This is a genomic window from Peribacillus sp. SRI_006 (assembly GCF_057586375.1).
In genome coordinates, this window is the sequence record NZ_JBYCZT010000023.1 from 1 (window position 1) to 57,671 (window position 57,671).

The window sequence follows — 57,671 nt, forward strand, 5'->3', positions numbered from 1 at the left end:
CTAAACCTTAGGATTATCCTAAGGTTTTTTTGTATAAATTCCACAATTCGTTGGAAAGGCTTATTAATAGCATGATTTTGGTAGGGGGCTTCTCGAATGACCAGTAAAGAAGAAATCCTGGACAATAAACAAATTCTTCATTCTTTTGCGAAATGGTTAATGGGTCAAAATAAATCCGATGGTACGATTAAAACCTATGTGGGAGTCATCTCCCAGTTTCTTCAATGGTTTAAAGATGAGGCGGAAGAGATTGAAAAATTCCACGTCCAAACCTATTTAGACGATATGGAACAGTCAAACAAGAGTGGAGGAACGATTGAAAAACATTTTTCAGCCATTACCATGTTTTCAAGGTTCCTTGATAAACCCGAAATCGTCCTCAACATCGATCGTAAAGCAAAGGAAAAGAAAGAAGATCCGCCAAAAGCCCTGAACATGCTTGAGCAAGCTGCTCTCCTAAAAGAAATCGAGGCCTCTGGGCATTTCAGGAATATTGCTATTGTCTACACAATGATTCATACGGGTATCCGGGTGTCCGAACTTTGTGATTTGAACCATAGTGACATTCAAAAAGAGGGAGAAAGGCAATATATCCTCATTCGGGATTCAAAAGGTGATATAGACAGGAAGATTCCACTCTCCATGACTGCTAGTGAAAAGATCAAGGCATACAAGGAATTTTTAAATATGGAAACGGAAGCCATCTTCATATCCAGTGTGAATCAACGCATAACGCCAAGGTCCGTGCAATATATGTTGACTAAATATAATACGACTCCCCATAGGCTGCGGAATACGTTTTGCCAAACATTAATCGATAAGGGGATAGACCTTCAAACCGTTTCAAAATTGATGGGGCACAAAGATTTGAACATGACCAAACGTTATATAGGAGAAGGAAAAGAAGAATTGGAATCAGCCATTGAAAATACTTTTGATAATTTGTAGGATTGGGAATACTTAACGATATACTAGAAGTTTTCCTTCATTATATAAGTTCCAATAGCACGGGGAATTTAATGCTGATGATTTAAAAATAGCATTTCTTTTATAGTTGTAGGCCTTTTAAAGGACAGATTAAAATGACTAGGAATTTTTAAGGAGAAGATCTCTTTTGGTGAATGCCACCCAAAACAACCCTTTGGTAGCCAAGAGGGTTAATTAGAAGGAATTTATTCTTTACCTAGGGTAGACTAGAAAACATCATTGGACTTCTTATTCTACAATTTAGGGTTGCAGGGTAGTTTCTCTTAGTAGTTTCTCGGCTTCAATTATACAAGCACCCCTGTCATGTAGGTATTCAAGTGAGATACTCCTTTTTAATGCTGTTTGTTCAATTAATCTAATTTCATGCTGCATAGCACCAGACAAGATTCCATTTTCAATGTTCTTATTTATTTCATAATAAAATCCTGCCAATAATTCTAACGGTAATTCATCGTAAAGGGAACTTTTTTTGATCTTCATAAAGTACCTCCTCATTTTACAATAAAACTAGCATACATATTTGTAATAAAAACATAAGGGATTTAAAGGGGAGCTTTTAAGCTAGGGAAACCCTGAATTTGACCGAATACAGAGTTTTTTTTGTATTTGAATAATATGATTGATGAATCACTGTTTCCTATTTGGAAGAAGCTATTCTTTCTATGTACTGTTCCGGGTATTGGCCCCACCTACGCCAGATACTATGACGGCCACGCATGCCATCCAACCTATTATTATCATATAAGAAAGCGCTTACATTGTCAAGAATTTCATTTGGAAATTCGAGCAAAAACCTCTTGGTATGATAAAAGGATGACAGGCTGATAGGATGAAGGGGCTAAAATTAACAAAATCAGCAGATTTATTATTTTAATAATATCAAAAAAAGAAAATATTGTATTTCACAAAAATGGTTGAGCGCCGTTTAAAGCTAAAAAATTTCCGAAATGGTCTGTATAGCATTGTTACACCCGTTCGTAAAAGTTAGAAAAACATTTACGAACGCTTTTGATAGAATAAGAGAGAGAAAAATAGATGAAGGAGTAAAAAAATGGATGTCCGTAAATTTGGATACATAAGAGTGAGTAGCAAAGATCAAAATGAAGGACGACAACTTCAGGCCATGTTGGATAATGTTCTTAAAGAACGTATATCTAGATCTTTACAGGATGGTCCGATCGATTGAACCAGTTGTGTGGCTTTGATGATTCTTGGATTCAGCGGTGGCAAAATCAGTCTACGAACGCGCAAAATCTAAAAATCCAGGAATGGAAAGGGAGCTATAGATTTTTTATTTAACCGTAGGTCAATAAATTCGAAAAGCCCTTCCTCAGCTGGATGGGCTTTTCAATTTTATAATCCCCAAAGTCTATAACACGATTTGTGAGTAGGTATAATCTATAATATGGTAAAAGTCACCTTTTCAATATCGTTAGTAAAGAGCTGAGTTTGATTAAATTCAAAAATGAATTATGGGCATTTTGATGAATCCCCTATAGAAAGGCGTTATTTGCGAATAAAATTCATTAATGAATTGACTGATGTTAATAATAAGCGATTTTACATTAAAATGGGTCTTGGCATGCTAGTTGCATAATAATAGTTATAAATCAAACATGCACGATATGAAATTCGTTTATGTGCGGAGGGATAAATGGTGCGAAAAACAATAAATAAACCATGGGAGCAATGGTATGTTGAAAGAATGAAATCTATGAAGCTACCGGATATATCCGTCTATTCACTGCTTGATATAACAGTGAGTAAGTTTCCACACCATACAGCCATCATTTATGAAGACCAGTCCATGGATTATAAGAATCTAAAAATGCAGGTAGACAAACTTGCAGGTAAATGGAGAGAAATGGGCTTTGTTAAAGGTGAACGGATTGGACTGATGATGGCCAACCACCCTTATTTCATAATCAGTTATTATGCTGCCCAGGCACTGGGTCTGTTGGTTGTACAAATTAATCCCATGTATAAACCGCGGGAACTATTGCAAATATTAATAGACTCGGATACCAAGATTATTGTATTTGACCAAACGGCCGCAAATACAATCGAAGAAACGAAGGCGATATATGAATTTGATGTATGCATTGATACGGAAAATGATCAAAATGGCTCCTATTCCCTTAAAACGATGATTGAAACAGGGGATGCGATTAAGAAGCCCGTAGTGATAATCCCGCATGAAGATACGGCAGTCATCCAATATACTGGCGGCACCACTGGGAAGATGAAGGGTGTCATGCTTACTCACCATAATTTAACTTCAAATGTTGTGCAGAGCTTTGAAATGTATGGTGATTCCCTGAAACCTGGCGAAGAAATCGTTTTGGCAGCTACGCCTCTTTACCATGTTTATGCCATGACGAGTGCAATGAATCTAGGTATCTATATTGGAGCTGCCATCCTCTTATTTCCTAAATTCGAACTTGAAGATGTACTTGCAAAAATAAAAAAGTACCGTCCGACTTTCTTTCCGGGAGTTCCAAAGATGTATAACGCTTTCGTCAATCATCCAGGAATTGAAAACTATGGACTGGATTGTTTAAAAAGTTGTTCTTGTGGATCGGCGCCCCTGCCGGTTGAAGTAATAAAGCGATTTGAGGGGCTGACCGGTGCCAAAATCGGAGAGGGTTTCGGTTTGTCTGAGGCTTCACCTTCCACTCATCGTAATCCGCCTTTCGGAAAAAGGAAAATAGGAAGCATTGGCATCCCTTTTCCAGGCACGGACTGTATGATCATTGACGATGAAAATAATGAAGTGCCTAACACATGCGTCGGGGAGTTGCTCATAAAAGGCCCGCAAATCATGAAGGGTTATTGGAATAACGAAGCCGAAACCAAAAAGGCCTTACAGAATGATTGGCTATATACTGGCGATCTTGCTGTGATGGATGACGAAGGATATTTCTATATCGTCGGCAGGAAAAAAGAAATGATCATCGTCGGCGGATTCAATATTTACCCGCAGGAGGTAGAAGGGGTTCTGTACGAACATCCGGCCATTAAAGAGGCAGCTGTGGTCGGCATCCCACATAAAGAAAAAGGAGAAATAGTGAAAGCATTCATCGTACCTAAAGAAAGCGCTTCCGTGGATCTTGAAGAAATAGAAGGATATTGCTATTCCCAATTGACGCCGTATAAAGTACCAAAAGTATTTGAATTAAGAAAAGAACTTCCGCGTAATACAGTGGGTAAACTATTAAAAAGATTGTTAGTTAAGGAGGAATTAGAAAAGGGTTGAAAGTGGGGGAGTGTGATTTCAACCATCTAAGTTGAACCTTACGTTGGTTGGTAAGCCATTGTAAACAAAAGAGGAGGGATTCATATGCGTTGGGTTGTTCTCATTCTATTATTCTTTGGAGCCGTCATCAATTTTGCAGATAAATCGATCGTGGGCCTCGCAGCTGTTCCCATCATGAAGGAATTCAATCTTACCTATGCAGAGTGGGGCCTTGTTGGAAGCAGTTATTATTGGCTTTACCCAGTAACAGGGATTTTTGGGGCAGCATGGGCTGATCGGCTGGGGGCTAAAAAAGTGCTGGGGTTCATCATGCTGACATGGACCGTTTTGCAATTCGGCGTTTTAGCCATCACCGCTCTTCCATTATTAATTCTATACAGGATTTTACTTGGCGCATTCGAAGGGCCTTATAGCCCAATTGCTTACAGTCATGCCGATAAGTGGTTTCCGCCGAAGCTGAAAGGTTTTGCCAATTCGGTTGTTGTTGGCGGAGGGACCGTTGGCGCGATGATCGTGGCACCGATCCTCGTATCCTTAATTACGATATTCGGCTGGAAGGTTGCCTTTGCCGCCCTTGGTGCAGCAAGCCTTGTTTGGTTCTTCCTCTTTCAATTTTTAACAAAGGAAAATCCAGTTGAAGTATACGAAAACGTCCAAAAGAAAAAGAAACAAAAACTGGAAAAAATAAAAGTGAAAGACTTTTTGCTGCTACTGGCCTCACCAACTGCTTTGTTTACTACGCTCGCTTATTTTTCAACGTATATTTTAGTAGTTTGGTTTTCCGTTTGGCTCCCGATTTATTTAGTGGAAGCCGTAAAAATGACTCCAGGTCAAATGGGAACCAGCGTTGCGATAATCGGAGTCGTTTCCGTATGTATTTATATGGGTGTTTCGATGGCGTCCGATCATTTATTCAAGAAGAATCAGAATTGGCGATCATCAAGGGTATTTGTCGTTGCGGGCGCCATGATTCTTGGTGCATTGTTCTTTTCCTCAATCATGATATTTCAAAATCCAATCTGGGTGATAGTCGCCATGTGTTTAGCAAAGGGTCTTACATACGCCATTTTACCAATTGGACCAACAATCATGATCAATGAAATGCAGGAGCGGGGAGGATTGATGACAAGCATCTTAACATCATCAGGAAATCTAGCGGGCATTATTGCACCTCTATTAACTGGCTATATCATAAGTCTAGCTGGAGGAAATCAACTATTGGGTTATAACCTATCGATATTGTTCATGGCGATCCTTGTCCTGGCTTTTGGCATCCTGTTTGCGATATTCGTTAAACCGGCCGGGAAACTTAAAAATAAAAGTTCGGATAACTTTGACCTTAAGTCCTCATAAGCAGGGTCGAACCTGCTTACATTCAATGAAACTAGTGAAGAGAAGGAATGCCTTCAAATAATGGCGTGAATAAAAGGAAAAGGAGCGGATTGGACATGAATAGAGAAGCCGTCATAGTTTCTGCAGTTCGAACAGCAATTGGAAAACAGGGAGGTGCACTTGCATCTGTTCCTGCCCACGTATTTGGAGCAGAAGTGATGAAAGAAGCCTTGAAACGAGCGAATCTAGAACCTCGTATGGTAGATGATGTAATCATGGGGAATGTGTTAAGCGGGGGTGGAAACATTGCCAGGTTAACTGCACTGGAAACAGGCCTCTCTATTCATCTTCCGGGTCTGACTGTCGACCGACAATGCGGCTCGGGAATAAATGCTGTCAACTTGGCTGCACAAGCGATCAGGGCTGGCGAAGGCGATGTCTATATCGCCGGTGGGGTCGAGAGCATGAGCAGGGCGCCATACTTGATGGACCGACCGGAAAAACCATACAGTGCAAAGCCGCCGCAGTTCAGAAAGTCCAGGTTGTCCCCTAAAGAGATTGGCGATCCCCCGATGGGAATCACGGCTGAAAACTTAGCGGGAAAATATGAGGTCAGCAGGGAAGAACAAGATGCCTTTGCTCTACAAAGCCAAAAAAATATGGCCAGAGCCGTGGAAGAGGGCCGGTTCAATGAACAAATTGTGCCTATCCACATTCCCGTCAGAAAAGGTGATGATATCGAATTTAAATTGGATGAACATCCTCGACCGCAAATAACGAAAGAAGGGCTAGCCAAATTATCGCCTGCATTTCTGGAAGGCGGGTCCGTGACTGCAGGCAATAGTTCGGGATTGAATGATGCCGCATCAGCATTGGTCATCATGTCGAGGGAAAAAGCGGTGGAATTGGGGATTAAGCCTTTAGCGACGATCAGGGCACAGGCAGTTGCAGGGGTAGATCCAAATTATATGGGAATAGGACCTGTTCCCGCTATAAGAAAGGTAATGGAGAAATCAGGACTTTCCTTAAATGAAATGGACATCATTGAGTTTAATGAAGCATTCGCCGCTCAAGTCATTGCTTGTAATCGGGAGCTTGATATGAATCTAGCAAAAGTGAATGTGAACGGGGGAGCCATTGCACATGGACACCCACTTGGTGCGACGGGTGCCATCCTCATTACGAAAGCGGTTCATGAATTGAAGCGTTCTGCCGGAAGGTTCGCCCTTATTACAGCTTGCATTGGAGGCGGACAGGGAATTGCTACGATAATTGAACGTGAAGGCTGATTTTATATGTGTGTTTACAAAAAAACAATCAATTTAGCACAGCATTCAGACCTAAATGCCCTACTTGTCGATGGCTACTATACATGAACAGAACTAAGGAGGAATAAACTCATGACAATCACTTTAACCAAGGAAATGCAGCAAATGAAGGAAATGATCCGTAATTTTGTTGAAAGGGAAGTGGAGCCCTTCGCCATACAAATTGAAGAAGAAGATGCCATCCCAGAGCATTTGGTGGAAAAAGCGAAAGACCTTGGCTTATTCGGGATAAGCATTCCCGAACAATACGGTGGAATTGGCTTAAATGCGGTGGGAAAGGCCACCGTTTTAGAGCAGTTAGGAAGGACCCATAATGGTTTCGTTTCATTAATAAGCGCTCACACCGGGATTGGCAGTACAGGTCTGGTTAAGCTGGCATCCGAGCATTTGAAAAATAAATACTTGCCTGAAATGGCAGCAGGCACGAAAATTGGCGCCTTTGCTTTATCTGAACCCGGAGCGGGATCGGATGCAACCAATTTGGCAACGAGTGCAGAAAAGAAGGGTGATTACTGGGTGATGAACGGGACGAAACATTTCATCACGAATGGGCCGATAGCTGATGTTTATACCGTATTCGCTTTAACGGATAAGGATAAAGGGGCAAAGGGAGGGATAACCGCTTTTTTAGTGGAAAGAGACTTTCCTGGTTTGACTGTCGGCAAAAAGGACAAAAAAATGGGATTAAGAGGATCATATACCTCACAGGTCATTTTTGAAGATTGTATCATACCTGAAGAAAATGTAATCGGCGAAGTTGGAATGGGATATATTTCTGCACTTAAAATTTTAGGTGAAGGGCGAGTAGGATTGGCTGCAAGAGCAGTGGGGTCAAGTGGGAAATTAATTGAATTATCAGCCAAATATGCCAAAGAGCGAATCCAATTCGGTAAACCGATCGCTGACAACCAAGCGATTCAATGGATGCTTGCTGATATGGCAACCGAAACGGAAGCCGCAAGAGCATTGACGATGATGGCGGCACAAAAGATTGATGAAGGAAAAAAAGTGATCAAGGAAGCTTCAATGGCCAAACTGTTCGCTTCAGACGTTTTTAATCGGGTGGCGGATAAAGCGGTACAAATTCATGGCGGGATGGGATATATGGCTGAATATCCAGTAGAACGTTTTTATCGGGATGCCCGCATAACGAAGATCTATGAAGGAACGAATGAAATCCAACGTTTAATCATTGCAAGAAATGTCTTGGAAGAGTGCTGAATGTTTACTGTTTTATTCGGGCAGGTAGTCTTTTGCCCAAGTATCCGGAATTTCAAGGGGGAGGAACGAAATGGGAGAAGATATCGTAATCGTGAGTGCTGTACGAACACCAATTGGTAGGTACGGTGGAGCATTTAAAGAGATTAGTTCCGGTCATTTGGCTAGCATTGCCATTAAAGAAGCGATCAAGCGGGCAAATATTGCAGCGGAACAAGTGGATGAAGTCATTTTCGGGGAGGTAAGGCAAACGACCGAATCCTCGAATGTCGCGAGGGTGGCAGCATTGCGATCAGGGATTCCCGATTCTGCACCGGCTTTTACGGTAAACCGGTTATGTGCATCTGGAATGCAAGCCATCACCTCAGCAGCACAGCAGATAAGCTCAGGTCAAGCAAATATAGTCGTTGCCGGGGGTACGGAAAGCATGAGCCGGGCACCGCTTTATTTAAGAAGTGCCCGTTTTGGGGGAGACAGGACCCAACTAGTTGATTCTAATACTGAAGCTGGGCAGCAGCCTCAAGAAATTTATGGGAAAAGTTTGGGGATGGGAATCACCGCTGAAAATGTCGCACAGCGATACAACATTTCCAGGGAAGAACAAGATGCCTTTTCAGTGGAAAGTCAACGAAAAGCGGCGCAAGCTATGGAAGAAGGAAGGTTCAAAGATGAAATCGTTCCTGTCCAGGTCTCTGACAGGAAGAGTACGGTTATCATTGAAACGGATGAATATCCACGCCCTGACACCACAATGGAAAAGCTTGCAAGCTTAAAACCGGCATTCAGGGAAAACGGAACCGTCACTGCCGGTAATGCTTGTGGTCGTAATGACGGGGCGACTGCATTGGTGTTAATGAAGGCCAGTGAAGCGGAACGGTTGCAAGTACAGCCGATCGCAAAGATCGTCGATTGGGCGACTGCCGGAGTTTCTCCTGAAGTGATGGGAATTGGTCCAGTACCAGCCGTTGGAAAACTTATGGAGCGCACTGGGAAAAAAGTTGAAGAAATTGGACTTTTCGAATTAAATGAAGCGTTCGCTTCACAGGCATTGGCAGTAATCAGGGATTTATCGCTAGATGAAAACAAGGTGAATGTAAACGGAGGCGCCATTGCACTTGGGCACCCAGTCGGATCGACGGGCGCAAGGATCGTGACAACGCTAATACATGAACTGATTCGCAGGAAAGAAAAATATGGAGTTGCTACACTTTGTGTAGGCGGCGGCCAGGGAATGGCGATCATGATTGAAACGATATAGTCTAACGATAAAGGAGCGGAAACCCCATACGTTTCTGCTCCTTTCCGTATATAATTTGAATCGCATATAAGTGAGGGGGAGGAAGATTGCCTGTTGAAGTGGGGGATATTCGGAATCAATTCGAAAGTAGTGCTTTCTTTTCGCATATTGGGTTTGAAATCATTCGGTTTGAAGAAGGAAATGTAACGATAAAGCTAAACATTGAAGAACATTTACTTAATGTCAATGGAACACTGCACGGGGGCATTCATGCCACCATGCTGGATACCATCCTAGGAATGGTGACTCGTTCCGTTACCAAATCTAAAGTCGTGACGACAAGTTTAACAGTACATTATTTAGCCAGCATATCAAGCGGGGAACTCTTTGCGGAAGCAAAAGTCCTGCAAAAAGGATACAAAATTGCCTTTACTGAGGGAGAAATAAAAGATGCTGAAGGCAACATCATTGCTAAGGGCACAGGGATTTTTAAAATCATTCGCGATAAATGAGGCAAGGATGATCAAATTGGCTGACAAGTGACTATGCTCCATTTTAATAGTAAAAAATGAGGTGTGAAAAAATTGACTAGAACTTGGCATCGATTTTATCCGAAAGATACCCCAGCAGAAATTGACATTCCAGTATTGTCCTTATATGGACTCCTTGAACGTTCAGCCCGACTTTACCCAACCTGCAAGGCCGTAATAGATGGGGATCGGGAAATGACATATATGGAATTAAAGGATGCCGCAGATCGTTTTGCTGTGAATTTAGACAACCGTGGATTTCAAAAAGACGATCGTATAGCAATCATGCTGCCAAATTGTCTAGAATATATCATTGCCTATTATGCCACCCATCGTTTGGGAGGTATGGTCGTTCAAGTGAACCCACTGTATAAGTCGAGTGAATTGGACTATATAATACGGGATTCCGGAGCCAATTGGTTCATTGGGCGGGAGGTACAACGGGAAATATTAGCCCTAACAAGTTTTTCTGAAAGGTTAACGTTCATATCTGCCGAGCAATTAATGGAAACTGGAACGGATTTATCAAGGAAAGATAAGGAACTTCCTGTTCTTGACATCGACCCAAAGGAAGCTGTGGCTGTTCTTCAATATACAGGGGGAACTACAGGGAAATCAAAAGGGGTCATGCTCACGCATTTTAATTTGATCTCGAATGTATTTCAAGATTTTGCTTTCACGGCTAATGCCCTTCAACTCCAAAGTCCTGGCGAACGGATGCTTGGATTGACCCCATTATTCCATGTCTTTGGTAATGGACGATTGAATAGTGCCATATATGCCGGATCAACATATATCACATTAGAGAAATTTGAAATAAATAAGGTGGTAGATTTGATTCGAACACATCGGCCAACCATTTTTCCTGGTGTCCCGACCATGTATATTGCTTTATTGAATCACCCGGATTTGACGGCGGACGATTTATGCTGCTTTAAGTACTGCAGCTGTGGTTCTGCGCCGCTCCCGATAGAAATCATTCAACAGTTCGAAAAAAAATTACGGATTACAATATTGGAAGGATTCGGGATGTCGGAAACTTCCCCCACTACACACCGTAATCCAGTCATAGGACAGCAAAAACAAGGAAGTATCGGAATTCCATATCCAAATACCGATGCTAAAATCGTCGATTTGAAAACAGGCGTTGATGAATTGCAAGCAGGAGAAAGAGGCGAACTGATCATTAAAGGTCCGCAAGTAATGAAGGGATATTGGGAAAATCCAGAGGAAACCGCAACAGCTTTGCGGGATGGATGGCTTTACACTGGGGATATCGCGACGATGGATGAAGAGGGATATTTCTATATCGTAGGCAGGAAGAAAGATATGATCATTGCAAGCGGTTATAATGTATATCCAATCGAAGTCGAAGATATTATTTATCAGCATCCAGCCGTGAAAGAGACATGTGTATATGGAGTACCGGATTCATACCGTGGGGAAACGGTAAAAGCGGCCATAGTTTTAAAGAAAGGCAAGTCAGTCACGGAGCAGGAAATCAGGGAGTTTTGCGTGCAGCGACTTGCCAGATATAAAGTGCCGCGAAGTTTTGAGTTCAGGGAGCAATTGCCAAAATCAGCTGTCGGGAAAATATTGCGCAGAATTTTAATGGAGGAAGCACAGAGCCCTACTGCCGGAGGGAGATAAGCATAGCGGTTATCGTAAGGGAGCTCAGATGAAACCCTAAATAAGGGAAACCTTTATTCGAGGTTCCCCTTATTTAGGGTTTATAGACGATAAATCTACTTTCCTTTTAGGGGAATTTCAAATGAAGTCCCATCCACCAATAATTCATGAGACTCACCATCCGCTATATCATCGGTAGTGAATGAAAAGGAATCGAGCCGATCTAATTTTGCCTCTGGATCAACCAATAAACCAATTGTGCCTTTTCTCAATTCTCCTGGTTGGTAATCTGATCGACTTACTTTTTTTGTCCCCATAAAAGTATCCCCGGAATGGATGAAATTTTTAGAAGGCACATCATATGTAAGATTATCATTGAAAGTAACATTTTCCATGCTGAAGAACTGAAGTTCCTTCGAATCTTTATTTTCAACAGAATAAGTTATCTCTAGATAAGAAACCTCTTCATCGATATCCGTTTTAGACAACGCCGCCCGTTGATCGATTTCCTCCATGGATAAATTCTCTTTATAATATATCGAATAGGCCTCTTCAAAACTCAATCCCGTATAGGACTTGAGTTCCTCTTTTGCTTCATCTGTGAGTGAAGATACTTGAATCCTGCGGATATCCTTGACTGTGATGACCATCGGTGCCAATTCAAAAGCCTCATTAATAGACTTCGTTTCTAGTAATCTGAAGGTTCCCCAATTTTTTTGGCGAACCTTATCCCCGACTTTTTCAAGATGGATCCCGCCATATTCATCAACCTCAGGAATTTTGGATTCCTTGGCTTCCGCATTTTCCCCTTTTTCAGTTTTATCGCTCTTGAAATAATTTAAGGCAATCACACTTAAACAAATAAGCAATAATCCAACCATTGCTGAAATGATCCAACTTTTACGAATACTTCATCACTCCTTGTCTTAAACCATTGATGTCAAAGAATAATATACCATTTTTTTTGCAAAAGAAGGAAAGGGGAGTGCCTGAAGGTCCATCTTGTGCGAATTAACTTAACCCATTATAACAATAAAAAAAAGAATGAAAGTTAAGGGGCTAAGCGGAAAAAGGAAGTAACCTAGAAAAGGTAAAAAAGACGTGAAAGTAAATCATCCAAGTGACTAAAATTCCATGTAACCGCATACAAAAAAACTTGCTATTACACAAACAACCTGGTAATCTAATTTCAAGAATAATCTAAACGTTTACATTTTAAATGTAATTAATTCTTTGATTTTTACTTGTTTTATACACATTTTTTTAAAAAAATCTAAACGTTTACATTTTGAGGTGTTAAAAGATGGAGTCAAAGCCAAATATTCAGGATGTTGCAAACCTTGCAAACGTTTCTATTGCAACTGTATCCCGGGTCATTAATAACCAAGGAGGCGTTCGGAAAGTAACGGAAGAGCGTATTCTAAAGGCCATTGAGGAACTGGGCTATATTCGCAGTGCTGCAGCAAGGACAATGAAGCGAAAAGAAACGAATACAATCGGGGTCATTGTACCTGATATTATGAACCCGTTCTTTCCGCTTGTTATGGCAGGGATTGAACAAAAAGCTCGTGAAAAAGAATACTTTACTATTTTAAGCAGTACAAATGAATCCCCAAAAATCGAGGAAGAGATTGTGAGAAATTTTATTGAGCGAGGTGTGGATGGTGTGATTATCACTACGGCCAATGAAGATGGTGAGCACCTAAAACTGCTTGAAGAACAGGAAATTCCTGTAGTAGCAGTTGATCGAAGCATCAAAAAATTTGAAGTGGATACTGTTCTTGTTGATAACAAGAAGGGGGCCTATCAGGCTGTCCAGCAATTGATTCTTCAGGGGCATGAAAAGATAGCGATTATATGCGGTCCACAGAACACGACCCCTGGGCTAGAACGGTTCTTGGGTTATAAACATGCCCTAGATGACTATAACATTGAATTGGATGAACGATATGTCATTAATGGAGATTTCGGAGAGCAAAGTGGCTATCGGTGTACTGAAAAGCTGTTTGAGCTTGATGATAGGCCAACTGCTATTTTTTCTTCCAACAATATGATGACTATCGGCTGTATGAAAGCGCTGGCCGATTTAAACTGGAGGCTTGGCCGCGAGGTGTCATTTATAGGTTTTGATGATGTGGATATAGCGACATTTTTGAGCCCGAAACTTAGTGTAGTTGCAAGGCCAATGAATGCTATAGGAGAGATTGCCTTTATGCTTTTGCATGAGCGGATTTGTTTCAAAGGAGAGCTTCCGAAGCGGGAGTATCTATTGTCTCCAGAGCTTAAAATCAGGGATTCTTGCCGGTCAGTGGATCATACATTCTGATTATATGAAAAGGGGACTAGGAGTTTAACCCATCTGGTCGCCCGATACCTTTTTATATATTGAAAGCGTTTAATTTTAACTAGAGAAAGAGGAGAGATTAAAATGAGTACTGCAAAAATGATTGACCATACCTTTTTAAAGGCTGAGGCAACAAAAGAACAGATAGTGAATCTTTGTGAAGAAGCTAGAGAATATGGCTTTGCTTCCGTTTGTGTAAACCCAGTCTGGGTGAAAACGGCAGCAGAGAAGCTAAAAGGAAGCGATGTGAAGGTATGTACGGTCATTGGTTTTCCTCTAGGAGCGTCAACGACTGCAGTAAAAGTGATTGAATCAGAGAATGCTATTCAAAATGGCGCCGAAGAAGTGGATATGGTCATAGCGATTGGTTTATTGAAATCAGGCGAATATGAGGAGGTTGAAGCTGACATTTGTGCAGTGGTTGATGCTGTTAAAACAAGGGCACTTGTCAAAGTGATCATCGAAACATCACTGCTTACTGAAGAAGAGAAGGTTCTTGCTTGCGAAATTTCACTTCGTGCAGGCGCCGATTTTGTGAAAACATCTACTGGATTCTCAACAGGGGGAGCAACAGTAGAGGATGTTGCATTAATGCATAAGATTGTTAAGGATAAGGCTGGTGTAAAGGCATCCGGGGGAATTCGTGATTTAAAAGATTTGAAGTCGATGGCTGAGGCTGGCGCTACTCGTGTCGGTGCAAGCTCGGGCGTGAGGATTATGAAAGGTGAAGCAGTATTGGATGGATACTGATTCTGATTAAGAATTGCATAAGCGCTTAAAAAAACTATAGACACAAGGGGATGTTAGATAATGAAAAAACAAAACATAATTCAGTTGCCAGATGGTTATTTGAATCGTACACCTTTTTTTCAGTTTATCCTGTTGTCTTTGCTTTTTCCTTTATGGGCGGTAGCTGCCAGTTTGAACGATATTTTGATTGCACAGTTCAAACATGTGTTTGAGTTAAGTGATTTTGCGAGTGCTTTAGTACAGAGTGCTTTTTATGGAGGATATTTTCTGATAGCTATACCTGCTTCAATGGTAATAAAGAAAACTAATTATAAGTTTGCCATAATTACAGGCTTGCTTTTCTATATTGTGGGATGCTCATTGTTTTACCCAGCTTCGCATATGGCTACCTATACAATGTTTTTATTTGCTATTTTTTCCATCGCAATTGGCTTAGGTTTTCTTGAGACAGCTGCAAATACATATAGTTCCATGATTGGCCCGCGCAAGTATGCGATTCTTCGATTGAATATTAGCCAAACATTTTATCCAATTGGTGCGATTTCAGGAATTTTACTTGGGAAATACCTTGTTTTCCAGAAAGGAGCAAGTCTTGAGGCGCAATTGGCGACTATGTCTCCTGCGGAGGCACAGGCTTTTGGATTGAAAATGCTTGAAAATACTCTAGAACCCTACAGATATATGATTTTTGTCCTTATCGGTATACTTGTACTGTTTATTTTCACTAAGTTCCCGTCCTGTAAGCCGGAAGTGAATAGCAGCAAAGTTACAGGGAAAACACCTGGAATCATAGAAACACTGAAATACTTAGGTGGAAACAAACGCTTCCGGAACGGAATTGCTGCACAATTTTTATACGTCGGTATGCAAGTAACGGTTTGGTCATTTACCATTCGGCTTGCGCTCGATTTAAATCCTGACATCAACGAGCGTACAGCTTCAACCTTTATGGTATATAGCTTTAGTGCTTTCTTTGTAGGTAAGTTCATAGCCAATTTCTTGATGACCCGCTTTTCTCCATCTAAGGTATTGGTTAGCTACTCCATCATTGGTTCAGCTCTTCTTGCGTATGTGGCTTTTGTTCCAAACATGACGGCAGTGTACGCTGCAGTTGCTGTCAGCATGCTGTTTGGACCATGCTGGGCGACGATTTATGCTGAAACACTTGAAGTTATAAAAGAGAAGAAATATACAGAAACGGCAGGAGCAATCCTTGTCATGGCTATTGTAGGCGGAGCGGTCATCCCTGCAGTTCAAGGGTTTGTATCTGATTTCTTCGGTTCCATGCAATTAGCATTTCTTGTATCGATGGCATGCTTTATCTACGTCGGTTGCTATTTCTTCGGTGAAATGAAAAAGCAAAGTGCATCGGTCCAGCCTTCAGAAAAGCCAGTGGAATCAGTCTAATTTAGAAATTTGTCATCTGACCAGGACAGTTAAACTTTGCTGTCCTTTTTGGATATAATTAGGAAAGGGATGGAAAGCATGATGGGAACAATTGAACTGCAACGGGACTATTTTAAGGAGAACAAAACAGTCTTTTTTACCAACAATGAATTCGGTGTAAACTTATTCCGCTATCCATCAGGTATTGAAGCGATTGAGCTAACAAATTCACGAGGAAGAATGGTTGTCCTCCCATATATGGGTCAGATGATTTGGGATTTGGAATTTGACGGTGTAGATCTTAAAATGAAGAGCATGTTCTCTCAGCCTAAAAAGGTTGAGAGGATCGTAGATACATATGGATGTTTTGCCTTTCATTCGGGATTAATCAGCAATGGCTGCCCGGGATCGAATGATGACCATGAAATGCATGGAGAAATGCCATGTGCCGAGATGGATAGAGCTTGGATTGAAGTAACGGATATTGGTATAAAAGTAATTGGTCAGACAGAGTATGTCAAAGGGTTCGGTCACCATTATCTTGCCACTCCGAGTGTTGAAATGTTCAAAGAAAAAGGTTTTATTAAAATGAGCATGAATGTAAAAAATTTATCTGGTGCAGAAATGCCACTTCAGTATATGTGCCACACCAACTATTCATATTTAGAAAATGCCGTTATGAAGCAGAACATTCCAGACGGTGTTTTCAAGCTTAGAGAATCGATTCCAGGCCATGTAAAGCCGACAGAAAAATGGTTGGTTTATAATAAGAAGCTGCTAAATGGCGAAGAATCGCTCACAGTATTAAACAATCCGGAAATGTATGATCCAGAGATCGTATTTTTTGGGGATGAGCTGAATTTATATCAGGAAGAAGTTGAGTTTGAAATGGCTTCTCCCGATGGAGTTACTTTCTTTACAAGTTTTTCAACAGCGGAATTGAATTATGCCACAAGGTGGGTATTACATAATGCAGATCAGCAAGTTGCATCATTCGTGCTGCCTGCAACATGCCGTCCAGAAGGCTTCAACGCTGCAGAAAAAGCTGGAACATTGATTAAGCTCGGAGTAGGGGAAGAGAGGTCTTTCACGATTATAACCGGGAAGAAATAAGGGGGAAAAGGAAATGGATATAGCAGTAATTGGATCTAACATGGTTGATTTGATCTCATACATTGATAAGATGCCGAAAGAAGGAGAAACACTTGAGGCGCCTGACTTTAAGATTGGATGTGGGGGGAAAGGAGCAAATCAGGCAGTGGCAGCTGCCAAAATGGGCTCAAAAGTTATGTTGGTAACAAAGGTTGGCGATGATCTCTTTGCCGATAACACCATTCAAAACCTCGAAAGCCACGGAATAGATACTGAGTTTACCAATAAAGTCAGCGGCATATCAAGCGGTGTTGCACCGATTTTTGTCGATCAAGAATCAAAAAATCGCATCCTGATTATTAAGGGAGCAAACCAACACCTGAAGCCGGCAGACGTGGAGCGAGCAACTGATAAACTTAAGGCAGCCTCGTTAATTGTCCTTCAGCTGGAAATCCCGCTTCCAACCGTTTACCGTGCAATTGAATTTGGTTATGAGCATGGCATTCCGGTCATTTTGAATCCTGCACCGGCATCAAAAGAACTTGATTTTGATTATGTGTGCAAAAGTGACTTTTTTATTCCGAATGAGAGCGAATTGGAGATTTTAACAGGAATGCCTGTGGCCTCTGAGGCCCAAATTAGAGAAGCAGCGTCCGGCTTAATTAAAAAAGGAGTAAAAAATGTCATTGTGACAATGGGAAGCAAGGGCGTCATGTGGGTAACAAAGGAAAAAACTCAAACTGTCGAGTCACATAAAGTAACTGCGAATGATACTACTGGAGCTGGAGATGCATTTATAGGATGCTTTGCACATTTCTTTGTAAAAAATGGCGAAGTACTTCATGCTATAAAAATGGCTACAGCATATGCTGCTTTAAGTGTCACTAAACGTGGTACACAGTCTTCTTATCCAACTTCTGAAGAATTAGAAGAGTTTTTGAATAAGTGAGATAAATTAATGTATGTGATCAAAAATGCGCTTTTGTAAGCCGAACATAACCCTTGTGTGAACTCACAGCTTTAGGATTGAAGTATAAAGAGGATGGTTAAGTTTTTTAGTTGATCTTCATACGCACTTTTAAAAAAATTAGTAAAGTATAGCTGGACAGATGGCAAACTATTTGTCATCTGTCTTTTCATATCTTTTGTTAAAGGAAAACGGACTTTACTATAGTTCAGCTGCTCTTTCTTAAGGTATAGGAAGGTGAATCAACGGATGGGAAGAGTTGGATACATTGGGATACCAGGGCATTCTTGTTGTATGTTAATTTCTCAGTAATTGTACAAGCCATTTTTCATAAATATCATATCTTGTTACGAAGAGAGATTCGTAAGAAACTGCTTAGATACTTTTTTATGGATGATAAATGTGTAATAGTGGTTTGTTTTCAGAAAATGTTCAAAACACAATCTTTTACTTATTATCGTATCTTCTAAGTATTTATTGTAACAGCTCACTGGAAACCCATCTCTCTAGTAACAAATTTTAAAAAAAGGAGACGTTTAGGGAATGTTGTGGCCAATTAACAATGGTAAGGAAAGGTTACATCAGCCAAATAAAAGTGCAATGCTGTCCATGCAAGAGATAAAAGCCATTGAGTCCTGGATATCTCAAATAGGGATATTCCAAATATATATAACCGCTGGACAATTAGTATCTACCGCCAGAAAAACGCTCAAGTTCAAGTATAAAATAATCGGGCATGGTTTTAACCGGGTTGTCTATGATTTAAATAATGGCTATATTTTAAAAATTGCATTGTCACAAGTAGGACTAATAAGCAATGCAAATGAAGCCTATATATACAATAACTGTAATGAGGAAGTCAAAAAGTATTTATGTCCAGTTAAGGAGTATGGGACGGGCTGGATAATCATGAAGAAGGTGGACACGAAAGTGCCGTTTGCAATCAAGGAATATACGAAACTGATCAAGTTGGAATTAAAATTCCTGAGGCACGGTATTATCCCAATAGATTTGCGTTTAGATAATGTCGGATATAACGAGAATGATGAAATGGTCGTCATTGATTACGGTCTATTCACCATGGATCTCAAAAGCCCCGTGCTGCGATGGCTTGTTTGATGAGGTGTCTATCCAAAGAAAATATAAAATTGATTTACCATGAGGTGATTAGGCGAAGCGGTGAATCTTGTGCTCTCTTGATTTTATCGAATGGTCTAAATGAAAGAAGCATGTTACGAAGGGATTTTTTGTGCAACATGCTTTTTTTATGGTTTAAAGGATCATAACTGATGACACAACGCTAGCCACTTTTTTATCATTTTGAAATAAATCTGCAAGTACATAAGCTGTTTTTTTTCCGATTCGGTCTACTTTTGCTTCAACTTGTACGTCTCCTAATCTTACTGGTCGATGAAAGGTAGTATGTAAATCAATGGATGCGAAGGATTGTCCGATGCTTAATTTAGATGATATCGCATAAGCCATCATAATATCTGCGGCAGAAGTGACAAATCCACCCATTGCTACACCAATTCCGTTAATAAATTTTTCATCTACTTTCCATACACCTCTCGCAATTCCTTCCTGGGCATAATTTGCTTCAATCTGTAACGTTAGATCACAATTCGGAGGTTGTTTCCCCTCTGTAATAACTTGTAAAAGCTCGTTTCCTTTAGATGGTTCCCCCATTAAAATGCCCCCCTTGAATAAGTTGAAACTACAGAATATTCTAACATATATCTTAGTGTCAATGAAGTTATTGATTTTACAAATAAAGTAATTAGAGACCCGAAGTGGTGGATTAGATTTCCACTCCAGGCACTCGCTTTCCGCGGGCGGTCTGGGGAGCCTCCTCGGCTTCCGCCTGCGGGGTCTCCCTTGGACACGTTTTTCCCGCAGGAGTCTCGTACCTTTCGTTTCAATCACCTTTTATTAAAAATTCAGATGAACCCTTTTGTATAAAAAGTAGCTCGGAATGGTCACACCCCGAATCGAGAAATGTAATTTGGTGGTGGATTAGATTTCCACTCCAGGCACTCGCTTTCCGCAGGCGGTCTGGTGAGCCTCCTCGGCTTCCGCCTGCGGGGTCTCCCCTAGACACGTTTTTCCCGCAGGAGTCTCGTACCCTCCGTTCCAATCAACTTTTATTAAAAATTCAGATGTGAAACCCTTTTGTATAAAAAGTAGCTCGGAATGGTCACACCCTGAACCAAGAAGTGTAATTTGGTGGTGGACTTGATTTCCACCCCAGGCACTCACTTTCCGCGGGCAGTCTGGGGAGCCTAACTCGGCTTCCGCCCGCGGGGTCTCCTCTAGACACGTTTTTCCCGTAGGAGTCTCGTACACCCGCTCCAATCAACTTTGTTTTATTTAGATAGAATCCTTTTGTCTACAAACTAGAAAATTTTTGTTTGCCGACAGTCTTTTTTTGTGGGTTTTTTAAAATGGGAACGTTGATTTCCACTTCAGGCACTCGCTTTCCGCGTGCGGGCGGGAGCCCCCTCGGCTCGCCTGCGGGGTCTCCCATGCCACGCTTTTCCCGCAGGAGTCTCGTACCTTTCGTTCCAATCAACTTTGTTTTATTTAGATAGAATCCTTTTGTCTACAAACTAGATGATTTTTGTTTGCCGACAGTCTTTTTTTTGGGGGTTTATAAAATGGGAACGTTGATTTCCACTTCAGGCACTCGCTTTCCGCGTGCGGGCGGGAGCATCCTCGGCGCGCCTGCGGGGTCTCCCATGCCACGCTTTCCCCGCAGGAGTCTCGTACCTTCCGTTCCAATCAACTTTGTGTTTTAAAAGAAAAAACTGTAGGCTGGTCTCATCACGAACCATGTTTAAGACCTGTTTATATTTCATATTTTTTCCTGTACTCCTTAATGGATTGAAGAAATTTACGATACTCCTATCGAAAAACTGGCTAGCCTAGATCCCACAAGCGCTTGCGTCGAGGAGGCTTGGCAGGCAGTCGCGGAAAGGGAGCGGATTTCTGAAATCAGCTGTAATGATTTCTAGAACAAACTGTAGGCTGATCTCACACCGAATTATGTTTGAGACCAGTTTATCCTTTAAGTTTTTTCACCTATAATCCTAATTGGATGGAAGAAAATTGCGACACTCCTGCCGAAATACTGGCTAGCCGAGACCCCACAGGCGCTCGTGCCGAGGAGGCTTGGCAGACAGTCGGCGGAAAGGGAGCGGATTTCTGGAATCAGCTGGAATGTTTTCTAGAAAAAACTGCAGGCTGATCTCACACCGAATTATGTTTGAGACTAGTTAATCCTCCTAGTTTGTTTTTTTACTATAATTCTTAATGGATTGAAGAAATTTACGATACTCCTGTCGAAAAACTGGCTAGCCTAGATCCCACAGACACTTGCGTCGAGGGGGCTCGGCAGGCAGTCGGCGGAAAGGGAGCGGATTTCTGAAATCAACGGGAATATTATTTTATAAAAAACTGTAGGGAAGTTTGAAGTTAATAATTGTCGAAAAAATCAAAAACTTCTTCTTTTTCTAATTAAATTGTGATAGTGTATAAAATAAAGAAGTATTTCCTTCGTCATAATTTTAAAAAGAAGTATTTGATTCATCAGAAAGGAGTGATATGGTGGAACATCTTCCATTTAAATTATTAGTAAAAGACAAATTTGACCATCTATCGGCAGGTCAAAAAAAAGTTGCCGCTTATCTGATTGAAAATTTGGATGAAGCCGCCTTTAAAACGGCATTTCAAATTGGTAGGGAAGCGGAGGTTAGTGAAACAACGGTCATTCGGTTTTCGTATTCATTGGGATTTGAAGGGTTTAGTAAAATGCAGTCGAGGATTCAAAAACAGCTGCTGCACCAAAATCAAATAGACTTATCGAATACTGATTCCATTCTCCACATTGATGACAAGCAGGATCCATTTACAAAAGTGATAGAAAACGAAGTTCATATTTTAAGACATCTATTAGATCATACGAACGTTCAGGATATATGGAAAGCAGTCGAAGTTCTGATCCAGGCTGACCAAATATTGATTGCAGGACATCGGGTTTCCCATGCTGCCGCCTATTGGTTCTCCTATACGCTAAGTTCATTAAGGGAAAATGTAAGTTTATGTTCACCTACAGGAGACTTCTATGAAAAGTTTTGTAATCTCACAAATAAGTCTGCATTAGTTGTTTTTTCCTTTCCAAGATATGCAAACGAAACATTAAAAGTTGCTGAGTGTGCCAAAGAACAAGGAGTTTGTTTAATTTCAGTTACAGACCGCCTTCTGTCACCAGTTGGACGCATCTCTGATATTTCTCTGACAACTGAAGAAAACGCAGAAACCGGAACCAATTCAATCGCTTCCGTTATTAGCTTGTTGGACCTGGTCATTGCAGGCATCCATCAAAAAGACGCAAAACGGATATATACCCATCAGCAAAAATTAGAAAGGCTATATTCAAGTTATGAGGTGTTTAATGAATGAGTTTTTAATAAAGTTAAAATTCATGTAAAGGAGGAGGGGCATCATTATGGACCCGATTCAATATATTGATCAGCATCAAGAAACATTGATGAAGTCCTACCATGACTTGCATTCTTTGGCTGAGCCAAGCTGGCAGGAAGAAAGAACGTCTTGCTATATTTTAAAATGTCTTAGGGAAGCGGGCATCACCGTAAAAACATTTCAGAGCCATTATGGAATCATTGCCGAGATTCCAGGCATTTCAAAAAAGGTTGTGGCATTAAGGGCTGATATGGATGCACTTGTTCAGGAAATAGATGGAGTTGTAAAGGCCAATCATTCATGTGGACATGACGCACATAGCACAATGGTTTTATATACAGCATTGGCCATTGCCTCCAGCGGAATCCGGCCTAAACACACTCTCCGATTTATATTTCAGCCTGCAGAAGAAAAAGGGGAAGGCGCTCTTCAAATGATCAATGATGGCGCGTTGGAGAATGTTACATATTTATTCGGGGTACATGTAAGACCCAGTACGGAGGTTCCTTATATGAAGGCTTCCCCCGTCATTGTCCATGGCTCAGCCGAAACAATAAGGGGTACAATCAAAGGCCTTCAGGCTCATGCATCCCGTCCGAAAGATGGAATAAATGTAATCGAAGCAGCAGCTTTGCTTGTCCAAAAATTACAGCAGATTAATCTGGAAACCGAAATTCCTTATTCCATCAAAATGACTCAATTTGAAACAAACAATAAAGCATCAAACGTTATCCCGGAAACAGCTGTCTTTGCTATTGATGCCAGAGCACAGTCAAATGATGTAATGAATGAACTAAATCGCTTAACAAAGGAAGCTTTTGAACAGACAATGGAACAAACTGAAACATCGATCTCCTGGTCTGCGGAAGAATTTGTCCCAGCTGCGACCTTGAATGAAAAGGCGATAAAGCTGGCTGACGCCACAATTGCAGATATCCTTGGGATGGAAAATGTCGTTCCGGTCTGTGTTTCTCAAGGAGGAGAGGATTTTCATTTTTATACAGCCGAAAATCCTGATATAACTGCAACCATGATAGGGTTAGGCTGCGATCTAACGCCTGGTCTGCACCATCCGGATATGAAGTTTAATTTACAAGCACTTATTTATGGAACGAAAATACTAATTAACACAGTCATGATGGCGGCAGAAGAGTAAAATTTTTCACATAAAAAATTAACGAAGGGGTGTTTTATGGAAAATACCGCACAAACATCACAAACCGGGGACCATACAGCTGCTGATGAAAAACAACTGGAGCGAAAACTCAAACCAAGGCATCTTTCGATGATTGCAATCGGCGGCACCATTGGAACGGGGCTATTTTTAGCGAGCGGTTCCATTATTCATACTGCGGGTCCTGGAGGAGCTGTGGCTGCCTATATTATTGCCGGGATCATGGTTTACTTTCTGATGACAAGCTTAGCCGAAATGGCTGCCCTTATTCCTATTACAGGCTCTTTTAGTACCTATACATCAAGGTTTGTTGATCCTGCATTGGGATTTGCGATTGGGTGGAACTATTGGTATAACAATGCAATCGTAGTCGCACTGGAATTAGCAGCTTCCTCCCTGATAATGAACTATTGGCTTCCTTCTGTTCCGGGCATCATTTGGAGCGCATTATTTCTTGCAGTCATATTTGGCCTTAATATTTTATCGGTAAAAGGATATGGAGAATCAGAATTCTGGTTTGCTATTATAAAGGTTTTGACGATTATCATTTTTATTGCAGTAGGTTTATTAATGATTGTAGGAATCATGGGAGGGGATGCCGTAGGTTTTGAAAATATCACCAAAGGGGAGGCACCGTTTAAAGGAGGCTTTTTATCTATTATAAGTGTCTTTATGGTGGTAGGATTTGCCTTTCAAGGTACCGAGTTAGTAGGAATTGCGGCCGGCGAGAGTGAAAACCCAAGAAAAAATATACCAAAGGCCATTAAGCAAATCTTCTGGAGACTCCTCTTGTTTTATGTATTGGCGATAATTGTGATTGGATTTTTAATAAGCTATAATGATCCGCGTTTGCTAAGCTCGGATATTGAAGATATTGCGGTAAGTCCCTTCACTCTAGTTTTTCAAAACGCTGGGCTTGCCATCGCTGCCTCCCTTATGAATGTGGTCATTCTTACTTCCGTTCTTTCTGCAGGCAATTCGGCCATGTACGGAGCTTCTCGCGTGCTTTGGGTGCTGGCGAAAGAAGGCAAAGCCCCTTCGTTTCTAAAAAAAGTGAATTCAGGCGGCATTCCAGTGAACGCTGTGTACTTTTCTACCATCGTTGGGATGGCAGCTTTCCTGACCTCTCTTTTCGGTGAAGGCACGATTTATACTTGGTTATTGAATGCTGCAGGATTATCCGGTTTTTTATCCTGGTTAGGAATCTCGATTACACATTATCGTTTCCGGAAGGCATATATTGCACAAGGTAGAGATTTGAAAGATTTGCCTTATGTATCAAAATGGTATCCATTCGGTCCGATATTAGCCACACTTTTATGTGTTACGGCAATCCTGGGACAAAATTACTCTGCATTTTTCGGCCCTGAGATTGATTGGTATGGAATTTTAATTTCCTATATCGGACTTCCTTTATTTTTCCTGGCTTTTCTAGGTTATAAAATCTTAAAGAGAACAAAAATGACTCCATTGCAAGAGGCCGATTTCAGTAAAGCGGAATAACAAATAAGAGAGTATTTCGTAAACATAAAGTATTTAAAAGATAGCTCCAGCGCCTTGCAAGATAAGCCGTCAGCTGTGGAACTTACTTGTCCATCTTATGTTGGGCCGATCAAGGTGCTTGTGCTTTTCATAGGAGGTTGACCATGACGAAATCACAGGAAATTGTAATTCGTTCTCTTCATCGAATTGAAGAGCTGGAGGACGTAAGGAAGCTAGAGTCCAACATTTGGGGAGAAACCGACTCAATCCCCGCACACCAAACCTTAACAGCCGTGAAAAATGGCGGTTTGGTTATAGGAGCTTATTGGGAAGGAAAGCTGATTGGATTTCAATACAGTTTTCCGGGATTCAATGGGCAATCAGCCTATCTTTGTTCACATATACTAGGAATTGATGAGCAATTTCGCAACAAAGGTATAGGCGAGAAGTTAAAGTTAGCACAACGTGAGGAAGCGCTAAAGCTCGGCTATTCCCTTATTACCTGGACATACGATCCTTTGGAAAGTGTTAATGGGTATTTAAATATAGCCAAGCTCGGCGGGGTATGCTCCACATATATCGCAAACTGCTATGGTGAAATGGAAGATCTTTTAAACAGCGGAATTCCTTCTGACCGCTTTCTTGTCGAATGGCATATTGGTAAAAAGGAGAAAACGGATTCTAGCGGAGGGGGAATGCCGCTGGATTTTGTGATGGAAAACTCGCTTATTCAATGGGATACCATTGAAAAGGGATTGCCAGTTCCATCGTTCACTCGCCCGCTGCCTGAACAAGAATGTGAAACAGCTTTTGTTGCCCTTCCAAAGGACTTCCGAACAATAAGAGTCACAAATATTCAAGCGGCCAATGAGTGGCGGATGAAAACCAGGGACATATTTACCGGATTATTTCAGCAAGGATGGCAGGTAACAGGTTTTATGAAGAATTCCATGACGGAAATTCCCGTTCAGTTTTATATGCTATCAAGGAAATGAACTAGAAGAGTATATATAATGTTTAGTAATTTCAGGCTGTGTAAGCCTATTAATAAAAAATTTGTAAGACTGTGTCCATTAACAGTTTTATCACAGAAGGAGAATTTCTAAGTGAAAATTAAACAAGTTATTCTAAGGCATCTTAAGCTAGACTTGCTTGAACCTTTTACAACTAGCTTTGGGACGGAATACGATAGGGATTTTATCCTTGTCGAAGCCATAAGCGATGATGGCATTTCCGGTTGGGCTGAATCGGTTGCGATGCTCGACCCCCTGTATAATGAAGAGACCTTAAAAACAAACTGGCATATTCTAGAAGACTATCTAATTCCAATAATCCTAAAAAATGAAATCAAGCATCCTGATGAAATTTCCGAAAAATATTTCACCCATATTCGCGGAAATTATATGGCAAAAGCAGCTTTAGAGGGTGCCGTTTGGGATTTGTATGCTAAAAAGCAAGGTGCTTCTCTTTCAAATGTGTTAGGTGGAATAAAAAAGAAAATTGAAGTGGGGGTAAGCATTGGAATAAAGGATTCGATCGATTCGACCCTGGATATAATTGAAGCTCGTCTCGGTGAAGGCTATAAACGTTTTAAACTAAAAATCAAACCGGGCTGGGATGTTGAATTAATAGACAAGGTACGAAAAGTATATCCTGAAATCCCGCTCATGGCCGATGCAAATTCAGCTTATACCTTAAAAGATATAGACCGGTTATCCGCCTTGGATGATTTTAATTTAATGATGATTGAGCAGCCGCTTGCCTATAATGATATCATTGACCATGCAGATTTACAGTCAAGGTTAAAAACACCTATTTGCCTGGATGAAAGCATACACTCATTAGAGGATGCCAGGAAGGCTATTAAATTGGGCAGCTGTAAAATTATTAATATCAAGATTGGCCGTGTCGGAGGTTTGACTGAATCTAAGAAAATCCATGATTTATGCCTAGAACATGGCATTCCGCTATGGTGTGGAGGTATGCTGGAATCAGGCATTGGAAGAGCTCATAATATTGCAATCACTTCACTGCCGAACTTCACTCTTCCCGGTGATACCGCAGCTTCCTCCCTCTATTGGGCAGAGGATATCACTGACCCTGAAGTTACAGTGGAAAACGGAATGATCCGTGTTCCGGAATTGCCTGGAATCGGCTATGAACCAAGCATGGAAAAAATCAAAAAGTATACTATACACAGTCAAACCTATCTTTAAGTGAGAATGTAGCTAGAAACGGCTAGGGTAGTTACTTCCTGCAACATCTATTTCCTAGGCATGATTCCCGAAAAAGGGAGCGTGCCTTTTTTATTTAGGCTGTTTTCGCATACTTTGTTGCTATTTACGAAGTAGTGCAGTGTGGTTGATTTCCCCTCCAGGTGCTCGCTTTCCGCGGGGCGGGCGGTGAGCCTCCTCGGCGTAAACGCCTGTGGGGTCTCACCTGTCCCGCTGCTCCCGCAGGAGTCTCGCACTTCCGCTCCAATCAACCTAAAATAGTTTCGTTTTAAAAACAATATTCTTTACGGAAAGAGCCTTTATCCATTTTCCATTCAAAATATATTGTAATTCGACTATCTGCCATGTATGGTGTTATGAAATGCAGATTAGCTTTTCTTATATCCTTTAAAAAGTTATCATAATAGAGTCTTTGTACATTGTATATATCCACATTTATGATACAAAACTGCATGTATAGAAAAAAGGGGTGAGGCGATGCGAAATTTACATACTATCTGTGCCGTATTAACCGTCTACCTTTTCTTTTTTTGCTGTTTCTTTCCTTCAGCAGCCCATTCGGAAGCCCAAAAAGTGATACGGGTTGCAGGGGATAATAACTTTCCACCTTTTGAATACTTGAGCGATTCGGGTGTTTATACCGGTTTTAATGTGGATATAATGAACGCTATTTCTATCGAGACTGGCATTAGGTTCGAATACTATCCCATGCCATGGAACGAGGCAGTACAAGCTATGCGCTCTGGAAAAGTGGATGCGATTCAAGGCATGAAGTACAATCAAGAACGTGAAGAGTTTTATGATTTTTCAGCTCCGTATTTCACAAGTTCACAAGGGATTTTTGTGTTGAAAGATAATATGTATATCCGAAAAATCGAAGATCTTAAAGGCCGGAAAGTAGCTGTACAAAAAGGAGATGTTGCAAGCGGTCTATTAAGTAAAGTCGATCGTTTGAAATTGGTGGAAACTAATAATCAACAAGAAGCCGTTCAGTCGCTTATCGACGGTAAAGTGGATGCTTTCATTGGAAATCGGATTACGGGTCAATATTTTCTACAGAAAAATGAGCAGCAATCACTCATTAAGATTGTCGGTGAGCCACTTGACACCACAAATTATGCTGTAGCCGTTATGCCGAAAAACAAAGAGTTGCTGACACTATTCAATCAGGCCATTTCTCAAATCAAGAAAGATGGAACGTATGAAAAGATAGAGAAAAAGTGGTTCGGTGAATATATCCTGCCAAATACTCAACGGCTCCGTAAAACGATGTTGTATTTGGAAATTGGTCTTATTCTTACCTTCATTGTGATTTCTCTCATCTTATGGTGGAATCTCAGCCTTAAACGAGAAGTGGCTAAGCGAACCGAGCAAATTGAGCACGTGAATAAAGACTTGGAAGAGAAGATGCTCCTTCTTGAGGAAAACATCAACTTTCAGCAGCAAGTATTAAACAGTGCCTACAGTTCGCTTATTACACTGAATCAGCAAGGTCTTGTATCGATGATTAATGTTAGGGCCATTGAATATTTGGGGGTGGACGGTAATGTTGTTGGAAAACGTTTTCAGGATCTGCCAACTGCCCGTTTCATCCCGGAAAAGGAGATTAAGGCTGCATTAGAGAAAAAGAGAGTTTTCTTGCAAAAGGAAACGGTATGGTCTCATTATGCGGGCAAAAAAAGGCATATAACTTACAGCATGTATCCAATTCAGACTATTGGGGGAGAAAGTGTAGGTGCGGTGTTGAATTTTTTCGATAGTACGGAACAAAAACAACTGGAGAGAAAAGTGGCTCAGGATGACCGATTGCGTTCATTGGGTCAACTCGTGGCGGGTATCGCTCATGAAATAAGAAATCCGTTAACATCCATCCTTACCTATACGCAATTGCTGCCGAAAAAATTTGCAAGCGCAGATTTCCGAACGTTCTTTTCCGAACAGGTCACTAGTGAAATTACCCGACTTAATACATTGATTAACGATTTGCTCGATTATGCCCGCCCTAAAAAATCAGAGCCTGTCACATTTTCGCTGAATGAGGCCATGGCAGGGATTGAGCTATTGCTAAAGCCGAAAATCAAAGAAAAAAACCTGAGCATTGTTCGAGAGTTCGCTGGAGACATTCAGGCAACTGCAGATACACAGCAAATCAAACAAGTACTGGTGAACGTCATTCTCAATGCCATACAGGCGTCCAATACAGGGGGAACACTTATTTTTCGGGCATACTATCGGGATGTGTTCACTGTCGTTGAAATCGAGGATGAAGGAATTGGGATTTCGGAAGAAGACATTGATAAGATCTTTGAACCGTTTTACACCAGGAAACCCAATGGGGTCGGGCTAGGGCTTTCTATTACGTATCAGCTTGTCAAAGAAAACGATGGCATTATCGAGACAAGAAGTGAAGTAGGAAAGGGAACAGTAGTGACCATTTGTTTACAGCGTTAATACAGAAAGGGTGAAAACGATGCACGATATCATGATTATTGATGATGAGCCAACCATATGTCAGTCACTTACGTTTGCATTGGAAGACCAGTATCACGTTTATTCGTTTACAGACCCACGTGAAGCGCTTCCGCTTTTCGAAAGGGCAGAAATCGCCATCGTTTTGCTGGATTTAAAAATCGGGGGATATAATGGGATGGAAGTGTTAGAAGAAATCAAACGCCTCTCCCCCTCGACTGTTGTCATTATGATGACGGCCTACGGAACCATTCCTTCTTCCGTGGAAGCAATGCGTAAGGGGGCGTTTTCATATGCGACAAAGCCGCTTCATATTGATGAATTGGAAGTGCTGATGCAAAAAGCAGAAGAAGTGTACACCCTTCAGTCCAAAGTAAAATGGCTGAGTGAAGAATTGGATAAGGTGGCAGGTGTGAACGGCCTCATCGGTGAAAGCTTGGCCATGCGCAAAATATTCTCCCTCATCGAAAAAGTGAAGGATATCGATTCCAACATTCTCATAGAAGGGGAAAGTGGGACCGGTAAAGAAGTCGTCGCCAGAACCATCCATAATCAAAGCAAGCGCAGAAACAAAAAGTTTCAGGCTATTAATTGTGCCGCCATTCCGACTCACCTGTTGGAATCAGAATTATTTGGATACGAAAAGGGCGCATTTACAGGGGCGACACAGCGAAAATATGGACTTTTTGTTTTGGCGGAAGGAGGTACAATCTTTCTTGACGAAATCGGTGAGATGGATTTGGCACTGCAGGGGAAAATATTGCGCGTTCTACAAGAGAGAAGGGTAATGCCCGTTGGCGGGATAGAAGAAGTCAGCATCGATGTCCGGATCATTGCAGCGACAAACAGAGACTTGGTTAAAGAAGTAAAAGAGAATCGATTTCGTGAAGATTTATATTACAGATTAAATGTGATTCCGATTCACCTTCCGGCTTTACGTGAACGAAAAGAGGATATTCCTTTGCTGTTGGAATTTTTCATTGCAAAAATCGGTGATCGAATGGGAAAACCTGTAGAAGGAATTTCTCATGAAGCGCTGCAGCTTTTACAGCAATATGACTTTCCAGGAAATATTCGTGAACTGCAGAACGTGATTGAAAGAGCAATAGCGCTTACGAATGATTCTTACATACAGAAAGCCGATTTACCTTCCGACATCCAAAAAAGCTCGCGCCCATTTTTCGGCAATACCCTAATCCCCGTATATGTCGGCGAACCGCTTGAAGAAATCGAAAAAAGAGTGATTCTTCATAACCTTGCCGCATTTAACGGTCATCAAAGGAAGACAGCGCAAACAATTGGCATCGGGGAGAGGACATTGCGGGACAAGTTGAAGAAATATCGGGAAGAAAAGTAGGCGGAAATTGCCGAGCGGCAATTTTCGCCTACTTTTTATTTTGAATATATCTGAATTTTCCACTGTTTTTATGGAAATGGACCTGGCATGAAACTTGCTTAATAAAATTGTAGTAAAACCATTAAGCAGAATGGAGGGAACATAGATATACAACATAATGGTCTACAGAGCTGGACTGGAAGTTACAGTGCGGCGAAAGCGGGGATGTGCAAAATGCCTCAGGCAGGATAAGTCAATGGCCTATCCAAATTTAACGAAAACAAAAGGACAAGCCATTGAACCAGAGCTTTTATAACAGTACATCCCGAAATTTATTGGCGATTGCAAATATGAAGTATTTTTATTTATGGGGAGGAAAAATAAATGTATGCGTTACCAAATATGGATTTATGGAAAGGCAGAACAGATAGTCTAATAGATAAAGATGAATTTAGAATTCATCAAATAGTTAAAGATAATCAAACAACATCATCAAATAATACATGTGGAATAATAGGGTTCTCTTGTGAAGAAGGCGTACGCAGGAATAAAGGAAGACTTGGAAGCAAAGAAGCTCCCAATGAAATACGTAAATCCTTATCATCTCTATCTTGGCACGGCCAATTAGCAGATAGCCTAGTTGATTTCGGAAATATCATTTGTGAAAATCAACAGTTAGAAGCAGCTCAAGCTGAATTGGGAAGCCACGTAGAGAAAATATTATCTAAAAATATGTTTCCTGTTATTTTGGGGGGCGGACATGAAACCTTTTATGGTCATTATCTAGGAATTAGGTCGAGTGTTGGACCCAATGCCAAAATAGGCATTCTTAACATTGATGCTCATTTTGATTTACGCTCTTATGAAGAAATAACTTCTTCTGGAACGATGTTTAAACAAATATTAGATAATGATCATCAAGCTAGTTATTTGCCAATTGGCATTCAACGTTATGGAAATACTAAAAAATTATTTGACACTGCAACTACACTTGGTTGCTCTTGGATATTGGAAGAAGAATTAGTAGATGGAAATTCTGAAGAAAACGAAAATAAAATTCTGAATTTTATAAATCAACATGATTATATTATATTAACACTTTGTATGGATGTTATAAACGCTTCTGAAGCACCGGGTGTGAGTGCCCCTTCCTCATTTGGTCTTTCAGGAAAAATGGTTAGACAATTAATTCGTAAGATTACTTCACATACGAAAACTATTTCATTTGATATCTGTGAAGTGAATCCATCATTAGATTGTGATAATCGGACTGTAAAACTAGCTGCAAACCTAATAAATGAAGTATTCATGTGTGTGGAGAGGAGATAAGCAATATGAACATCGAGATTAATCAAACGATCACTATTTTTTTAGCGATACTGCTTTTAGCACTAGGCGGGATTATCGTTAAGAATGTCAAATTATTTAGACACTTTTGTATCCCTGCACCCGTTGTGGGGGGATTACTTTTTGCAATCGTCGCTACAAGTCTTAAAACCTTTTTAAACATAACCATTTCATTGGATACGACACTCCAGGGATTATTCATGTTAACATTTTTTACGTCCGTTGGATTGGGTGCCAGTTTCCAATTAGTGAAAGTCGGCGGTAAATTATTATTAATATATTGGTTGTTATGCGGGTTTCTGGCATTTGCTCAAAATTTAATCGGAATTTCTTTAGCACCCGTTTTTGGGATTGATCCATTGATTGGCATGATGGCAGGAGCAATTTCCATGGAAGGCGGCATAGGTGCAGCTACAGCATTTGGCGGTACGATTGAATCGCTGGGCATTCAATCTGCCCAAGCAATTGGAATAGCAGCAGCTACATTAGGATTAGTGTTTGGTGGATTAGTTGGAGGTCCCACTGTAAAGTATTTAATTAATAAACACAAATTAACACCAAGTAAAGAGGATATTGAAATTCAAGAAAAGAAAGAAATGGAAGACAAAATAGAATTAAATGTAGCTTCATTTATGAAACAAGTGTTAATACTGACATTTTGTATGGCTTTAGGTTCATATCTAGGAGAGTTATTTTCCTCAAAGACAGGTTATGTTTTACCGAACTATGTTGGAGCAATGATAGTGGCTGTAATAGTTCGGAATATTTTAGATAAAATAAACGGGAAAATTATCGAAATGCCTAGTATTAATTTTATTGGAGATATCACTTTAGGTATTTTCTTATCTATGGCATTAATGAGTATAAAATTATGGGAAGTTGCTGACCTTGCTTTACCAATTATTTTAATTGTGGTTATACAAGTAATTTTCATTATCCTTTTAAGTATATTCATCATGTTTCGTTTTCTTGGCAAAAACTACGATGCGGCAGTTATGGTTGGTGGTTTCATCGGACATGGTATTGGGGCTACACCGAATGCTATGGCAAATATGTCAACAATCACTGCGAAATATGGACCTTCAAGTAAAGCATATTTAATCGTTCCGATAGTCGGTGCATTTCTTATTGATGTATTTGCCATGCCAATCATCATTATAAGTATTAATCTTTTTAAATGATAATTTGTTATTAAATAAGGAATCAAAAAATATAGTGTTACCGAATGTTTTTGGGAATGCCAAAACATTCGGTATTGATTTTTTTATTCTGAAATTGCCCATATAGTAGGTAATTCACGATGGTTTTTCTGTATGCATTATTAATGCACCGGAACCCTATCAATTTCGCATCATCTACATGTATGTATCGTAGCGTTTTACAGCCTGATTTAGTAAGAATGCTGCTGCGATGATCAGAGGTCAGTAGAATTAAGCTCTCTTATGCATCTCTGTTAATTATCCATCCTAGCCTAGATTGTACTGAAAAAATGTAATAATTAAAGGGGAGAAATTCGTTGTCATTTTCACTAAAACTAATAAGGAAAAGTGAACAAATAACCAGTCTTTGGTCAGGTGGTAAAACAACTCAACTAGCCATTTATCCTGAAGAAGCTGATTACTCGAAACGTGATTTCAAATGGCGGATAAGCACAGCAGAAGTCGAGGTGGACGAATCCTTATTTACTCACCTTCCAGGCATTCAGAGAATCATCATGATCCTTGATGGTGAAATGTCGCTGCAACATCAGGGAAAGCCCAGTATGCATTTAAGCCCATTTGAACAGGATCGGTTTGATGGAGGCTGGACAACCCGCAGTGTTGGAAAGGTCACTGACTTTAATTTGATGTTAGCGGAAGGATGTGAAGGTGACATCAGCACGATTCATATGAATGATGGAATCCATGCGGAAGTGCTGGATAATCGGGACTCTTCGAAAAGAACCGACGTCTTCTATTGTTTTAAAGGAAGGAGTAGAATGAATATTGATGAAAAAGAGACAATTGTTTTAGAGCAAGGTGACTTAATAACCTTAAACAGAGATCATACCTCCAACAATTTAAATATAAAGTTATCAAATCAAGATGACGACTCTACTGCAACAATTATTAAGGTAAGTATTTTTTATTGATAGAGAAATTCTGGGGTCCCAAAGCATCCTTCTCCTATATAAATTCGAGTTCATTGCGCCGCAATTTACTTACTCGATTTTCATCGAGTTTGTCTACAGTCTGAGCCGTCAATAGACGGCTTATTCTTTTTGATATTTAAAGGAGATAAAGTGTCTATTTTAAGATTAAAATTATTTTGATATATCCAATCCCTTGATTATTTGAGAATGTTTGGTGTGTGAAATTGAAATTAAAACACTTACATTTCCTATTATCTGTGTATAATTACCTGAAAATATGAAATTATCTTTTAATTCAAATGATTCAGTGTTATTATTTTATAAGAATATTCAAACTATTAAATAAGAAGGTGAGGGAACTCATATGTCACAGATGTTGGCTTTGGTTATCGTAATTCTGATTTTATTTGTAGGAGACATAGTGGCGGTTCGAACAAAAGCCTGGGTACCTTCCGTTTTCATTTCGGCGATCCTATTTCTATGTGGTTATTGGACATTCTTCCCGCAAGACATCGTTTCAATAGCAGGTGTTCCACCGGTAGTGGCAACCATGATGATGTACTTATTGATCACGAATATGGGGACATTGCTTTCAATAAGGGAATTGGTGAATCAATGGAAGACGATTGTCATCTCCTTATCTGGTATTCTTGGCATTGTTGCCCTATTATTCGGAATTGGCATCTTTATTTTTGATCTGCAAACTGTCCTTGTAGCGGTTCCACCATTAGTGGGAGGTATGGTTTCTTCAATAATCATGTCAGAAGGAGCGGCAGATGCAGGACTTACGAGCTTGTCCGTTTTTGCCATTGTTATTTATGTCATGCAAGGCTTCGCCGGATATCCTTTAACGTCAATTGTCTTGAAGAAAGAAGGGAAGAAGCTTTTGGGGCAATATCGCAATGGAAAGTTAACGGTAAAAAAGGATGAAACTGCAGCCGCTGCAGAAGGCATGACGGAACTTAGGCTGTTTAAGAAACTTCCTGAAAAATATAATACGGAGTATTTCAAATTTTTAAGACTTGCAGTTGTTGCTTTACTTGCTTACCTTGTTTCGAGTGGATTAGAGCCGATTATATCTATAAATGCATTTGTTCTTTGCTTACTATTCGGGGTTATCGGAAAAAGTATCGGTTTCTTGGAAAGACAGACACTGCAAAAAGCAAATGGATTTGGATTTGCCATCATGGCCCTTATGCTTTTCGTCTTTGATGGATTGAAAAATGCAACACCAAGTATGATGATGGAGATTCTTTACCCACTTATTGTTTGCATTATCTTAGCTGTGATAGGTATGTATATATTCTCATTCATAGCAGGGAAATTGTTAAAAGTCAGCAAAGAAATGGCCTTTGCTGTATCTTTAACAGCATTATACGGATTTCCAGCTGATTACATTATCACCAATGAAGTCGTCAATTCATTAACAAAAGATGAAAATGAAAAAGAAGCATTGCTAAGCCATATGCTGCCGCCGATGCTTGTTGGCGGATTTATATCGGTAACAATCGTATCGGTTATTTTGGCAGGAATATTCGTACAATTCTTGTAAAATAGGAGGGATTCTAAGTGAGTCTTAGCGAACGTATAGAAAAGCAAATAAATGATTTGAGCGAATTTACATCAACACCCGGAGAAGGGACTACCCGGCTTACGTATAGCAAGGAAGACTTACTTACACGTAATTATATAAAAAATAAAATGATGGAATACGGCCTGACAGTAAAGGAAGATGGATTTGGAAATATTTTTGGAAAGCTTGATGGTACTTTAAAAGATGCACCGAGCGTTCTGTTAGGTTCACATTTTGATTCAGTACCAAATGGCGGTGCGTATGACGGACCAGCCGGTGTAATTGTCGCACTGGAAGTGGCTGCCCTATTTGCAGAAAATCAATTAACACCTAAATACCCATTGGAAATCGTTGCACTGATTGAAGAAGAAGGAGCTCGTTTTGGCGGAGGGCTAATGGGGTCGAGAGGAATAGTGGGAACGCTTAGTGAGGAAAGTTTTAAAAATTTAAAGGATAAAGATGGTATCACCACAATTGAAGCGATGTCAAAAATTGGACTGGATTTCACTCTTCCGAAAAGAAGAAATCCCAATAGCATTAAAGCGTTTCTCGAATTGCATATAGAACAAGGTCCAATCCTTGAAGAGAAGAATATCCCCATTGGAGTTGTAGAAGCTATTGTTGGTTTAACCCAATTTGAAGTAACCATTGAAGGAAAGGCAGGACATGCAGGCACAACCCCAATGGATCGCCGTACGGACGCATTGGTTGCTGCCGCTCAAATTATTTCTCAATTACCGAGCTTTGCAATTGAGGAAGGAGAAGGAACGGTTATAACGACAGGGCGACTAGATGTTTTACCAAATGGAGCAAACGTCATACCGAATAAGGTGGTATTTTCGGTAGATATTCGATCAAGCAAGGAAGAACATATTAACAATGTCATCAGGCGGATGAAAGAATTAATCGAATCCTATCAGGTACAGGGGATCCATTCAACGGCGGAACAGCTGTTGTATATGCCGCCAAAGATATTGAGTAATGAGATTAAGGATTTATTAAAAGATAAAAGTTCTGATTTGGAAATTCCATACTGTTCCATTGATAGTGGTGCAGGTCATGATGCGATGGTTTTTTCCGATGTGACTGATGTTGGCATGCTTTTTGTTCCAAGTAAAGCAGGACTAAGTCATTGTCCAGAGGAATGGTCTGATGCACGTCATTTGGCAAATGGAGTGGAAATCTTTTACGAAGTGGCTAAATGTTTAACGGAGGTGGAATAAGAATGATTAATCAAACGATAAAAGAAGCGATTCAAAATTATAGTGATGAATTAACAGAAATACGCAGAAAACTTCATAGCGAACCTGAGTTATCATGGGAAGAAGAAAATACAACTGCCTTTGTTTGTGACTACCTTGAAAAATTAGGAATTACTTATCGAAAAGCAGAACCAACAGGTGTCATTGGAGAAATTAAAGGCGGTAAGGCTGGAAAGACCGTCGCATTAAGAGCAGATATGGACGCCCTTTCTGTAGAAGAACTAAGTAAAGACTTGCCGTATGCTTCAAAGGAAGAAGGGAAAATGCATGCATGTGGTCATGATGCACACACATCCATGCTATTAATTGCAGCGAAGGCACTAAACGAAATAAAAGAAGAATTACCTGGGAATGTGCGCTTAATATTTCAACCTGCCGAAGAAGTGGCAACAGGTGCAAGGGAAATGGTTAAACAGGGGGCCGTTGAAGGGGTTGATAATGTTTTTGGCATACATATTTGGTCGCAAATGCCAACAAACAAAGTCGCTTGCACTCAAGGACCTTCATTCGCTTCAGCAGATATCTTTACCGTAACCTTTAAAGGAAGAGGGGGACATGGTGCAATGCCGCAGGACTGTATCGATGCAACCATTGTCGCCTCTTCATTCGTCATGAATGTACAGTCCGTCGTATCAAGAACGGTCGACCCCCAAAATCCCGCTGTTTTGACAGTTGGAAAAATGGTCGTTGGCACACGTTTTAATGTCATTGCAGAAAATGCCGTCATTGAAGGGACTGTCCGTTGTTTTGATTCTAAAACACGTGACCATATTGAAAAGCAGCTCCAGATTTATGCTGAAAATGTTGCGAACATTTACGGTGCGACCGCAAAGGTTGATTACTACCGTGGCACGCAAGCTGTCATTAATGATGAATATAGTGCCAAATTAGTGCAAAAGGTGGCCTCACAAGCGTTTGGCGAAGACGCAATATATAATGAAAAGCCAACAATGGGGGGAGAAGACTTTAGCTTCTATTTAGATGAAGTACCCGGAAGCTTCGCTTTAGTTGGATCTGGAAACCCTGAAAAAGATACGGAATGGGCGCATCATCACGGGAAATTCAACATCGACGAGGATGCGCTTGCTACCGGTTCAGAACTTTATGCCCAATATGCATGGGCGTATTTGAACGAATAACGGACTGAAAAGAAGAAGGAACTTGGGTAATTACAAAAAGTCTTTCAATGTCAGAAGGCCGCCAATTGGCGGCCTTCCGGCGTAAATGGTTAAACTTCCCCTTATGAATATCAAGGGAAATTAGAGGAAAAGAGAAGGATAATGTGTAAATAGAAATTCCTCAATTTTTTTGACTGAGTTCATTATAAAATCTTTCATGCGTAACAACCGTTAGTCCCAGTTACGAATTTATCCTACTTATTCGATCTTTCTGGGACACTGTTTGTTTAGCAAGGACAAAACAGGACATCGGTCGGAAGGGAAAAATAAAATCTGAAGGGAAATTGTAAGGTAGTTCGGATGTACAAAAAAAGAGGGAGATGGAGCTATGAAGAAATTATTTACTAGTTTAGTAGTATTGGCAATGGCCCTTGGGGTATCTTTTTCCACCGCTTCAGCATCTGCTGGAGGTTTTCACCACCCCGAAAGCTGGGATAAGAATTCCATTTTGCGGAAGGATACTCATGGGGTGGAGGTCAGAAATATGCAGTATATCCTGAATGTCATGGGTTTTTATACAGATTCTGCAGTGGTTGACGTTGATGGTATCTTTGGACCAAAAACCGAAGCGGGAGTAAAGAAATATCAAAAAGAAAACAACTTGAAAGTGGATGGTGTGGTTGGCCCCCGGACGTGGGATAGCTTCTCGCAATATATTAAGAAGAATGGCAATGAAACATATGGAGCAGGCGGATACATGGGACTCAGAATTAAATGGAAGTACGACAATCCTTCCTATACATCGGGCTCTAAAGCCTATATTTATGGTAATGGAGATACATTAAGCGACCAATACCGATTGTATGCAAATTAAGATATAGGAAATTCCTTTCATATGAAAAACGTGTCCACAAATAGGCACGTTTTTTATTTTTTGCTTTCCCAAGTTGAATGTATTTGTAAACTCCTTTTTCCTTCTAAATAAATGCTATTCCTGCCAAGAATAAGTTTAAGTCCAAAAACATAAAAGCTTGTAAAGAAGTTACTGCTGACCCGATAGTGAAAAAGCCCATAATCCTTTTGATTCATAAAAAATTAATATTATTGTATTTCACTATCTCTCTTAATGCCTACTAATGAAGATGTTGATATGCTCCATTTCGATAGAAAGGGCCGTTGAAATTCCATTCATTTTAAATGGAAAAATGGTAAAGTTAGTGGAGGATCCTCTCCAATCGGCTGTAGCTGCCGAATGGAAGGAGGGAAATCAAAAGATTAATAAATTGAAAAATGGCTGTAGAAGTAAAGGTAAGAATTAGAGGAACTTTATAAAAAGGCTTTGCGGAGGGGGAACCCATATGGGCAATTACTTATCAATCAGTGAAATGGCTACCATTCACAGTATCTCAAGGCAAACACTCATTTATTACGATAAGATCGGTTTATTTAAACCCGTACATATAGATGAACATGGTTATCGATATTATAGTGCCGTTCAAATTCCGTTTCTAAGGGAAATTTGCTTTTTGAAGTCGATTGGCATCAAACTGAATGATATTAAGGACCATATAGGAAATCGGAATTTAACGACTGCCATGTCACTTTTGGAATTTCATCAAGAATTCATTGATAAAGAAATAAAGGCCTTGATGAATACACGTACATTCATTCAACAAAGATTAATGAAATATTCAGAAGCCAAAAATATTAAAAGTGAATTGGATAAACCCATTATAGAAGAATTTCCTGAAAGGCATGTCTTATTTATACCATTTGAAAATGAATTGTGCCGAGAAGAATTACATTTAACGCTCATGAAAGCTTGGAATGTATTAAGTAAACATGAGATGCTTCCGTCAGAGGGATTTGGCACGATTATTTTAAAGGATAACCTTGGAACGGATGATGTTTTCGAGGGTGCTGGCATATATACTTCATTACCTTTTCTCGATCCTGATATGGATAATATGATGACGTTGCCTGCTGGGCAATATGCATGTGTGTATAAATATGGAATGCCATATAACATTGATTTTTTGAATGAATTGGTTCAATGGATCCGTGAGAATCAGTATAGAATTGTAGGGGAAGTCGTAGACGCTTGCTTATTGGATACGACCTTTTACGAGAATGATAATAGTGTCGATTTTTGTCAGCTGCAAATCCCTGTGGAGAAAATTACTTGAATTTTCAAATATCCATTGACTGTATAGTAGAAATACACTTTAGAATATCATTTGTAACCGATACCATATAGGTTATTTGAATTTAAATGATACATAAGATACAGATCATGAAGTGATAGGGGGATTTTTTATGTCTGAAAAAATGAACAAAGTGACAGATTTACGTTCTGCATTGGAACTCCTGAAATCCATTCCAGGACAATTGATCGAAACGGATGAACCAGTCAATCCTCATGCTGAATTATCTGGGGTTTATCGTCATATCGGTGCTGGCGGAACAGTAATGCGTCCAACAAAAATCGGACCTGCAATGGTTTTCAATCATGTATTGGGACATGAAGATTCAAGCGTGGTGATCGGACTTTTAGCCAGCAGGGAAAGAGTCGGCCTCATGCTGGATACAAAACCGGAGCGACTGGGATTCCTTTTAAATGAAGCTGTAAAAAATCCAATTGATCCAATCACCATTTCAAATGATAAAGCGAAAGCTCAAGAAGTGGTTCACTATGCAGAAGATCCGGATTTCGATATCAGAAAATTAATACCTGCGCCTACGAATACAGAGGAAGATGCAGGCCCGTATATCACGATAGGCATGTGCTATGCCTCCGATTCTGAAACGGGTGAATCTGATATTACGATACATCGTTTATGTTTACAAAGTAAAGATGAGATGACCATGTATTTTGTTCCTGGACGTCATTTGGAGGTTTTTCGTGAAAAGGCTGAAAAAGCAGGAAAACCGTTACCTATTTCCATTAGTATCGGTGTTGACCCTGCTATTGAAGTTGCTGCTTGTTTTGAAGCGCCAACGACACCCCTTGGCTTTAATGAGTTGAGTGTTGCAGGGGCGATCAGGAAAGAAGCGGTAGAATTGGTCCAATGCTTGACGATAGATGAAAAGGCTATCGCGAATGCTGAATATGTAATAGAAGGGGAATTGGTTCCCGGAGTGCGTGTTCGGGAAGATCAAAACACCAATACGGGAAAAGCAATGCCAGAATTCCCTGGTTATACAGGTTCCGCTGTTGCGGAACTGCCTCTAATCAAGGTGAAAGCTGTTACGCATCGTGTCAATCCAATCATGCAAACAGTTATTGGACCAAGTGAAGAACATGTGAATATGGCTGGCATTCCAACTGAAGCAAGCATTCTGCAAATGGTGGAAAAGGCCATGCCAGGAAAATTATTGAACGTTTATGCCCATACTTCAGGGGGAGGTAAATACATGGCTGTTATTCAATTCAAGAAAAGTCAGCCAAGTGATGAAGGGCGCCAAAGACAAGCTGCACTATTGGCGTTCTCTGCCTTTTCTGAACTAAAGCATGTATTTATCGTGGATGAAGATGTGGATCCCTTCGATAGCAATGATGTTTTATGGGCGTTAAATACTCGTTACCAAGGTGATGTTGATACGGTCTTCATTCCTGGGGTGCGCTGTCACCCGTTAGATCCTTCACAAGATCCCGCATACAGCCCTACCATTCATGAAAAGGGTATTTCCTGTAAAACCATATTTGACTGTACAGTACCATTTCATTTAAAAGATGAATTTAAAAGGTCTGAATTTAAAGAGGTGGATCCAAGTCGATTTGTTCCTGGATTTACCAATTCATAAGTTTCGATTCAATGACTAATGTAAGGAGGGGAATTAATGAAAATCATTGTTGGGATAACAGGAGCGACTGGAGCCATTTTTGGAATTAGGATTCTTCAGATGCTTAAAAGCAGTGAAGTGGAGACCCATTTAATCATGTCCCCGTGGGCGCATGCCACCATTCAACATGAAACATCTTATTCTGTTAAAGACGTGGAGGGATTAGCTGATCATTCCTATTCTTACAAAGATCAAGCAGCAAGAATATCAAGTGGATCTTACCGGATTGATGGCATGATCGTGGCACCTTGCAGTATGAAAACGCTAGCTTCCATCCGGATGGGACTAGCGGATAATTTATTAACGCGATCTGCTGACGTCATGTTGAAGGAAAGAAAAAAATTATTACTAATGACTAGAGAAACACCTCTGAATACGATTCATTTGGAGAATATGACGGCGCTTTCCAAAATGGGGACCATTATATTCCCTCCGATGCCAGCCTTCTATAATCATCCTGAGAATGTTAACGATATCATTGACCACCTTGCTTATAGGGCGTTAGATCAATTTGAAATCGATACTCACGGTGCGAAACGGTGGGACGGAATGAAATATCGCACCAAAATATAATGGATTGCTAGTAAAGTAGGGAAAAAGGTGGGAAATGAATGGTATGGAAATGTCAGTAGAAGTTTTCGACTTGTTAAATGGTAAAAAGCTTGTCGACAAGCAGCATGAAGCCATGATGCTGTTGACGGTAAGTGAAGAAGGATGGCCGCATACTGCAATGATAAGCGTAGGTGAGATCGTAGCGATAAGCAGGAAGGAATTAAGGATTGGCCTATGGCCGGATACTTCGACTACTGCCAATGTCATTCGTACCCATAAAGCTACACTGGTTTTGTTTTGGAAAGGTAAAGCACAATATATCAGACTCTCATTAGAGAGATTAAAAGAGCTGCCAAATGCCCAATACAAAAGAGAAAGATTCCACGCCAAAATAATAGAGGCACGGGAGGATATGGCTAAGTATGCTGAAATAACCTCTGGAATTAAAATCGACTTGCAAAACCCTAAAGAAGTTGTTGAACGTTGGAGTGAGACCGTAGAGGACCTCCTTCAATAAAAACCCCAGGCATCGACTTTAAGTTACTGAGAAATCGAAATTATCAAATAATAATTGTAAAAATTAGAACTTCATGTAAAATGGAATCGTTACATGTATTTATATCTTGCCTATTCATTAATCATTAAAAAATGCCCTTTTTTAATGAAAATTAATGAACTGACTGGCTATCTTAATTTCTCGATCAAGTTACCTTGATGGTGAAGTTAAGATAGCTTTTTTTTATTAAATATGCTGGCTGGTTTATGTTAATAATCATGAAATGGGGAATGTCACTATGGAAATGTATGTAAAGGAATTGGGGAACAAAAGAATTCAAATTGCAGATTATCCTGGAGAGAAAGGGCCAATCATCGCCATACATGGTTTAACGGGTAATCATAAGCAAATGCATTATTATGCAGAAATGTTAAAGGGCGAGTACAGAGTCATTTCGATTGACTTGAGAGGGAGGGGGAATAGTTCAAGGGCAGATGTGGAGACTTCTCTATTCAAACATGCAGAAGATGTAATTGAGTTAATTCAAGAGTTAAAGATAAATAACCCGATTTTGATCGGGTATTCAATGGGAGCCTTCATCTCAAGCGTTGTAGCCAGCAAATTAACCTCGGTAAAGGCCTTGATATTATTGGATGGTGCGGCCAATTGCACTCAACAACAAAGGGACATCGTACAACCATCTCTAGGCCGATTAAGTAAAGAATATGAATCTCAAGAATGCTATATTGCAGAAGTTAAGGAAATCTATAGCCGTTTGGGTATCAAATGGACGGATCATCTGCAAAGTGTAGCGGAATATGAGGTACATGAAGTGGATGGTCACTGGGAGAATAAATCAACAGAAGACAGCGTTCTTAGAGATTTTGATAGTTTTTATTCTTTTGTCCCTAAAGAAGTTTGTCGACAAATTTCCTGTAAAACGTTATTGGTGTATGCTAGTGGGAAAATAGGGGGATTTCCTCCATTATTTTATGAAGAAGCCTATGATGATACGAAGAAATATACACCTGATATTGAAACGATCGTTTCAACTTGTAACCACTATACAATGGTGTTTGAAAATAGGGCGGAGATCAACAAAGAGATAAAGTCTTTCTTAAAAAGAATTTGATTTTTTTGAAGATATTTTTTAAAAAAATATTGAAATTAACAGAAAATAGTGTAATATTATGAATATATAATAAACTTAATTATTGCCTATTCATTAGCTATTAAAAAATTACCTTTTTTAATAACAACTAGTGAACAACTGGCTACCTTAAACACCTGCTGTCAATTATTGATAGTAATGTTTAGGGTAGCCATTTTTGTCGTGATAATGTAAACGCTTAATGAATTTGGGGGTTTTATGGTTGAAAATCATTGATTTAACATTGGAACTTTACGATGGTCTAGTTACAAATAATGATTTACCTGCAATAGGCATTAAAGATGAACCTCTTGAACAAAAGGGGAAATCTGATTCACTTCCTAAAGGCTGCCGTTCCAAGTTGATTTCTTTTTCTGATCATAGTGGGACACATGTCGATGTGCCTTCACATTACTTTGAAAACGGGGAGTCGGTTGAAAACATCAATCTGGAGAATATGTTTGGTGATGCCCTCATACTGGATGTAAGCATGTTAAAAGCGACACATGAACCGGTTACGAAAGCTTTACTTGAAGAGGCGGAACGCAGGCAGGGGGTGTATGTAGAAAAAAACGATATCGTCCTCATCAGGACATGGGGGAAATCATGGGGGGAAGAAGGCTTTTTTGAAGCGCAGGCATTAGATGATAGTGTGGCCCAATGGTTTATTGAAAAGCAAATACATATTGTCGGGTTGGATTTGCCCAATGCCGATTTGAACTACGATTCAGAAAGCGGAATTCATCAAAAATTACTGAACAATGATATATATATCGTTGAAAATCTAGTGAATCTCGAAAAATTACCTAAGCATTCCCGTTTTCTTTTCTTCGGGATCCCTTTAAAGCTAAAAAATGCAACAGCTTCACCTATTAGAGCACTATCGATACTTGACTCTCAATTAATTTAAAGAGGTGCAGACAATGAGCGAAGGATTATTGTATTTCAAGGAAGTATATGATGTTGTACCAGGCTGGGTACAAAAAATGCACGATTTTAGCCCTAATGCACTTGATCACTATACCAACTTGCGAAGTAACATCATGCAAGAGGGAGCCTTGACGAAGAAGGAGAAAGATATATTACTGGTCGGCATGAATGCTGCGAGGTTGTATGAACGGAGTATGGTTTACCATACAAAAGGGGCAATGGATGGTGGAGCAACATTACCGGAACTGGTGGAATACCTAATAGTTTCATACTTATATAACGGAACTAAGGCATTAAAAGCTGGGATAAAGTCATTGGAATATGCCCTTGAACTTAAAGGGATTCGATATCCTGAAGGAAGTGGCCATAAAGAAACAACAGAAGAAATCCTGTTGTATATGATGGAGTTATTAGGTGATGAGGAAACGGGATTCGTCTCGAATGTTTTGAAACTGGTTAAATCGGAAGACCAAAACTCTCTTAAAGATTATATATTAAGTGATTCAGTGGTTTCAAAAAGGCTAAAACATCTTCTGATGACAGGAATATTCATTACAGAATTAAAAGGGGAACAGGTTGGGGAATGGATGGAGGCGGCAAGGTTAAATGGGGCCTCGGAAGAACAATTAGCTGAAGTGGGTCTGATTTGCTTATTGACGGCTGGAATACCTGCTTGGTTTGAGGCAAGCGATTCATTGATTGAAAATAAGTAACGTGAGATTGGTGGGGAAAACATGACGAAAGTACATCAAGATATAGAAGCAGCTTTATCTTGTGTGAAGAACGGTCATACATTAATGGTAGGTGGATTTGGCTTGATCGGGGCCCCTCTTACGTTAATAGATGGATTGGCCAAAAAGGATGTAGCAGGCTTGACCGTAATCAGCAACAATTTAGGCGAGAAAGGGAAAGGTCTGGGAGCTCTCCTAAGCCAGAAGAAAATAAAAAAAGCGATCGGTTCTTATTTTACAAGTAATCGTGAAATTGGGGAATTTTACCAACGTGGCGAAATAGAGTTAGAACTATTACCACAGGGAACATTAGCTGAATCCATTCGTGCTGGCGGTGCAGGCATAGGCGGTTACTATACGAAAACAGGTGTAGGGACCGATTTAGCTAAAGGAAAAGAAGAAAGGGAAATAAATGGGGCTACATATATTTTTGAACCTGCCATAAGAGCAAATGTAGCTTTAATCAGGGCGTGGAAGGCAGATACACTTGGTAATCTTGTTTATTATAAAACGGCTCGAAACTTTAATCCGGCTATGGCAACGGCCGCAGATGTCGTAATTGCAGAAGTGGATGAGATAGTTGAACCTGGAGAACTTTCGCCAGAGGAGATTGTAACACCGCATCTATTCGTCGATGGAATCATTAAGGCAAAGAAAATCCTGACGAAGGAAGGTGTGAAAGATTATGGGTGACAAAGAATTCATGCAAAATATGATAGCAAGACGCGCGGCAAAAGAATTGACGGGTCCATGTATAGTGAACCTTGGAATCGGGATTCCGACCTTGGTTGCAAAGTACATTGATGATGAAAATGTTTTTTTCCATACGGAAAATGGATTGTTGGGAGTTGCTGATGTAGAGGAAGATGAAATCGATCCCAATTTAGTCAATGCAGGCAAGCTACCAGTAGCGCAATCGATTGGGGCATCATTCTTTAATAGTGCAGAATCGTTTGCAATGATCCGTGGAGGTCACATTGATGTTGCCATTTTAGGTGTTTTGCAGGTAGGTCAAACCGGTGAAATTGCAAATTGGGCGGTACCAGGCAAGAATATCATGGGTGTTGGAGGAGCGATGGACCTGTTGATTGGCGCCAAAAAAGTGATCGTGACCATGACACATACAAGCAAGGAGGGTAAAAGTAAAGTTTTAAAGAAATGCACCTACCCGATTACTTCCACTAGAAGCGTTGACATGATCATCACCGAGTTGGCTGTCTTTGAAGTTATTGACAAACAGTTGAAATTGATTGAATTGATGCCCGGTGTAACGATCGAAGAAGTAAGAGCAAAAACAGAAGCAGATTTTATCTATTAAATGTTAAAAAGGTGGATTAAATGAAAATACGTTCAGTAGAAGTATACATTATTGATTTACCCACAATTCGTCCTCATCAGCTTGCCATGCATACGATCGTGGAACAAACGATCATTCTTGCCCGTGTCATGGATGAAGAAGGCGCGGAAGGTTGGGCAGAGGTGGCGACAATAGGCGGGGCTTCATATGGTGAGGGGACGCCAGAGGCGATAAAAGTGAATATTGATACATATATCGCCCCGCTTATCATTGGTAAAGACCCCGTCCATTATGACAAAATCATGCATGAGGTTTCACTCAATGTTAGAGGAAATAATTTTGCGAAGGCTGTTGTTGAATCAGCCATGGTGGATTTGGTAGCCAGAAGAAGAAACATCCCTGCTTATGAATTATTCGGTGGACAAATTCATAAATCATTGCCGGTGGCATGGACTTTGGCAAGTGGGGATACGAATAAAGATATCGAAGAAGCGAAAGAATCCTTACATCAAAAACGTCATAATATCTTTAAATTGAAAATTGGCAAAGGGAATCCATATAAGAATGTGGAGCATGTATTGAAAATTATTGAAGCCGTGGGAGATCAAGCACGCATTACGGTTGATGTTAATCAGGCATGGGATGAAACAACGGCTACGTATTGCATTGAAGCTTTACAGGAAGGCGGGGTTTCCATGGTCGAACAGCCGCTGCCAGCTTGGGATAATGAAGGGATGTCAAGATTGACCGATCGTTTTAAGGTCCCGATCATGGCCGATGAGTCATTGAATTCTTTACAAGATTCATTCCAAATAGCTAAACATAGAGCAGGTAATTCGTTCGCCTTGAAAATATGTAAACATGGCGGGATGACCCAAACGAAAAAGGTGGCTGCAATTGCTGAAGGTGTAGGTTTTGGTTTGTATGGGGGAACGATGATTGAATCATCATTAGGCACGGCCATTTGTGCCCAACTTTATTCAACCATTCCCAAATTTGAATTCGGTACTGAATTATTTGGTCCGTTACTTTTTAAAGAAAATATTACGCTAAACGAAATAAAATATAAGAATTATGAAATAATCATCCCGGATGGTCCAGGATTTGGCATGGAGATAGATATGGAAAAAGTAAAACATTTTTCAAGAGGTCTTTAATTAATATAAACTGGAAAGGGGATTATGGAAAACCCACTAGTTTATGCAAGTAATCTTGAGAGGATGTAGTTTTATATGGGACAGCCAACATTATTAATCACCGCCTATGCGAAGGCGCCGCAAAATACGAGCATGTATGAAAATTATAAATACGCTGGGATGGTATTGGAAATTCACAAGGAAAGTCACATCATCATTAATGCAGAATTTACGTTTTTAACAACATTGGCCCAGGATTTTTTTAAGCGAATGATAGTTGGTTTTGATTTTAGTAAAGATATTGATTCTTTAATAGAGAATATTAAAACGGACTTTTTAGCTCCATCGCAGCAGTCGGTGATTGTTGCCCTGAAAATAGCTCACCAGAGATATAAGGATAGTTTAGAAGAAAGAAATAAAAATAGCAGGAGGTAGAAAATTGAGCAATGTAGTTATTATAGACTCGGTTCGCACCGCTATAGGGAAATTAGGGGGAGCATTGGAAAATGTTCCTGCCGATTTCCTGGCAGCTGCTGTCCTTGATGAAGTGATCAAGAGAGCGGATATTCCTAAAGAGAGTATTGATGAAGTGATCATGGGACAAGCCAAACAAAGTTCAGACGCGTCGAATTTGGCAAGAGTTGCATCACTCCGGGCAGGATTTCCTGTGGAAGTACCAGGTTATACCGTACACAGACAATGCGGATCCGGCATCCAGGCAATCAATTCTGCCAGTCAACAAATACAAAGCGGATTAGGAGATGTAATCATTGCGGGCGGAGCGGAATCAATGAGCACTGCCCCATACTATATGAGAAATATCCGTTTTGGATTGAAATCAGGGAATGGACAGTTATTGGATCCGAATACGGAAAGCCAGCCAGGATCACAGCCCATTGAAGATTACGGAATGTTAACGATGGGAATGACAGCAGAAAATCTGGCTGAAAAATATTCCATTTCAAGGACTGAACAAGATGAATTTGCTTTAAGGAGCCAAGAAAATGCAAGACGGGCAATTTCTACTGAAATATTTTCGAAAGAGATCGTTCCCTATCAAATCAAAACGAAAAAAGGGGTAATGGAATTTAATGCGGATGAGCACCCAAGAGAAACCAGTCTGGAAAAGTTGGCTGATTTAAAACCGGTTTTCAAGAAAAATGGAACGGTGACCGCTGGAAATAGCAGTGGAAGAAACGATGGTGCATCCGCTCTGATACTAATGTCGGAAGAAGCAGCAAAAAGGCATGGTAAAAAGCCGAAAGCAAGAGTGATCGCTCAAGCGGCAGCAGGTGTATCTCCGAACTTCATGGGGCTGGGGCCTGTCAACTCTACCTTGAAAGCGCTTCAAATGTCAGGGCTGAAACTGGATGATATTGATTTAATAGAGCTGAACGAGGCCTTTTCTGCACAAGCTTTGGCAGTTATCAAAGAATTGAAGCTTGATATGAATAAGGTGAATCCTAACGGCGGTGCCATTGCCATGGGACATCCAATTGGTGCCACTGGTGCAATTTTAGCAACCAAATTGATACATGAGTTAGAAAGAACCGGAAAAAGATATGGGCTAGTCACACTATGTATAGCAGGTGGATTAGGAATCAGTACCATCATTGAAAATCAACAAATATAAAAACTTTTAAAAAATTGGAGGAAGTATTATGAAGAATCAAAAAGTAATCAACGTTTATAATGGATTGGTAGTCAAATTCAAGGAATTAGTGAGTGAATATGAAATAGATCATAATGACTATCAAGCTCTTGTTGATTGGATGGATCAATTAGGCAGGGCAGGGGAAATTCCGTTATTTATGGATGTTTTCTTTGAAACGCATGCACTTCAGGAAATGTATAAAAGCGTAAAAGGAACGGAACCTACTATTCTAGGACCATATTACATTGAAAATACGCCAGTCGTTCAAAATCCCGGAATGCTGCCACAACGAGAAAATGAACCAGGTGACGCTCTTTACTTTTCAGGATCTGTTAAAGATGTTAATGGAATTCCGTTGGCAAATACCAAAATCGATATGTGGCAGGCTGATGCAAATGGTGAATACTCCTATTTCGCTGAAGGTATTCCAAATGATAATTTACGTGGTGTTTTTTATACAGATGCGAATGGTAATTTTGAAATAAAAACAGTTGTACCGGGTAATTATTCAATTCCAACAGATGGACCTTCCGGACAATTCTTAAAGTGGATCGATCATCATGCATTTCGTCCAGCACATTTGCATCTCTTATTCCAACCGGAAAATGGCGATAGATTAGTAACGCAAATATATTTCGAAGGCGATGAATATTTAGAAAATGATGTTGCACAAGGTGTTCGCGGAAGCTTAATTACGAAGTTAGAAAAACATTCAGGTGCAGAAAAAGGATTGAAAAATGATTATTATACGGCTCATTTAGATTTTGAACTTAGATTACAAGATAAACCTGTTTTCAATAAAGCTGTTGTAAAAAACTAATCTTCGCTAAGAAGTATGAAAGCAAAGAATCTAGAAAAAAAGGGTAGTTTCCTTAGTAAATATATCTTTTAAACGAAAGTGTCTAAGTGGATAATAAAAATAAAAAAGATGGTTTGTTGAACAATTCCAATCTTCATTATCTGATTTTTTGAAAACTTTCCGGGTTCCTATTTTGGAACTCGGAAAAATAAATTAGTAACGGATATTATTTAAAATGATGGGAGGCGGAAAATGCGTAGTGTAATTGCTTCGGATATCATTGCTGTCAGTAAATTTAACCGCTTTCATTTACTTGTTTTTCTTTGGTGTTTTTATGCCATAGCTTTCGACGGGTATGATATTGCGATGTATGGTGTGGGTTTGCCTTGGATGATGGAAGAGTGGGATCTAACTTCCATTCAGGCAGGGGCAGTCGGCAGTTATTCCTTATTCGGCATGATGATGGGGGCCCTGATTTTAGCACCGATCGCAGATAAATTTGGCCGGAAGAATGTTCTCGTCATTTGCATGATTTTGTTCAGCGTATTTACCTTGGGGGCAGGGATTGCACCTAACCTCACATGGTTTACCGTCATGCGTTTCATTGCGGCAATAGGCATGGGAGCTTTGATGCCGAATGTTATATCGCTAATGACTGAATATTCCCCAAAACAAAATCGGGCCATCATTGTAGCTGCGATGTATTGTGGCTATTCAATCGGCGGAATCCTGGCATCGTTAGTGGGAATGTATATCATTCCTTTTACGGATTGGCGTGTATTATACTTTATAGGAATTCTGCCATTACTTACACTTCCTATATTCATGAAGCAGTTTCCTGAATCCCTTTCCTACTATTTAGCAAAGAAGGAAATTGGTAAGGTTGTCGAAATCCTCAATAAAATCAAACCAGAAGGGGATTTTAAACAAACAGATGATTTCAGGCTTAATGAAGCTGTACAGAGAGGGAAAGGATCTCCAGTAAAAAAACTATTCACGAATAAACGGGCATTCAGCACGATATCCATTTGGGTGGCCGTGTTCTGTACATTGATGATGGCTTATGGATTAAATACATGGCTTCCAAAAATGATGCAGGATTCCGGTTTCAGTATCACCTCGAGCCTTTCATTTAACCTGGTTTTATGCCTTGGTCAAATAGGAGGCTCATTAATCGGCGGTTATTATGCGGGGAAAATTGGGCATCGCAAAATACTTGTTACACTATTCTTTTTAGGGGCCGTTACCTTTGTCGCATTGAGCGCTACGACTAATACCATCGGAGTATATTTACTTATTTTTATGGGGGGTGCATGTACTGTTGGTGCCATGAACTTAGCCAACCCGTATATCACAGAATATTATCCCCGTGAAATCCGTACGACAGGTATGGGCTATTCGCAAGCTATCGGCAGGATTGGCTCCATTCTCGCTCCTACTTTAATTGCCTTTCTTCTGTCAACAGGCATGGATCCGAAGGTGGCTTTTGCTACATTTGCCCTGCCAAGTATCATCGCAGCGGTCGGTTATATTCTGGTCCAAGAAAAACATGGATCTTTTGACAGGGTAGTCAAGGAGGAGAATGACGAGGTAAAATCAGAGAAGACTGTAACTATTTAAAGAAATGATTCACAATTCGGAATACAATCCCCTTAGTTGTTTACATTGCAGCAAGGGGATCTGCAATTCAATGGTTCTAGGGGCTGCTCTTGAAAATATTAAACTCAGATTGATAAGTAATTGCAGGAAACATACAAGTATTTATGAAATTTCAATAGAATTAGTAGAACGATGTACTAATATTGGGCATTAGGTTAGGGGGAAAAATATTGAGCTCAGAATTAAAGGCAATGATAGACGATCGCACATCGGAACTGGTAACGGATAGATCAAAAAAAGGAAAACCGAGAACTGTTCGATGGTTCATCTTATCTCTCATTGCTTTAGTCACTTGTATTAATTACATTGACCGTGCCATCATTTCGCTTGCAGCTCCGAATATTCAATCCGATTTACATATTGATCCGGCTTTGATGGGAATCATATTTTCCGTATTTGGCTGGAGCTATACCTTTTCGATGCTATTCAGCGGCTATTTTCTTGATAGATTCGGTCCTCGGAAGGTATACACGGTTTCCCTGATTTTATGGTCTGTATTTACATTCATGGTAGGAACCGCGAAAAATATATCGTCACTGATAACATATCGCATAGGGCTTGGTGCCTTTGAATCTCCGTCCATACCTACTAATGCCTGGTGTGTATCCGAGTGGTTTCCTAAAAAAGAACGTGCCACTGCTGTAGGGATTTATACGGGTACCCAATATATTGGGTTAGCCTTCCTTACTCCAGTTTTTACTTGGATCATCATAACCTTTGGCTGGAATTACCTGTTTTATATCGCCGGAATTATTGGGGTCCTTATTGGATTTGTTTGGTATGGATTCTATCGGAACCCTAGGGAACATAAGCGGATTTCTCAGGAAGAGCTAAATTATATCAAAGAAGGCGGAGGAATGATCGGAACTGAAGAGAAGCATCCTTTCTCCTGGAAACGAATAGGCCAACTGCTTAAACACCGTCAAATTTGGGGAATGTTCATCGGGCAATTTTCCATTCAAACCACTTTGTTTTTCTTTATGACTTGGTTTCCATCCTATTTGATTGATGAAAAGGGAATGACGATGTTGAAAACTGGAATTTATGCGAGTATCCCATACATTGTAGCCATATTAGGAACTCTGATTGGCGGCCGATGTTCAGATTGGATGCTGACTCGCGGTATATCAACAGGATTGGCACGTAAACTTCCCATTATAGTCGGATTGTTATTGTCTTGTTTGATTCTTGGGGGAAATTATACGGATTCACCAAACATAGTCATCACCTTTATGGCGATAGCATTCTTTGGACAGGGGATGGCATCAACAGTTACCGGTGCCCTTTTAGCTGATATTGCGCCGAAAGGAATGGTGGGCCTAACGGGCTCCTCACTATATTTCGTAGCTAACATTGGCGGGGCTTTATCGCCGTTAATCGTCGGTTTAATCATTAGTGCGACACATTCTTATGCAGCAGCGCTAACTTTCATATCCGTAGTGGCCCTAATTGGCGCTTTTGCTTATATTTTTCTTATTGGAAAAGTCCAGCGTATAGAAATCACAATGAAAAACTAAATGGAGAAAGGCGGAATTACATTGAAACTGAGTTTATGCACGACAGGATTTAAAGAATGGGACATAGAGGAAATAATAAATTGGCTGCTTCCTTTGCAAGCGGATGTTAAAGGACTTGAATTATGGAATAAGCATATAGAGCGATTTCAGGAGAAGCACGGACCACTGGACAAATTAGCCAAATTACTTGAAACCAATGATCTACAAATACCTTCCATAAGTGGATATACGACTTTTTCGAAACTATGGAACCAAAAAGAACATCAAAACGAAATCAATCAAGCAAGAAAATTGTTAGATATGGCTCATCAATTAAACTGCCCATTAATACGGACATTCGCAGGCCATATTGCATCAAGGAATGCCTCACCAGAGCAATGGTCGGAAACGGCTACCGAATTAAAAAAATTAGGGCAAATGGCTGAACTATATGGAGTGGATGTAGCAATAGAAATTCACTATGACTCTTTTGCCGATAACCTCGAAGCCATTCATAAACTTTTAGAAGATATCAACCATCCACGGATAAAACTGATTTTCGATGGTGCTAACTTATACGTTGATCAATTGAATCCGAAGGAGGTATTGGAATCCATCTTCCCCCATGTCAGCCATGTACATTTAAAAAATTATCACTACAATCATAAAGAGCGTTATAAAAACAAACCAGCACCCATTTTTAGTGGGGACGTTGACAATCTTCGTTTACTTGAAGAATTGAGAAAGCGAAATTATACAGGCTTTGTTTCTCTGGAATATTTCGGCCAGGAAGGAATGCCAAACTTGCTTGCCTCAATAGAACAATGGAAACAACAACTGACTTATTGATTACTTCTCGTATTTTACATGAAGATTATTAGGGCATTTCAATTTTTTATTTAAATGATTCTATTCTCTTATCCCACCCTGGCAGTCGAACATCAAATAGTTAAAGAGAGGACTGATAGAGAGAATTTAAATAGGAGGGTGAATATGCAGAATCATGAGCTGGAACAAGTCATAAAAAATGCGGACAGGGCAATAAATAAGGAGGATTTCGATCATTTAATGGAGCTCTATTCAGAGGATGCGACTTTAGTTGTCAAACCTGGAACAGTCGCAAAAGGGAAAGAGGAAATTCGCCGGGCATTCATTGCTATCGCTGAATACTTTAATCATAGTTTAATCGTCAATCAAGAAAAGATGGCAATAATCGAAACAGGTGATACGGCATTGGATGTGGCACAAGCCAAGCTAAGTGCCAATAAAAAGGACGATTCCGAATTCTCGATGGAAAGAACAGCGACATATGTTTTTAAAAAGGACTCCACGGGTACATGGCGCTGTATAATCGACAACTCTTATGGTGCTGAAATAATTAAGAATTGAAGTAATTAGCTGCCGTAAATGGTGGCTTTTTATTTTTTACAGCTAGATTACATCTGTATGTAAAAAATTGCCTATGTATAGAAGTGATGATGAAATGAAGAAATGATTGTACCCAATAATAATAACAAAAACTACATTAAAAACATTAATGTACGACAAAACAAGAAGACGATATCCTTAAGATATCGCCCTCTCATAATTACACGGGTTAATAATCCTCAATGGTCGCTTATTTTAAAGCTGATAAACTTCTGCTCCATCATTTCCTGCATCGCATATTTGACGCCTTCCCGGCCAACACCGCTGTCCTTCCAGCCGCCATAAGGCATATTATCAATTCGGTAAGTTGGGATATCATTGATTACGACTCCACCTGTTTCCAAGCGTTCCGCCGCATAAAAAGCTCGTTCTATACTCGGAGTCATCACTCCTGAGTTCAAGCCGTAACGCGAATCATTTGCATCATTGATGGCATCATCCAGCGTATCGAAAGGGAAAATGCAGACAATCGGACCAAATACTTCGAAACGAAATACCTTTGAGTCACGATTTACATTGGTTAAAACGGTAGGCAATAGTACATTGCCTTCCACTGTACCGCCGCACTCAATGTTTGCTCCTTCCTGTACTGCCTCATCAATCCAACTTTGTAACCGCTCCAATGATTTTTTTGAAATCACCGCTGTGATATTTGTATTTTCCTCGAGAGGTGAACCGATGACAAGCTGTTTTGTGGCACTGACGAAACGATCTAAAAATTGTTGGTATAGTGATTTGTGGACATAAATCCGTTGAATCGAGATGCACACCTGCCCATTATTCGTAAATGAACCCATTACACTTCTTTGAATAATTTGATCGATGTCGACTCCTTCATCAATGATGAAAGGGGAATTGGACCCGAGTTCAAGTGTAAGCTTACGGAAGCCTGCCTGCTGCTGGATAAAGTGTCCGACCTCAACACTGCCTGTGAACGTCACTTTTTTTACATGTGGATGGGTCGTCAAGGCTTCACTTAAAACATCGCCTTTGCCAGGTATGATGTTCAATACTCCATCTGGCAACCCGGCTTCTTTAAAAATATCGGCAAGAACCAGTGCACTCAATGGGGTTTGTTCGGCAGGTTTTAACACAATCGAATTTCCAGCGGCAATAGCTGGACCCACTTTATGGGCAACCAGATTAAAGGGAAAATTAAATGGGGTAATCGCGGTGACGACGCCAATCGGGGTGCGAACCGTGAAGCCGAAACGGTTTACCCCACCAACTGCCGCATCCATCGGGATTTGTTCTCCATAATTGTTCTTGGACGCTTCTGCAGCGAAACGATAGGTCTGAACCGTACGATTCATTTCTTCACGAGCATTTCGAATCGTTTTCGCCGCCTCCAGAGAAATGATTCTTGCAAGTTCTTCACTGCGTTCTTCCATGATTGCTGCAGCTTTAAATAAAATTTCTGCTCGTGCATGAGCCGGGTAGGATCGGTATTTCTGAAAAGCAGCATTTGCCTCAACAATCGCTTCAATGGCATCCGCTGGTTCAGCCTGTCCGATTTGTGCAATTTCTTCGTTTGAATGGGGATTATATAATGGCTCATATGATTTAGCCTCCCGCCATTTACCACCGATCCACAATTGCCACTTTTTCTTCATCTGAAATCCCTCCAATAATATCTGCTTTTATAATTTACAAATATAATCACCTAGTGTTTTCGAGAGCTTTACATTTTCCGAATAATCGACATCCACATCAATCAAGACAATTTCCTGACTCGAAAGCGCTTTTTCTAATGCAGGTAGCAATTCATCGGAGTGGGTTACTTTCACACCTTTAACCCCAAAACTTTTTGCGAACCCTAAAAAGTCTGGATCTGTA

Annotated in this window: 50 protein-coding genes and 1 pseudogene (1 of these 51 running past the window's edge); 46 read left to right on the forward strand and 5 right to left on the reverse strand. The window is 40.2% G+C overall.

Annotated elements, in window-relative coordinates:
• Positions 1-96 precede the first annotated feature (96 nt).
• Positions 97-948, forward strand: coding sequence for a tyrosine-type recombinase/integrase (locus AC2YHV_RS25040; protein WP_283930491.1), 852 nt, complete (start codon positions 97-99; stop codon positions 946-948).
• Between the two features lie 279 nt (positions 949-1,227).
• Here AC2YHV_RS25040 and AC2YHV_RS25045 read toward each other — a convergent pair whose 3' ends face one another.
• Positions 1,228-1,467 carry a hypothetical protein gene (locus AC2YHV_RS25045; RefSeq protein WP_098865472.1) on the reverse strand — a complete coding sequence of 80 codons (240 nt, stop codon included), beginning with the start codon at positions 1,465-1,467 and terminating at the stop codon, positions 1,228-1,230.
• A 571-nt stretch (positions 1,468-2,038) separates the two neighbouring features.
• Between AC2YHV_RS25045 and AC2YHV_RS25050 the strand changes: the two are divergent.
• From AC2YHV_RS25050 to AC2YHV_RS25085, 8 genes and pseudogenes are all read left to right on the forward strand, one after another.
• A pseudogene (locus AC2YHV_RS25050) lies at positions 2,039-2,137 on the forward strand (recombinase family protein); the annotation flags it as partial.
• Between the two features lie 507 nt (positions 2,138-2,644).
• Positions 2,645-4,243 carry a long-chain-fatty-acid--CoA ligase gene (locus tag AC2YHV_RS25055; protein ID WP_487374400.1) on the forward strand — a complete coding sequence of 533 codons (1,599 nt, stop codon included), beginning with the start codon at positions 2,645-2,647 and terminating at the stop codon, positions 4,241-4,243.
• An 84-nt stretch (positions 4,244-4,327) separates the two neighbouring features.
• Positions 4,328-5,596 carry an MFS transporter gene (locus AC2YHV_RS25060; RefSeq protein ID WP_053534627.1) on the forward strand — a complete coding sequence of 423 codons (1,269 nt, stop codon included), beginning with the start codon at positions 4,328-4,330 and terminating at the stop codon, positions 5,594-5,596.
• Between the two features lie 95 nt (positions 5,597-5,691).
• Entirely contained in the window at positions 5,692-6,864 is a 1,173-nt protein-coding gene (locus AC2YHV_RS25065; protein WP_063577780.1) for a thiolase family protein, read from the forward strand.
• Positions 6,865-6,975: 111 nt separating this feature from the next.
• Positions 6,976-8,124 carry an acyl-CoA dehydrogenase family protein gene (locus AC2YHV_RS25070; RefSeq protein WP_063576639.1) on the forward strand — a complete coding sequence of 383 codons (1,149 nt, stop codon included), beginning with the start codon at positions 6,976-6,978 and terminating at the stop codon, positions 8,122-8,124.
• Positions 8,125-8,194: 70 nt separating this feature from the next.
• Positions 8,195-9,379 carry a thiolase family protein gene (locus tag AC2YHV_RS25075; protein ID WP_328118496.1) on the forward strand — a complete coding sequence of 395 codons (1,185 nt, stop codon included), beginning with the start codon at positions 8,195-8,197 and terminating at the stop codon, positions 9,377-9,379.
• Between the two features lie 86 nt (positions 9,380-9,465).
• Positions 9,466-9,870, forward strand: coding sequence for a PaaI family thioesterase (locus AC2YHV_RS25080; RefSeq protein WP_145506131.1), 405 nt, complete (start codon positions 9,466-9,468; stop codon positions 9,868-9,870).
• A 63-nt stretch (positions 9,871-9,933) separates the two neighbouring features.
• The gene (locus tag AC2YHV_RS25085; RefSeq protein WP_487374401.1) at positions 9,934-11,538 is read left to right on the forward strand and encodes a long-chain-fatty-acid--CoA ligase; all 1,605 of its coding nucleotides are present in this window, start codon (positions 9,934-9,936) and stop codon (positions 11,536-11,538) included.
• A 95-nt stretch (positions 11,539-11,633) separates the two neighbouring features.
• On the opposite strand, the gene AC2YHV_RS25090 is transcribed toward AC2YHV_RS25085, so the two are convergent.
• Positions 11,634-12,398: a hypothetical protein gene (locus AC2YHV_RS25090; RefSeq protein WP_487374402.1), complete on the reverse strand. Its 765-nt coding sequence runs from the start codon at positions 12,396-12,398 to the stop codon at positions 11,634-11,636.
• Between the two features lie 422 nt (positions 12,399-12,820).
• On the opposite strand from AC2YHV_RS25090, the gene AC2YHV_RS25095 reads away from it, so the two are divergent.
• From AC2YHV_RS25095 to AC2YHV_RS25120, 6 genes are all read left to right on the forward strand, one after another.
• Positions 12,821-13,843 carry a LacI family DNA-binding transcriptional regulator gene (locus AC2YHV_RS25095; protein WP_487374403.1) on the forward strand — a complete coding sequence of 341 codons (1,023 nt, stop codon included), beginning with the start codon at positions 12,821-12,823 and terminating at the stop codon, positions 13,841-13,843.
• Positions 13,844-13,939: 96 nt separating this feature from the next.
• Positions 13,940-14,611, forward strand: coding sequence for a deoxyribose-phosphate aldolase (deoC, locus tag AC2YHV_RS25100; RefSeq protein ID WP_268565832.1), 672 nt, complete (start codon positions 13,940-13,942; stop codon positions 14,609-14,611).
• Positions 14,612-14,671: 60 nt separating this feature from the next.
• Positions 14,672-16,018, forward strand: coding sequence for an L-fucose:H+ symporter permease (fucP, locus tag AC2YHV_RS25105; protein ID WP_137018013.1), 1,347 nt, complete (start codon positions 14,672-14,674; stop codon positions 16,016-16,018).
• Between the two features lie 78 nt (positions 16,019-16,096).
• A complete protein-coding gene (locus AC2YHV_RS25110) occupies positions 16,097-17,110 on the forward strand; it encodes an aldose 1-epimerase family protein (protein WP_487374404.1) in 1,014 nt (337 codons plus the stop codon).
• A gap of 13 nt (positions 17,111-17,123) precedes the next feature.
• Positions 17,124-18,038, forward strand: coding sequence for a ribokinase (rbsK, locus tag AC2YHV_RS25115; protein WP_487374405.1), 915 nt, complete (start codon positions 17,124-17,126; stop codon positions 18,036-18,038).
• A gap of 561 nt (positions 18,039-18,599) precedes the next feature.
• Complete coding sequence (locus AC2YHV_RS25120; protein WP_063576634.1) at positions 18,600-19,175, forward strand: hypothetical protein; 576 nt, start codon at positions 18,600-18,602, stop codon at positions 19,173-19,175.
• Positions 19,176-19,328: 153 nt separating this feature from the next.
• Here the strand turns inward: AC2YHV_RS25120 and AC2YHV_RS25125 are convergent, their stop codons facing one another.
• Complete coding sequence (locus tag AC2YHV_RS25125) at positions 19,329-19,745, reverse strand: PaaI family thioesterase (protein ID WP_063576633.1); 417 nt, start codon at positions 19,743-19,745, stop codon at positions 19,329-19,331.
• Positions 19,746-21,659: 1,914 nt separating this feature from the next.
• Here AC2YHV_RS25125 and AC2YHV_RS25130 point away from each other — a divergent pair.
• The 31 genes from AC2YHV_RS25130 to AC2YHV_RS25280 all read left to right on the forward strand — a co-directional run bounded on the left by AC2YHV_RS25130 (position 21,660) and on the right by AC2YHV_RS25280 (position 55,796).
• Positions 21,660-22,517 (forward strand): MurR/RpiR family transcriptional regulator, encoded by an 858-nt coding sequence (locus AC2YHV_RS25130; protein ID WP_487374406.1) that lies wholly within the window; start codon positions 21,660-21,662, stop codon positions 22,515-22,517.
• 46 nt (positions 22,518-22,563) lie between these two features.
• Positions 22,564-23,694, forward strand: a complete 1,131-nt coding sequence (locus AC2YHV_RS25135) for an amidohydrolase (protein WP_487374407.1) — start codon at positions 22,564-22,566, stop codon at positions 23,692-23,694.
• Between the two features lie 36 nt (positions 23,695-23,730).
• Positions 23,731-25,215 (forward strand): amino acid permease, encoded by a 1,485-nt coding sequence (locus AC2YHV_RS25140; protein WP_487374408.1) that lies wholly within the window; start codon positions 23,731-23,733, stop codon positions 25,213-25,215.
• A gap of 143 nt (positions 25,216-25,358) precedes the next feature.
• A complete protein-coding gene (locus AC2YHV_RS25145) occupies positions 25,359-26,189 on the forward strand; it encodes a GNAT family N-acetyltransferase (RefSeq protein WP_487374409.1) in 831 nt (276 codons plus the stop codon).
• 111 nt (positions 26,190-26,300) lie between these two features.
• Complete coding sequence (gene menC / locus AC2YHV_RS25150) at positions 26,301-27,410, forward strand: o-succinylbenzoate synthase (protein ID WP_487374410.1); 1,110 nt, start codon at positions 26,301-26,303, stop codon at positions 27,408-27,410.
• A 495-nt stretch (positions 27,411-27,905) separates the two neighbouring features.
• A complete protein-coding gene (locus tag AC2YHV_RS25155; protein ID WP_487374411.1) occupies positions 27,906-29,879 on the forward strand; it encodes a transporter substrate-binding domain-containing protein in 1,974 nt (657 codons plus the stop codon).
• Between the two features lie 19 nt (positions 29,880-29,898).
• A complete protein-coding gene (locus tag AC2YHV_RS25160) occupies positions 29,899-31,254 on the forward strand; it encodes a sigma-54-dependent transcriptional regulator (protein ID WP_063576625.1) in 1,356 nt (451 codons plus the stop codon).
• 363 nt (positions 31,255-31,617) lie between these two features.
• On the forward strand, positions 31,618-32,562 hold the full coding sequence (gene hutG, locus AC2YHV_RS25165; RefSeq protein ID WP_487374412.1) for a formimidoylglutamase: 945 nt from the start codon (positions 31,618-31,620) through the stop codon (positions 32,560-32,562).
• Between the two features lie 5 nt (positions 32,563-32,567).
• On the forward strand, positions 32,568-33,761 hold the full coding sequence (gltS, locus tag AC2YHV_RS25170; protein WP_487374413.1) for a sodium/glutamate symporter: 1,194 nt from the start codon (positions 32,568-32,570) through the stop codon (positions 33,759-33,761).
• Positions 33,762-34,096: 335 nt separating this feature from the next.
• Positions 34,097-34,711: a HutD/Ves family protein gene (locus tag AC2YHV_RS25175; protein WP_487374414.1), complete on the forward strand. Its 615-nt coding sequence runs from the start codon at positions 34,097-34,099 to the stop codon at positions 34,709-34,711.
• Positions 34,712-35,075: 364 nt separating this feature from the next.
• Complete coding sequence (locus tag AC2YHV_RS25180; RefSeq protein WP_487374415.1) at positions 35,076-36,263, forward strand: hypothetical protein; 1,188 nt, start codon at positions 35,076-35,078, stop codon at positions 36,261-36,263.
• A gap of 17 nt (positions 36,264-36,280) precedes the next feature.
• Positions 36,281-37,507 (forward strand): allantoate amidohydrolase, encoded by a 1,227-nt coding sequence (locus AC2YHV_RS25185; RefSeq protein ID WP_487374416.1) that lies wholly within the window; start codon positions 36,281-36,283, stop codon positions 37,505-37,507.
• 2 nt (positions 37,508-37,509) lie between these two features.
• On the forward strand, positions 37,510-38,685 hold the full coding sequence (locus AC2YHV_RS25190) for an amidohydrolase (RefSeq protein ID WP_487374417.1): 1,176 nt from the start codon (positions 37,510-37,512) through the stop codon (positions 38,683-38,685).
• A 367-nt stretch (positions 38,686-39,052) separates the two neighbouring features.
• Positions 39,053-39,538, forward strand: coding sequence for a peptidoglycan-binding domain-containing protein (locus AC2YHV_RS25195; RefSeq protein ID WP_057277169.1), 486 nt, complete (start codon positions 39,053-39,055; stop codon positions 39,536-39,538).
• Positions 39,539-40,022: 484 nt separating this feature from the next.
• On the forward strand, positions 40,023-40,850 hold the full coding sequence (locus tag AC2YHV_RS25200; protein WP_430756711.1) for a MerR family transcriptional regulator: 828 nt from the start codon (positions 40,023-40,025) through the stop codon (positions 40,848-40,850).
• Between the two features lie 130 nt (positions 40,851-40,980).
• The gene (locus AC2YHV_RS25205) at positions 40,981-42,468 is read left to right on the forward strand and encodes a UbiD family decarboxylase domain-containing protein (RefSeq protein ID WP_487374418.1); all 1,488 of its coding nucleotides are present in this window, start codon (positions 40,981-40,983) and stop codon (positions 42,466-42,468) included.
• Between the two features lie 36 nt (positions 42,469-42,504).
• Complete coding sequence (locus tag AC2YHV_RS25210; RefSeq protein WP_098865453.1) at positions 42,505-43,080, forward strand: non-oxidative hydroxyarylic acid decarboxylases subunit B; 576 nt, start codon at positions 42,505-42,507, stop codon at positions 43,078-43,080.
• Between the two features lie 34 nt (positions 43,081-43,114).
• On the forward strand, positions 43,115-43,576 hold the full coding sequence (locus AC2YHV_RS25215) for a pyridoxamine 5'-phosphate oxidase family protein (protein ID WP_487374419.1): 462 nt from the start codon (positions 43,115-43,117) through the stop codon (positions 43,574-43,576).
• A 277-nt stretch (positions 43,577-43,853) separates the two neighbouring features.
• Positions 43,854-44,687 (forward strand): alpha/beta fold hydrolase, encoded by an 834-nt coding sequence (locus tag AC2YHV_RS25220; protein WP_487374420.1) that lies wholly within the window; start codon positions 43,854-43,856, stop codon positions 44,685-44,687.
• Positions 44,688-44,928: 241 nt separating this feature from the next.
• The gene (locus AC2YHV_RS25225; RefSeq protein WP_487374421.1) at positions 44,929-45,615 is read left to right on the forward strand and encodes a cyclase family protein; all 687 of its coding nucleotides are present in this window, start codon (positions 44,929-44,931) and stop codon (positions 45,613-45,615) included.
• Positions 45,616-45,628: 13 nt separating this feature from the next.
• A complete protein-coding gene (locus tag AC2YHV_RS25230) occupies positions 45,629-46,348 on the forward strand; it encodes a carboxymuconolactone decarboxylase family protein (protein ID WP_063576614.1) in 720 nt (239 codons plus the stop codon).
• Positions 46,349-46,369: 21 nt separating this feature from the next.
• A complete protein-coding gene (locus AC2YHV_RS25235) occupies positions 46,370-47,059 on the forward strand; it encodes a CoA transferase subunit A (protein ID WP_063576613.1) in 690 nt (229 codons plus the stop codon).
• The gene (locus AC2YHV_RS25240) at positions 47,052-47,684 is read left to right on the forward strand and encodes a 3-oxoacid CoA-transferase subunit B (RefSeq protein ID WP_487374422.1); all 633 of its coding nucleotides are present in this window, start codon (positions 47,052-47,054) and stop codon (positions 47,682-47,684) included. The genes AC2YHV_RS25235 and AC2YHV_RS25240 overlap by 8 nt, the downstream gene beginning before the upstream one ends.
• Before the next feature lie 20 nt (positions 47,685-47,704).
• Entirely contained in the window at positions 47,705-48,820 is a 1,116-nt protein-coding gene (locus tag AC2YHV_RS25245; RefSeq protein WP_487374423.1) for a muconate cycloisomerase family protein, read from the forward strand.
• A 75-nt stretch (positions 48,821-48,895) separates the two neighbouring features.
• Positions 48,896-49,234, forward strand: a complete 339-nt coding sequence (locus AC2YHV_RS25250; protein ID WP_048687694.1) for a DUF3870 domain-containing protein — start codon at positions 48,896-48,898, stop codon at positions 49,232-49,234.
• A gap of 4 nt (positions 49,235-49,238) precedes the next feature.
• A complete protein-coding gene (locus AC2YHV_RS25255) occupies positions 49,239-50,432 on the forward strand; it encodes a thiolase family protein (protein ID WP_096338734.1) in 1,194 nt (397 codons plus the stop codon).
• A 28-nt stretch (positions 50,433-50,460) separates the two neighbouring features.
• Positions 50,461-51,273, forward strand: coding sequence for a dioxygenase family protein (locus tag AC2YHV_RS25260; protein ID WP_487374424.1), 813 nt, complete (start codon positions 50,461-50,463; stop codon positions 51,271-51,273).
• Positions 51,274-51,504: 231 nt separating this feature from the next.
• On the forward strand, positions 51,505-52,872 hold the full coding sequence (locus tag AC2YHV_RS25265; protein ID WP_487374425.1) for an MFS transporter: 1,368 nt from the start codon (positions 51,505-51,507) through the stop codon (positions 52,870-52,872).
• Positions 52,873-53,081: 209 nt separating this feature from the next.
• Complete coding sequence (locus AC2YHV_RS25270; RefSeq protein ID WP_487374426.1) at positions 53,082-54,428, forward strand: MFS transporter; 1,347 nt, start codon at positions 53,082-53,084, stop codon at positions 54,426-54,428.
• Between the two features lie 21 nt (positions 54,429-54,449).
• Positions 54,450-55,256, forward strand: coding sequence for a sugar phosphate isomerase/epimerase family protein (locus AC2YHV_RS25275; protein ID WP_400451081.1), 807 nt, complete (start codon positions 54,450-54,452; stop codon positions 55,254-55,256).
• A gap of 144 nt (positions 55,257-55,400) precedes the next feature.
• A complete protein-coding gene (locus AC2YHV_RS25280; RefSeq protein ID WP_487374427.1) occupies positions 55,401-55,796 on the forward strand; it encodes a YybH family protein in 396 nt (131 codons plus the stop codon).
• A 218-nt stretch (positions 55,797-56,014) separates the two neighbouring features.
• On the opposite strand, the gene AC2YHV_RS25285 is transcribed toward AC2YHV_RS25280, so the two are convergent.
• Both AC2YHV_RS25285 and AC2YHV_RS25290 read right to left on the reverse strand, forming a co-directional pair.
• Complete coding sequence (locus AC2YHV_RS25285; protein ID WP_487374428.1) at positions 56,015-57,448, reverse strand: aldehyde dehydrogenase family protein; 1,434 nt, start codon at positions 57,446-57,448, stop codon at positions 56,015-56,017.
• A 27-nt stretch (positions 57,449-57,475) separates the two neighbouring features.
• Positions 57,476-57,671, reverse strand: the 3' end of a protein-coding gene (locus tag AC2YHV_RS25290) for an acetolactate synthase large subunit (RefSeq protein ID WP_487374429.1). The gene runs 1,439 nt beyond the window's last position; the window shows 196 of its 1,635 coding nt (coding positions 1,440-1,635); the start codon falls outside the window, past its right edge; the stop codon is at positions 57,476-57,478.

Coding starts and splice junctions, on each gene's coding strand:
- AC2YHV_RS25040 (WP_283930491.1), top strand. CDS start 97: ATGACCAGTAAAGAAGAAATCCTGGACAATAAACAAATTCTTCATTCT.
- AC2YHV_RS25045 (WP_098865472.1), bottom strand. CDS start 1,467: ATGAAGATCAAAAAAAGTTCCCTTTACGATGAATTACCGTTAGAATTA.
- AC2YHV_RS25060 (WP_053534627.1), top strand. CDS start 4,328: ATGCGTTGGGTTGTTCTCATTCTATTATTCTTTGGAGCCGTCATCAAT.
- AC2YHV_RS25065 (WP_063577780.1), top strand. CDS start 5,692: ATGAATAGAGAAGCCGTCATAGTTTCTGCAGTTCGAACAGCAATTGGA.
- AC2YHV_RS25070 (WP_063576639.1), top strand. CDS start 6,976: ATGACAATCACTTTAACCAAGGAAATGCAGCAAATGAAGGAAATGATC.
- AC2YHV_RS25075 (WP_328118496.1), top strand. CDS start 8,195: ATGGGAGAAGATATCGTAATCGTGAGTGCTGTACGAACACCAATTGGT.
- AC2YHV_RS25090 (WP_487374402.1), bottom strand. CDS start 12,398: ATGGTTGGATTATTGCTTATTTGTTTAAGTGTGATTGCCTTAAATTAT.
- AC2YHV_RS25095 (WP_487374403.1), top strand. CDS start 12,821: ATGGAGTCAAAGCCAAATATTCAGGATGTTGCAAACCTTGCAAACGTT.
- fucP (WP_137018013.1), top strand. CDS start 14,672: ATGAAAAAACAAAACATAATTCAGTTGCCAGATGGTTATTTGAATCGT.
- AC2YHV_RS25110 (WP_487374404.1), top strand. CDS start 16,097: ATGATGGGAACAATTGAACTGCAACGGGACTATTTTAAGGAGAACAAA.
- rbsK (WP_487374405.1), top strand. CDS start 17,124: ATGGATATAGCAGTAATTGGATCTAACATGGTTGATTTGATCTCATAC.
- AC2YHV_RS25120 (WP_063576634.1), top strand. CDS start 18,600: ATGTTGTGGCCAATTAACAATGGTAAGGAAAGGTTACATCAGCCAAAT.
- AC2YHV_RS25125 (WP_063576633.1), bottom strand. CDS start 19,745: ATGGGGGAACCATCTAAAGGAAACGAGCTTTTACAAGTTATTACAGAG.
- AC2YHV_RS25130 (WP_487374406.1), top strand. CDS start 21,660: ATGGTGGAACATCTTCCATTTAAATTATTAGTAAAAGACAAATTTGAC.
- AC2YHV_RS25135 (WP_487374407.1), top strand. CDS start 22,564: ATGGACCCGATTCAATATATTGATCAGCATCAAGAAACATTGATGAAG.
- AC2YHV_RS25140 (WP_487374408.1), top strand. CDS start 23,731: ATGGAAAATACCGCACAAACATCACAAACCGGGGACCATACAGCTGCT.
- AC2YHV_RS25145 (WP_487374409.1), top strand. CDS start 25,359: ATGACGAAATCACAGGAAATTGTAATTCGTTCTCTTCATCGAATTGAA.
- AC2YHV_RS25155 (WP_487374411.1), top strand. CDS start 27,906: ATGCGAAATTTACATACTATCTGTGCCGTATTAACCGTCTACCTTTTC.
- AC2YHV_RS25160 (WP_063576625.1), top strand. CDS start 29,899: ATGCACGATATCATGATTATTGATGATGAGCCAACCATATGTCAGTCA.
- hutG (WP_487374412.1), top strand. CDS start 31,618: ATGTATGCGTTACCAAATATGGATTTATGGAAAGGCAGAACAGATAGT.
- gltS (WP_487374413.1), top strand. CDS start 32,568: ATGAACATCGAGATTAATCAAACGATCACTATTTTTTTAGCGATACTG.
- AC2YHV_RS25180 (WP_487374415.1), top strand. CDS start 35,076: ATGTCACAGATGTTGGCTTTGGTTATCGTAATTCTGATTTTATTTGTA.
- AC2YHV_RS25190 (WP_487374417.1), top strand. CDS start 37,510: ATGATTAATCAAACGATAAAAGAAGCGATTCAAAATTATAGTGATGAA.
- AC2YHV_RS25195 (WP_057277169.1), top strand. CDS start 39,053: ATGAAGAAATTATTTACTAGTTTAGTAGTATTGGCAATGGCCCTTGGG.
- AC2YHV_RS25200 (WP_430756711.1), top strand. CDS start 40,023: ATGGGCAATTACTTATCAATCAGTGAAATGGCTACCATTCACAGTATC.
- AC2YHV_RS25205 (WP_487374418.1), top strand. CDS start 40,981: ATGTCTGAAAAAATGAACAAAGTGACAGATTTACGTTCTGCATTGGAA.
- AC2YHV_RS25210 (WP_098865453.1), top strand. CDS start 42,505: ATGAAAATCATTGTTGGGATAACAGGAGCGACTGGAGCCATTTTTGGA.
- AC2YHV_RS25215 (WP_487374419.1), top strand. CDS start 43,115: ATGAATGGTATGGAAATGTCAGTAGAAGTTTTCGACTTGTTAAATGGT.
- AC2YHV_RS25220 (WP_487374420.1), top strand. CDS start 43,854: ATGGAAATGTATGTAAAGGAATTGGGGAACAAAAGAATTCAAATTGCA.
- AC2YHV_RS25230 (WP_063576614.1), top strand. CDS start 45,629: ATGAGCGAAGGATTATTGTATTTCAAGGAAGTATATGATGTTGTACCA.
- AC2YHV_RS25235 (WP_063576613.1), top strand. CDS start 46,370: ATGACGAAAGTACATCAAGATATAGAAGCAGCTTTATCTTGTGTGAAG.
- AC2YHV_RS25240 (WP_487374422.1), top strand. CDS start 47,052: ATGGGTGACAAAGAATTCATGCAAAATATGATAGCAAGACGCGCGGCA.
- AC2YHV_RS25245 (WP_487374423.1), top strand. CDS start 47,705: ATGAAAATACGTTCAGTAGAAGTATACATTATTGATTTACCCACAATT.
- AC2YHV_RS25250 (WP_048687694.1), top strand. CDS start 48,896: ATGGGACAGCCAACATTATTAATCACCGCCTATGCGAAGGCGCCGCAA.
- AC2YHV_RS25260 (WP_487374424.1), top strand. CDS start 50,461: ATGAAGAATCAAAAAGTAATCAACGTTTATAATGGATTGGTAGTCAAA.
- AC2YHV_RS25265 (WP_487374425.1), top strand. CDS start 51,505: ATGCGTAGTGTAATTGCTTCGGATATCATTGCTGTCAGTAAATTTAAC.
- AC2YHV_RS25280 (WP_487374427.1), top strand. CDS start 55,401: ATGCAGAATCATGAGCTGGAACAAGTCATAAAAAATGCGGACAGGGCA.
- AC2YHV_RS25285 (WP_487374428.1), bottom strand. CDS start 57,448: ATGAAGAAAAAGTGGCAATTGTGGATCGGTGGTAAATGGCGGGAGGCT.